Source organism: Candidatus Njordibacter sp. Uisw_039 (assembly GCF_047730075.1).
In the GTDB taxonomy this organism is placed as follows: Bacteria; Pseudomonadota; Gammaproteobacteria; order Pseudomonadales; family Balneatricaceae; genus Njordibacter.
This window is the reverse complement of sequence record NZ_CP159831.1, coordinates 1418701-1476371: the sequence shown is the minus strand read 5'-3', so window position 1 is coordinate 1476371 and position 57671 is coordinate 1418701. Positions and strand designations below refer to the sequence as shown.

Here is a 57671-nt window from a genome sequence, read left to right as displayed (position 1 = left end):
TTTTGTCTTTGCGGGCCAACATACCCATGATGGCAGATTCAGCTTCATCTGGTGTGTGCCAGCTTTCAATCATATCCATAGCTGCTTCGTTTGCACCACCATGTAATGGACCTCTTAGGCTACCAATGGCGCCCGTTACGCATGAATGCATGTCGGAAAGCGTGGACGCACAAACCCGTGCAGTGAAAGTTGATGCGTTAAATTCATGCTCGGCATACAAAATCAGTGATACGTTCATGACCTTGGCGTGTAATTGACTGGGTTTTTTATCATGTAACAGGTGCAGAAAGTAGGAACCAATGGAATCGTCATCAGTTTCAGTTTCAATACGCACGCCTTCATGGCTAAAGCGATACCAATAACAAATGATGGCGGGGAACAAAGCTAACAAACGATCTGTAACCTCTTGTTCCATAGAGAAGTCAACTTCGGCCTCTAAGTTACCCAACATAGAGCAACCTGTGCGCATGACGTCCATCGGGTGGGCATCGGCAGGTATCTGCTCTAGTACAGTTTTTAGACCCTGAGGCAAGTGGCGCATGCTCTGTAGTTTTTGGGTGTAAGCATCAAGTTCTGTTTGATTTGGCAGATGCCCTTTAAGCAGCATATAGGCGACTTCTTCAAAACTGGCTTTTTCTGCTAGCTCACTAATGTCGTAACCACGGTAAGTTAAGCCTGTGCCCGTTAAACCGACGGTACACAGCGCGGTAGAACCTGCAGATTGGCCCCTTAGGCCAGCGCCAGAGATAGGTTTAGTGCTCATTGTTTTAATCCTTTTATTGGTGTGGTTACAGGTTTTTCCCGGCCGCAAATAACTCATCTAACTTTTCTTCAAACGAGTGGTAGTCTAAAAAACCGTACAGTTCCATACGAGTTTGCATAGTATCGATGACGGCCTTCTGATCACCGTCAGCTAATAAATGTTCATACACATTGAGAGCGGCTTTGTTCATAGCGCGAAAAGCACTAAGTGGATAAAGCACCATGTTTACACCTACATTGGCTAATTCGCTTTTATTGTACAAAGGTGTGGCACCAAATTCGGTAATATTGGCCAATAAAGGCACAGCTATTGCCTTAGAAAAGGCTTCATAGTCGGTCAGTTTGTGCACAGCCTCGGCAAAAATGCCGTCTGCACCCGCCTCTATACACGCTTGAGAACGATCAATGGCAGCTTGTAAACCGTCCTTCTGAAAGGCATCGGTTCTGGCCATGATAAAAAAATCGTCATTAATACGGGCATCTACAGCTGCCTTAACGCGATCTACCATTTCTTGAGTAGGCACAATTTCTTTATTGGGGCGATGACCACAACGCTTTTGCGCCACTTGATCTTCAATATGCACCGCAGCTACGCCTGCAGATTCCATGCCTTTAATAGCCCTGGCAATATTAAAAGCGCCACCCCATCCTGTATCTATATCAACCAACAGAGGCAGTTCGCTGGCCGCAGTGATGCGGTTTGCATCGGCTAGGACATCGTTAAGGCTGGTTATGCCTAGATCTGGCAAGCCATAGGAGGCATTGGCCACCCCACCACCAGACAGATAAATAGCTTGATGGCCAACTTTTTCAGCCATCATAGCGCTGTAGGCGTTAATGGTGCCAACAATTTGGAGTGGCTGGTTATTGGTGATAGCTGCACGGAATTTAGCACCTTGGCTCATTCTAGTAGTCTTGCTCATCGATTCTCTTCATCCTGAGTATTTGATTGTGTTTGCATGCGTTGCATGATGTTATTTCGAGCGTTATTGATATGACGTTTCATGAGCCACTCGGCTAACTCTCCGTCGCCTTCTTCAATGGCGCTACAAATTTGGTCGTGTTCCTTTAAGGCTTGCTGCGGCCGATTGCTAGACAAGCTAAATTGGTACCGGTACATGCGCACGAGTTGATACAAGTCGCCAGCGAGCATGTCGATAAGGCGTTGGTTTTTACTGCCATGAACAATACGGTAGTGGAAATCCACATCGCCTTCTTGCTGAAAGTAAGACTGACCCTTAGTGTCTAGAATGTGCTTACGATGGCTATTTAGAAGCAACCGAAGGTTCACTTTTTCGTCTGCAGACATAGCTTGTGCTGCAAGTTTGGCAGCCAAACCTTCTAGAGATTCTCGTATTTGATAAATTTCCAACAGTTCTTGGTAAGACAGCTTTACTACCCTAGCCCCAACATTAGGAGTGCGTGTAATTAAACGCATCGCTTCAAGCCGGCTCATGGCTTCTCGAAGGGGTCCACGGCTTATGCCATGAATACGGGCAAGTTCTGGCTCATTGAGCTTTTGGCCTTGAGTGATGGCGCCAGTGATAATATCTTTTACAATACGTTCGCACACTTGTTTAGCTAACGTTGTTATTTCTTCCTGCATAATACATTGTCTACACATTTAGAGTGAATGTATTATATTCCCCCTTATAACGGTCGTCAAATTAGACATTGATCTAATATTGTAGACAATATCCTAACATTGTTTACAATTTAGGTTTTTATTATATTGAGTTTATGCTCCTAATTAGAGCAAAACCCTAGTTCCATTCCTTCGGGACAGTTAGAATACCCACATTATAAGTCTTAGAATCGCTACAGTGTATATAGCTAACCTACCGTTCGCAGAAAACGCCTGCCATTATTTTGAAGCCATACGGCATCTACCTATGCCTCTTTTACTGGATTCTAGCCGTCCAGCGAGCCATTTTGGTCGTTACGATATCGCTATGGCTCAACCACTGGCAGTGATTAGCCATAAAGATGGTGTTACCAAAGTTGAGCAAAATAACACCGTGACAGAAACGGATACAGATCCTTTTCACTTGATTGGCGAATTGCAATCTGAGTTGCTTGACGATACGAGCAAACTTGCTGACGCCCAAGGCATTCCATTTACCGGTGGTGCGGCAGGACTATTTGGTTTTGATCTGGGACGATCTATAGAAACGCTTCCTGCAACTGCGGTGGCAGACATAGCTATGGAACACCTGTGTATAGGCATATACCCTTGGGCAATTATCAGCGACCATGAGCTACAAAAAAGCTACTTGGTGAGCCAGCTTGATGAACCACGCACTCAAGCCTTAGTAGCAAATGTTCTCCAAGCCAAACCTAGCCATGACAAAAAATTTAGCCTTGAAAGTGACTTTGTTTCAAACATGACGAAACAACAATACGCCGAGAAATTTCATCGTGTGATCGACTATATTCATGCTGGAGACTGTTATCAAGTGTGTTTAGCTCAAAGGTTTGATGCGCCTTATAAAGGCAACCCTTGGGTCGCTTACAAACAGCTGCGTCAGGTATCCCCTACGCCATTTAGTGCCTATATGGAGACGCCAGAAGGTGCACTATTGAGCTTATCACCAGAACGTTTTTTACAGGTAGATAATTGTAAGGTAGAAACTAAACCTATTAAGGGCACCCGTCCAAGGGGAAAAACAGTCACGGAAGATCAACAGCTGCATGAACAATTGGCGGCAAGCCCTAAGGATCGTTCTGAGAACTTAATGATCGTTGACTTACTGCGGAATGACCTTAGCAAGCACTGCCTGCCCTTTTCCGTCAAGGTACCCAAGTTATTTGCCATAGAAAGCTATAGTAATGTACACCACCTAGTAACGACAGTAACTGGAGAGCTTGAATCTAGCGAGCAAACTTTACCTTTGTTAAAAGGTGCATTTCCAGGGGGTTCGATCACTGGGGCGCCTAAGTTACGCGCCATGGAAATTATTGAGGAGCTGGAACCCCATCGACGCAGCGCTTGGTCAGGCTCTATTGGCTACATAAGCAGTAATGGTCGTATGGATACCAATATTTGTATCCGTACTTTAGTCACTAACGCCAAGGGTGATGGTGGTGGCCATATCTATTGTTGGGCTGGGGGTGGGTTAGTCGCTGACTCTGAATGTGACGCTGAATACCAAGAAACCTTTGATAAGGTAAATAACCTACTTAATGGTTTGCGTCATCTTTAAGCTATCTGTGTTTTAACACCTACCTCGTAGGCAGTTCTTTATGTTCAAACAAGACATCCAGTTCCTGCTTCGTGCGGCATGCTTGCGCGGCTTCTACTTTGCTCTTAGTAAGGTTGGGGGCAAAGGCCTCAATAAAATCGTACATATAACCACGCAAAAAAGTACCCTTTCTAAAACCGATATTAGTGGTGCTATGGGCAAATAAGTGGCTTGCATCCAGTGCTACTAAGTCGCCGTCAAGTTCGGGTTCATAGGCCATAGACGCAATAATACCAACGCCAAGGCCTAGCCTAACATAAGCCTTAATAACATCGGAATCTACTGCTGTAAAAACTACCTTTGGTTCTAAATGGGCGTTATTAAAAGCGTCATCCAACTTAGATCGCCCAGTGAAACCAAATACATAAGTAACAATAGGGTGTCTTGCTAATTCCTCTAAAGAAAGGTTTTCTATCTGAGCTAAAGGATGATCTTTAGGCACCACGACACATCGGTTCCAGTGATAACATGGCATCATCAATAAATCACTGAATTGATCTATGGCTTCGGTAGCAATAGCAAAGTCTACTTCGCCATCTGAGGCTAAGTTGGCGATTTGCTTAGGTGTGCCCTGCTGCATATGCAATGACACATCTGGATACTGGCCAATAAAATTATTAATCACTTTAGGCAAAGCATAACGCGCTTGGGTGTGGGTTGTGGCGATAGACAAAGAACCTTTAGTTTCATCGGTGTATTCTTGAGCCTTGCGCTTAATGCCATCGACCTTTAGTAGTACATCGTGAGCTGACTCTAATATAGCTAGGCCTGCAGGAGTAACGTGAGTGAGGTGCTTGCCACTTCTGGCAAAAATTTCAACCCCTAGTTCATCTTCTAACAAACGAATCTGTTTACTTATGCCTGGCTGCGACGTAAACAAACTCTGGGCTGTAGCGGAAACGTTGAGGTTATGTTTTTCTACTTCACAGATGTATTTCAGCTGCTGTAACTTCATAAGTATTATTTAATCTATACATGATGATCTATAAATAGTACCACATAGAACAAAAAAGCATATAAATATAATTACAGCGTATTAACCTGATGCACGAGCTTAACTAAATCGTCAATGGCTGGAACCCCAATCACCGTTTCTGCATTCACTTGGCCCTTAGCGTTATAAAAAACTAATGCCGGAGGCCCCACTAAATTCATTGACTGCATTAGCTCTTGAGCAGCTGGGCTATTAACGGTGACATCCACTTTAATGACCTTAAAATCAGATAGAGCAAGTTGCACCCGGCTATCGGTAAACACAAAGCTATCCAATTCCTTACAGGAGATGCACCAATCAGCATAGAAATCTAACATAACAGGCTGCTTATCTAGTTTTGCCTGTCGTAATAACGCTGCTACCTCTTGGGGTAACACTTTGGAAAAGTTAAGACTACGCGGCACAGCTTGGGACATATCTTCGGATTCAGTGGCAACAAGACTGCCTAGAGGCTGTAATAAGGTACCCGTACCGGCCAACTGCCCGACAGCTAACACCGTGCCATAAAGGCCTAAAAACATTGCTAATGTATAGCTTATTACTGCACCAGCCATTGTCTCTAAGGGGGGCTTCCAGCGATGATGCAAGGCCAAAACCAAGGCCATGACAATAGCTATTAATGCCACCAAAAGCAGCGTTAACTCTGGCCATACGCGGTCAGTCATCCATAGGGCCATTAGCAACATTAAGAAACCAAAACCCACTTTAATTCGATGCATCCAAGGGCCCGTTTTCGGAATCCATTTACTCGCCGACGTGCCCACTAACAGTAATGGCAAACCCATACCAAAACCCATAGCAAACAGGGCAAGGCCGCCCGTGGCAGCATCCCCAGTTTGGGCGATAAATAGCAACGCACCAGCAAGTGGCGCTGCTACACATGGGCCCACCACTAATGCAGACAATATGCCCATGACCGCCACGCCAGTATATTGACCACCTAATTGGTTATTGCTAATGGCATTGATTTTATTTTGAATGGCCTGTGGTATTTGCACATTAATCCAGCCAAACATGGCCACAGAAAACAGCACAAACAATGTTGCTGTAGTGCCTATCACTGCAGGGTGTTGCAAAGCAATTTGTACATTGGCTCCACTTAATCCTGCAACTAACCCTGCCACACTGTATGTGGCTGCCATAGACAACACATAAATGAAAGACAATAAAAAACTTTTGGTTGGACCAGGCTTGGGGTTCAGGCCAACAATGATGCTCGATAAAATCGGCACCATAGGTAATACACATGGAGTAAACGCTAAAGCTAGACCCGCTAACAAGAAAATTACTAACAAGGTAGCAATGGACGTGTTTTCCAGGTTTTGTATAAACCAATTGGCATTAGTGCTGCTAGTTTTGGACCAGTCTGTTGCTCCTAAAGATAATGATTGGCTATCTGCTGTAACGGTGTTAATCGCTGTAAGTGCAATAGTCGTAATTTGTGGCGGGTAGCAAACGCCTCCAGTCCAACAACCTTGGTAATGAATGGTGAGGTGAGTTGCAGCAGTATTTGAGCTAGGTAATGCACCTGTTACACGGAGCTGCCTATAATAAACTTTTGTAGTGCCAAACACAGGGTCTTGCTTAATTACTGCAGGGGGTAATAACACCTGTTCTAGAGGCTGGTTATTAGACGTGGTAAAAACCAATTTATCTTGATAGAGGTAATAATCGTCAGCAATGGTCCACATCACTTCAATTTTATCATTATACTGTTGGGCACTGATGGCAAAGGCCTGATCTGCGGGCAACGGGTGCTTGGTAGTACTGAACAATGCTGCTTGAGCCTGCACTGGCAATAGTAAGCACATGAATACGGCAAGGATTAGACCAATAACCAATGAGCGGCTCTTTATACCCAGTATTGCCATGATCCGTTTCTCTTAAATACGATTTAGGTGAGATTCATTTGTTTGTGGGCCTTTACTTGTGTTACAAAGGACGGCTTGATTATAGCGTTTAGACCTCACCATAAGCCAACATTTACCCGCTTTTACTATTAGTTATTTTATAGAGACAAACTATGACCGATCGTCGCATCGAAGACCTGAATATTGCTAGCCAACAGGTTCTTACATCCCCTGAGGATCTGAAAAACCAACTGCCCACCACTAGTATGATCGCTGATGGTGTAATGCAGGCTCGTCAAACCATCAAAAATATCTTAGATGGCAAAGACCACCGACTATTTGTGGTGATTGGGCCCTGTTCTATCCATGATACCGAAGCTGCTTTAGATTATGGACGCCGCTTGGCCTTGTTGGCGAACGAGCTAAAAGACACGCTCTATATCGTCATGCGGGTATATTTTGAAAAACCACGTACTACAGTAGGCTGGAAAGGTCTAATTAATGATCCTCATCTAGACGGCACATTTGATATTGAAACGGGCTTGCACATAGGTCGTAAGCTCATGCTGGACTTAGCCGCTATGGGTTTACCCTTGGCAACAGAGGCGCTAGATCCTATTTCACCACAGTATCAATCAGACTTGTGGAGTTGGGCGGCCATCGGTGCGCGAACTACAGAGTCTCAAACCCATCGCGAAATGTCATCTGGTTTGTCCTGCCCCATTGGTTTTAAAAATGGTACTGACGGTGGCTTAACCGTTGCCTTTAATGCGTTAGAGTCTATGGCATCGCCCCATTCGTTCCTGGGCATTAACCCCCATGGTCAAGTGTCGATCACCCGCACCAGTGGCAATGAGTATGGCCACGTCGTGTTGCGAGGTGGTGGTGGAAAACCAAACTACGATTCAGTTAACGTGGCTCTATGCGAACAAGCGCTTGCGAAAGATCGTTTGTCTGGCAATATCATGGTGGACTGTAGCCATGCCAACTCCAGCAAAGACCCGTCTATACAGCCCTTGGTGATGGATAACATTGCGCAACAAATTAATGAAGGCAATGACTCTATTGTTGGCCTGATGATCGAGAGTAACATTAACTGGGGTAACCAATCTATTCCACAAGATTTGTCTGAATTACAATACGGTGTGTCTGTCACAGACGCTTGTATAGACTGGGATACAACAGAAACCAGCATGCGTGAACTCGCCAGCAAATTGAAGCAGAGCTTGCCTAAACGGCTTCGCCTAGGATAAACCATTCTTCAAAGGCAAAAAAACCAGCTAAAATGCTGGTTTTTTTTGGTTAAGAAAAGCACTACATATAAGCGTTCTCTGTATTGGAGTGGTCTGTGACATCCCGTACTGCACCGATTCCAGGAATTCGCTCTTTTAAGGTTTTTTCAACACCTTCCTTAAGGGTTAGTGAAACAGAACTGCAACCCTGGCAACCGCCACCAAATTTTAATACCGCCACATTACCTTCTTCTTCTGCCACCACGCCTACCAAACTTACATCACCACCGTGGGAGGCTAAACCTGGATTAATTTCTGTATATAGGTAATAGTTAACTTGAGCATCTAATGGACTATCTGCGGTCACTTGAGGCATTTTAGCATTCGGAGCCTTAATAGTGAGCTGGCCACCCATGCGGTCTGAACTATAGTCAATAAAGGCTTCATCCAAGTAGTCTACGCTGGCTGGATCGACATAGACCCTAAATTTCTCTAGATCTGAGAACTCATCAGTAATTTTAACTTCATCTGGGCGACAGTACGCTAAGCAAGTTTCAGCGTTTGGAGTGCCTGGGTCAGTGACAAAAATACGCACTGAAATTCCTTCTACATCTTGTTTTGAAAGCAATTCTGCTAAATATTCTTGGGCGCTGGGGGTGATGTCTATGTAATCCACTGTTTTTTCCTTTGTTACCAACTACATGAGTATCCCTTAGGGACTCAACTCTTAGGCTATTATATACCCTACTGTTTTACTTGGGTATTCATTTTAAAGACTTGATAAAAAAGCATATAATGATGTCTCGCTAGATTAAAAAAACCTACTAGACATCTGTTAAGCAAACTATACATGAGCAATCCTCAAACAAATGATTTTTATTATTCTCGTAAACCTACATTGGCTAATTTATGGCGCATTGCGGCACCATTAATTGGGGCAATGTTATCGCAAGCTATAGTGGGCCTAGTAGATACCGCCCTTGTTGGGCACTTGGGTGGTTTAGCTCTAGCAAGTGTAAGCATTGGTAGTTATCTAGTGTTTATTTTGGTAGCCATCATTACTGGGTTCGGCATCGGCTGGCATGGCCTAGTATCTCAATATGCCCAGTCCCATATAGGGTTGCTGGGTTTAGGTTTGGTATACGGGGTTTTGATCTCAGTTTGTTTGGGTATAGCTGGCGCCTATGCTGCTGACGATGTGATCAATTTGTTTGTTTTGGATGATCGCATTAATAGCCTTGCAGTTTATTATGGTCAATCTCGCCTTTGGGCGTTACCTGCCATTGTGATAAGCATTGCAGCTAGAATTTATTGGAGTGAACGAAGTACTCCGTGGCAATATACCAAACTAATTTTACTTGCACATCTAGCTAATGTACCAATTAGTTATGGCCTCATTTACGGTATTGGTGGGTTGCCCGCCATGGGGGCAGTGGGTGCCGGAGTGGGCACCAGTATTGCACTTTGGTTAGGTGTTTTGTTACAGCTGGTTTTGTTATATAGGCGCAACTTAAGGTACGTGGATTTTCGTTGTCAATTTAGCGTAGAAAACTGGCTATTGCTATTACGTTTTACTTGGCCACCTATGCTACAACAGTTGGTGTTTGCTTTACATTTAGCTGTGTTTTTATGGCTCTTGAGCCAACTCGGGTCCTCCGCAATGGCTGCCTCTTTTGCAGTGCTAAATGTCGGGCTCTTGCTAGTTCTGCCAGCCATTGGCTTAGGTCAGGCGGCCTTATCCCTTGTAGGCAGTGCCTTGACGAAAAAAGACAAAATACGAGCCATAGGGTGGAGTAAATTAATTATGCGCACAGGTATACTTACTGCGCTAGCACTAACAGTATTGCTTGGGTTTATAAGCCAATGGTTGTCCCAACTGTTACTTGTTAATCGGGATTTACAACAACTGATGGCCACCGCCTTACCTTGGTATGCCATGGCCATGATTTTAGAAACCACAATCATCATTTTAAGCCGCTTCGTGCTGCTAACGGGCTTACGAAAGACCGTATTAATACTGGTGAGTACTAGCCAATGGCTGCTGTTCTTGCCATTATTGGCTTGGCTAGCGCCAAGTTATGGGTTTATGGCTGTGTGGTGGTTACATATTGGTTACCGAATGCTTGCGGCTATACTTCTTTGGCTGGTGTGGCGACATTATATAAATGGCTTACCTATGGGCCAAAACTTTTCACCAAACAAGGAATAAGGATGCATACGGAATCGGTCATATTTTCATTTTTCTTAATCTTTACAGGCGCAGCCCTGCTAGCCACCTTATCGTTGTATTTTAGACAGCCATTACTTTTAGCCTACATTGTTTTAGGCGCCATATTGGGGCCCTTTGGTCTTGAATGGGTTGTGGATACAGAGTTGTTGGCTGATGTTGCCCATGTTGGCATTATTTTCCTGTTGTTTCTGATCGGTCTTGATATGCAGCCTAGCCATTTGCTACAGATGTTACGCAAAGGCTACATGGTTGCGTTTATAAGTTCCGTAGCTTTTGCTCTATTAGGATTTGTCGTGGGTTATGGTTTCGGCTTCAGCATGATAGAAAGCCTTATTATCGGCGCATCTACCATGTTCTCCAGTACAATTATTGGTATCAAACTACTACCCACAACTGTGCTGCATCATAAACAAACTGGTGAGCTCGTAGTGGGTCTATTGTTGCTACAAGATCTATTAGCTATTATTCTATTAACCCTGTTAACAACTTTAGGCCAACAATTTAGTCAGGGATTAGAGCTATCCTTAAGTGCTGATTTATTAATAAGCCTTGGGGCTTTGCCGATGGTCATGTTAGCTGCACTGGGTTTTGTTCGTTGGGTGCTGTTGCCACTCATTAAGCGATTTGATCGTTTTCACGAATACATATTTCTTTTGGCCCTAGGCTGGTGTTTAGGTTTAGCTGAATTGGCTCACAGTATTGGTTTGTCTGCTGAAATTGGTGCTTTTATTGCGGGAGTAAGCTTAGCCTCTAGCCTGATTAGCCAGTACATTGCCATTAACTTAAAACCTATAAGAGATTTCTTTTTAGTGTTATTTTTCTTTTCAATAGGTGCCAGTTTTAACTTCCCCCTTATGCACTCTATTTGGTTTCAGTGCTTGGTGTTAGCAACCCTAGTCGTTACCATTAAGCCTGTTGTATTTGGCTGGATTATTAGGCCTATTTGTAAATCTAAGGCGACTTCGTGGGAGGTTGGTTTTAGGTTAGGCCAAACTAGCGAGTTTTCAATTTTAATTGCCACCTTGGCAGCTTCTAGCATGTTGATTAGTGAATCGGCCTCACTACTCATTCAAGCCACTGCAATCTTAACGTTTGTGGCATCTTCTTACCTTGTAGTGTGGAACTTTAAGTCACCTATAGCAGTAAAAGATCATTTACGACACGACTAAAAAAGCCCCCGCAGGATGCTTGTTGGGGCTTGATAATTTCACGCATACGACGCTTACTCTGCACTATGGGTTTAGCTTGCTGTCCTCATAGTCACCAATTCTTCTGCGCTGGTAGGGTGAATACCAATGGTTGCATCAAAATCAGCCTTAGTGGCACCGACCTTCATAGCCACCGCAAAACCTTGTAGCATTTCACCAGCGCCTTCTCCTACAATATGTAAGCCAATGACTCGATCCGAAGTAGTATCAACAATTAACTTCATAAAACTACGTTCATTACTGCCACTTAAGGTGTGTTTCATGGGCTTAAAGTCAGAACGGTAAACAGTAATTTCGCCATGTTCCTTTAAGGCTTGATGTTCTGTTAATCCAATAGTACCGACGTTAGGCTGGGTAAAAACGGCTGTTGGAATAAGGTTATAGTCCATATACTTGGTACTATCACCATACCAGTGATTTACCAAGGTCATGGCCTCGGCTAATGCTACTGGTGTCAGTTCAATGCCTCCAGTGACATCTCCCAAAGCATATATATTGTCTATATTGGTCTGGAATTTGTCATTTACTGCGATGGTGCCCTGACGAGTTGTCTCTATACCTAAAGCTTCCAAACCAATGCCTGTCAACCGGGGTTTGCGCCCAATAGCCATTAATACTTGATCAACCTCTGTGCTAGTGCCATCTGCAAAGGTTACTAACAAGCTATGGTCGGCCTGGCGATCAACGTTGCTCACTTGGCTTTGGTAGTTCATTTCAATGCCCTGCTTACGCATTTCTTGATCAACAAAACGCCGCACATCGTCATCAAAGCTGCGCATGATAAGGTCACCGCGGTATGACACCTGTACTTGGCTGCCTAAGCCTTGAAAAATACAAGCAAACTCAAGGGCAATGTAACCTGCACCCACAACTAACAATCGTTTTGGAAACTCTAGAAGATCAAATATCTCATCTGAGCTAATTAATACGTCAGCATAATCGACGTCAGGGATATTTGGTGCACCACCCGTTGCAATCACAATACGTTCTGCAGTGTAATTGGTGCCACCTACAGTTACGGTATGTCTATCCTTGAGACTGGCATAACCACGAATAATTTGGGCGCCTGAATTATCGAGCAGATTAGCATAAATATTGTTAAGGCGGCTGATTTCAGTTTTCTTATTGGCCACTAAGGTAGGCCAGTGGAACTTAGCTGAAGCTACGCTCCATCCAAAACCTTTTGCATTTTCGAAATCATGGCTAAAGTGACTGGCGTAGGTGTAAAGCTTTTTAGGCACGCAGCCTACATTTACACAAGTACCGCCTAATGCACGGTCATCAGCAATAGCTACCCTTGCACCTTCACTTGCCGCCATACGTGCAGCTCGTACGCCACCTGAACCCGCACCAATCACAAATACATCAAAATCAAATATCATAGGGACAAATCTCTACAGCCGAGTTATATGTTCAAGGAAAACCAACGGAAACTCAATGACAGCCGTTCTAACCCATCACTATTTCCATTACAATAGTGCAAAGTTTATCAGCCTTCCAGCGTTATTGTTGGTTTTAAATCACCTTAGTCGAGTTAAAAAAATGCATCTCGTATCCTTTAATATTAATAGTATCCGTGCACGCATCCCACAGTTGGAAGCCATTGTAAGTCAATATCAGCCGGCCGTTATTGGCTTGCAAGAAACTAAGGTTCAGGATCTTGAATTTCCTATAGAAGAGACACAACGATTAGGCTACGAGACGATTTTTCATGGTCAAAAAGGTCATTATGGTGTGGCATTAATGACCAATCTGCCAATATTAAAGGTTATTAAAGGTCTGCCTGGCGATACTGAAGATTCTCAACGGCGCCTTGTAGGTGCTGTATTACAGTTGCCTAACGGAGATACTATTACCGTATTCAATGGTTACTTTCCTCAAGGGGAAAACGTTGAGCACGTTAGTAAATTTCCTGCTAAACGAGATTTCTATGCAGGCCTCACCACCCTTTTGAATACAGAATACAAGAACACAGATCATCTGGTGGTAATGGGTGATATTAATGTTGCCGCCCAAGACATAGACATAGGCATAGGGGAAGACAATCGTAAGCGTTGGCTTAAGTCAGGTAAGGCCAGCTTTCAGCCCCAAGAACGCCAATGGTTGAATGATCTTCGTCAATTTGGGCTCACAGACAGCTACCGTCTATTACACCCTCAATCTGAGTATTACTCGTGGTTTGATTACCGCAGCAGAGGTTTTGAGGGTGAACCTAGGCGTGGGCTGCGCATTGACCAAATACTGTTAACTAAAAGTTTGCTCGATTGCTGTAACAAGGCAGATATCGATTATGTAGTACGCGGCATGGAAAAACCGTCGGATCATTGCCCAATTTTTGTTGAGCTAAATATAACTTAAAGCCGTATAACAATTTTAATTAATATGCTTTTTGGTTATAATGGATGGCTTGAATACATTAATGACATTGTAAATACTATTTTAGATTGGTCTACAATGTGCAGTAACTAGTTACCCTTTGACTCAAAAGCACTATTATAAGTGCGGAGAAAATCGTCCCATGTCTGACTCTAAACAAGACGCTGTAAAAGCAGCAGCTGACCTAAAAGCCAATGCAAAGATTGCCGCCACCATGCTCAAGGCAATTGCTAATGAAAGCCGCTTGCTCATTTTATGTAACTTAGAAGGTAAAGAGATTTCTGTTACTGAACTAAATGAACACTTAGACTTGAGCCAATCTGCGCTGTCCCAGCACTTAGCAGTATTGCGTAAAGACGGTTTAGTTAAGACCCGCAGGGAATCACAAACCATCTATTACTCGCTTTCTGATGTGCGCGCTTCTAAGGTTATTAAAACTCTGCACGACCTATACTGCTCCTAGTTAGAGATCAAATATTTTTCCTGGATTCATAATGTTTTTTGGATCCAAGGCACGCTTTATTAAGCGCATAGTGTGCACTGCATCGGCACCATGTTCCTCCAATAAATACGCCTTTTTTCTTAAACCTATTCCGTGCTCCCCTGTACAGGTGCCTTGCTGTGCAAGAGCTTGTTGTACAAGGTAGTGGCTTAGTTCTTTGGCAGCACTAACTTGTTCATGGTTATCTGGGTAGAATGAAATAATGAGGTGAAAATTGCCATCTCCCGCATGGCTAACTAAAGGGCAGTTAAACCCAAGCTCTAGGGCCTTGGCTTCTGCTAATTCGATACACTCAGCTAGCTTAGAAATAGGTACACACACATCGGTGCTAATTGCGCTAGCACCCGGGTTAAGGGCTAAACCAGCGAACCAAGCTTGGTGTCTGGCGGTCCATAATTCATTTCTTTGTTCTAAGGTTTCAGCCCAACGGAAGTCATCACCATTATATTCTTGGGCCACAGATTGAACCAAAGCTACCTGCTCATCAACACTAGCTTTTGAACCGTGAAACTCCATGAATAAGGTCGGTTGAGCTGCAAACCCTTGTAACTTTGAATAATCTATACAGGCGCCCATTTGGCAGCTATTAAGCAACTCAATGCGCGCTAAAGGCACCGCTAGTTGCATGCACTCGATGACACATTGGGCAGCTTGACCGACACTAGGAAAACTACATACGGCTGCACGAATCTGTTCTGGAACTGGGAATATACGTAACCTCAACTCAGTAATAATGCCTAACGTACCTTCAGCACCGATATATAGGTGAGTTAGGTCATAACCAGCTGCGCTCTTTCTTGCTCGGCCCCCGGTTTGTATGACATCACCGTTAGGTGTCACTACAGTAAGACCAAGCACTACCTCTTTCATGGTGCCATAGCGCACTGCATTAGTGCCTGAGGCGCGAGTTGAGGCCATGCCACCCAAGCTAGCATTAGCACCAGGATCTAGCGGGAAGAACAGGCCACTGGTCTTTAACGCATAATTCAAAGCTTCACGGGTAACGCCTGCCTCTAGTTTCACGTCAAAGTCTTCCGTGTTGATCTCCAGCACTTGATCCATGCCGGTTAAATCAATGCTCACACCCCCGTGCACTGGCACTAGATGGCCTTCTAATGACGTGCCTGCACCGAATGCAATAATTGGAATGCTATACTCGCTACAGATGCCTACTGCCTCCGCAACCTCTTTGGTGCAGTCAAGCATAAGTACGGCATCGGGCAACATTTCACTGACGTAGCTCTCACCAGAGCTGTGTTCCATACGCGCATTGGTATTGTCGCTGTATTTATCACCAAACACCTGTTTCAGCTGTTTCAGGCCCTGTTCTTTTGTGTTCATTGACTAGCCTCTAATAGCTTTACTTAACAGATTAGTTTCGTTTATACCATAATTGCTATAGTCCAAGCGGAAAACTTGGCTAGGTCTGGGCTATAACCCCGCACCCTAGATATACATCAGAAACCTCACAAATGAGGATCACAATGTTTACATCAATTATTGAACCCATAAAAAAAGCCCCCGGCTAGTATTCTAGACGGAGGCTTTTATGGTTCAGATGTACTAATTAGGCACTAAGTTCCAATAACAATTTGTTAAGGCGTGAAACATAAGCAGCGGGGTCTTCTAACTGTCCGCCTTCTGCCAATTGGGCTTGGTCAAACAGAACACGAGTTAACTCACTAAACCGGTCTTCATCAGCTTCATCGTTTAGCTTGGCAACTAATGGATGATCTGGATTGAGTTCAAATGTTGGCTTAGTTGATGGCATTGCTTGGCCAGCAGCTTCCATGATACGACGCATTTGTAGACCCATGTCATCTTCACCAACCACCAAACAGGCTGGGGAGTCTGTTAAACGGTGGGTGATGCGTACGCTTTCTACGTGCTCTTCCAGCAAACCTTTCACCCTTTCAACAAGGCCTTCGTATTGCTTGGCTTGCTCTTCCTGTTCTTTCTTTTCGGCTTCGTCTTCTACTTCGCCAAGATCTAAGGCGCCTTTGGCGACGTCTTGTAACGGGGTACCGTCAAAGTCCATCATGTGCGACATCAACCACTCGTCTACACGCTCAGACAGCAATAGAACTTCGATGCCTTTTTTGCGGAAAATTTCTAAGTGTGGGCTGTTCTTTGCAGTGTTGTGGTTATCAGCAACCACGTAATAGATCTTGTCTTGGCCTTCTTGCATACGGCCTTTATATTCGGCCAAGCTATGAATTTGATCAGTTTTGTCATCGGTGCTAGAAGAGAAACGCAACAAGTTAGCAATTTTTTCTTTATTGTTGTGGTCTTCTGCAGGACCTTCTTTCATGACCTGACCAAACTCTTTCCAGAACGTGGCGTATTGTTCAGGCTGCTTTTTCGACATCTTTTCAAGCACATCGAGCACACGTTTGGTTAATGCAGCGCGCATCGAGTCGATGACTGGGTCTTTTTGTAAGATTTCACGGGACACGTTAAGAGACAAATCGTTGCTGTCTACTATACCTTTAATAAAACGTAGGTACATGGGCAAGAACTGCTCAGCTTCATCCATAATAAATACGCGTTGTACGTAAAGCTTTAAACCCCTGGTGGCTTCACGCTGCCACATGTCCATAGGCGCTTTGGCTGGTATGTATAGCAGGCTAGTATATTCAAGCTTACCTTCTACCTTGTTATGGGCCCATGTCAAAGGCTCTTGGAAGTCATGTGATACGTGCTTGTAAAACTCGTGGTACTGTTCGTCTTTAACTTCTGAGCGAGACTTAGTCCAAAGGGCTGTGGCCGAGTTTACGGTTTCTTCTTCAGGCTCTTGCTTGTCTGCATCTTCACCATAATGTTCTTTCATCATGATTACGGGGATAGAGATGTGGTCAGAGTACTTACGCACTAAACTGCGTAGTCGAAAGCCTTCAGCAAATTCTTTTTCATCGGCTTTAAGGTGCAGGATAATTTCTGTACCACGCCCAGTTTTTTTAACTTTAGAGATATCAAATTCGCCCTCACCTTTTGAGCGCCATAGGACACCTTCAGATTTTTTTGAACCCGCTTTACGGGTAATTACTTCCACTTCATCGGCGACGATGAAAGATGAGTAAAAACCTACACCAAACTGACCGATCAACTGTGAATCTTTTTGCTGATCACCAGTAAGGTTCTGCAAGAACTCAGAAGTGCCAGACTTGGCAATGGTGCCCAAGTGGTCAATCACATCGGCACGATCCATACCAATACCATTGTCACTAATACTTAAGGTATTGGCTTCTTTGTCAAACTTAATATGGATAGCAAGTTCACTGTCATCTCCATACAGGCTACCGTCTGAAACTGCAGCAAAACGCATTTTGTCTGCAGCATCTGAAGCGTTAGAAATAAGTTCGCGAAGGAAAATTTCCTTGTTGCTGTACAAGGAGTGAATCATCAAATGTAAAAGTTGTTTAACTTCTGTTTGAAAACCTAAAGTCTCTGTTTTAGTAGCAGTGCTCATGGGGCGTTGTTTCTCCGTAAATCATGGGCTGCGCTGGTAGCGCTAGTAAAGTGGTTACGGGGTCAATGATGGGGGTGGCTTGAATAATTTCAAGCTATATTGGCTGCTTTATGCGTATTGACCTAAATGAGGTGGTAATCTACTAGGGTTTTTCGATTCTTAGAGTCGTTACTGCCCTTTAGCTCTGCAAGTGAACTTGAGTTAAACTCGCGAGTGTAGAGGATATAAACCACTACACAGGTAACCGCCATAAACACCAGAGGGTGTATAGACCAAGTCAAAACTGCAAGACTGTAATAGTAAGCACGTAGACCAAAGTTAAAGTTGTTCGCTGCCATAGATAGAACCTTGGCCGAGCGATTCACGTGGTCCATCAGGTCTTTGTTATCGGAGATATCACCATATACTACAGGTGCACTGGAAATCATTACCGAAGCAAAGCCGTATTGTCGAAGACTCCATGTGAACTTAAAAAAGGCATAAACGAACATTAGGGTGAGGAAGAACAGCTTAAACTGCCACTCTAAAGGTGACTGAGGTGGCAAAAATGGAATACCTCGGCCGATGTGTACCACATCTTCAGTGTAACCCACTAACGTCACTAAACCAGCTAAAATCAGCAAGCTAGATGATGCGAACAAAGTAACGTAACGTTCTAAATTAGCCACAGCGCCTATGTCGGCCATGCGCATGTCACGGCCAATCATACGCACCATCCAACGCTGGCGATAAGCATGCAACACCCCTGCTAACGAGTCTTTACGCCTAGAGGCCCGGATGGCGTATGCTTGATAACCACGCACAGCAATCAAAAACCAGACCAAAGCCAATAGGTTCCACCCTTGATCTGGCAGTACGGTGACAATGTAGGTGGTGATATGTTCCATTACGTTAGCTCTCGTCTTGGTGTTGCTGAAATACTGACTTTTGTTTCTTTTTGGTGGCTAAGCCTTTTTGTTTACGCGTTTGATAACTAGAAGGCGAAAATGTTCTAGCGACGGTTGTTTTCTTCTTATTAGGGTTAAAAGTCACACCAGCTACGGCGGGCATTTTCTTTTTAGCACGGGTCATGTTGAGTTCGGCTCAGTGACGTTATTCAATAGTTCTACTGAATGTATTTTAACACGCTTCGCCACCCGTTTGTGAGCAGCATTATGATTTGTTTTACAGCTGCACTTGTTAAATAACAACTCAATTTACAGGAATAAAAATGGTTGCTAAATACAGATGCCCTTGTAATGAAGACCTAAACATAAGGCTTTGCAGTGTAAAGGTTTAAGGTCTGTTAGGTGCTTTGAAATCTAACAAATGTTTATATTGTTCCTTCATATTCGGCCACAGTAGATGCTCAACAAAAGGGATGGAAGCAATGTCCTGGTCGATTTTGAGTGCCATCTTTTGGATGAGGTTAACAGCTGCAACGGATTCTTTTTTATGTTCCTGAGGCGCAGACTCATAGAGATAGTCTAAACCAAACATTTCAGGGTAAACCAGACGGTTTGGCAACACAGGAATACAACCCAACTGCACAGCTTCTAACACAGAAATGCCTTGAAACTCGTGTAGCGCTGTAGACAATATCATATCCCCTCCCGCCAACCAGTTGAGGTACTGCTGCCGAGATTCAACATAACCAAACTGAACAAGGTAAGTGCTGAACTCTTTTTTTATTTCTTCAAATTCAATGGGTTGTTGGCGGAACTGTTGTCCAACAAGGCACAGTTTGAAATCTATGTTCCTATTGCGTAGTTGACGTAGTATGGCCTGAAGTTGTTGTGGGCCTTTATCGTATTCCCACCGTGCAGCCCAGATCAACCTCAAGGATGATCTACCCTCTCGTTTAGGCCATAGTGACTGGTGTTCTGTGTTGCCGTTGTTGGCTATATTGGAGGGATTACGCGGGTCTAGAGGGTACAGGGTTTTAAGAGGCACTGGCAACACCGAACTTTTTTTGTCTAACAACTGAGCAACGTCTATTGGCATCTTTTCTGGTAATTGGTTAAGTAACTCATCGACCCCAGCTATAAAACTCTGTTGGTTGTATTGACTATTAAAGACCAACTTATCAGCGCTCAAAGCCCCATACAAGGTAACCATTTTAGGGTCTAATTGACGTGTTTTATTGGACTGGTTTGCCGGGTAAATAAATTGGTTTTCATGAAAATAAAGAATAGATGGTATGTTCGCCAAGTTAGCAACAAAGCCCTTTAGAGAAGCCAAATCCACCATTGATGTAGCAAGTACAAGGTCATAGGGTTGGTCTAAAGTGGCTTTTGCACCCAAAGCCCATTGCATACTGTTGCCACGAATACGCCAGCTAAAATAACGCCCTGGCAATACTAACTGGGTCCAGTGATGCTCTGGGAACTCGTCTACTAGTGCTTCACGCCAGTATTTATGACTTTGTGCATCGTAAGCTGATAGTAATAAAATACGCATAATCTAAACGAGGTTATCTAAAAATCGTGACACCAAGCGGGAAAACAGCTCTGGTTTTTCGGCATGCAGCCAATGACCGCAGTCTGCCATGACATTCAACTGGGTGTTGGGTAGTACAGCATCAAACGCAGCCTTATGTTGAGGTAAGATGTAGGGGGAGTCTGCGCCCTTAAGTACCAGTGTTGGGCCGGTATAAGCTGGCGCTCCTGTCAGTGCTGCGGATGTTACGGACGAGATAGGTGCTGCACTTATGGCTTGGTAGTTCTCTTGTATAGCTGTGAGGTTGTAGCGTAAAACAAACTTTCCTATTTGGTTTTTATAGAGGCTTTTGAGTAAAAACTGACATACCCTCGCATCAGGTTCGTATGCCATAAGTAAATCTAACCCATGTTTACGGGACTTTAACGTTACTAGGCTAATGCTATTGAGTCCCGCCAATATAGCTTGGTGCCGTGGCTCATAAGCAACTGGAGCAATATCAGCAACGAGTAAACTTCGTATGCGTTGTGGGTCATTAATGGCTAATTGCATCGCCACTTTACCACCCATTGAATGGCCTAACAGGTCGACTTTTTGTAAGCCTAACTTATCTAAACTCTGGCATACATCATTTGCCATGGTAGCATAATCCATTAATGGATCATGGGCAGACATGCCGTGATTACGCAGGTCCATGGTAATCACACGCCGATCTTGCGCCCACGTTAAAGCGTGGCTACGCCAGTTGTCTTGGGAGCCAAATAACCCATGTAAAACTACCAGGGGATAGCTACCGTGTATATTAAATTGAAGTGTATTGAGTAACATTAACTCACTTCAACATCCACTTCTTCCACAGGAATTTCGAAGTCGTGAACTTGTTGCCATGGTTGATCTGGAGGCCTCTCCCATATGGTGCCTGCGTTGTGGTCTAACAATGCATCTAAGCTTGAATCAGCTTCACACATGGGTGCCAATGGGAAAGGTTCTAGGTTTGAGAACTCTTCTAAGAATTCAGGTGTTTCATAACCTGTGAACAAGCGCCAACCTGTGTCATTGCTGTGTTCTGGTATAGTTTTGTACATAAATCGTACAGGTAAAGCATTATCACCTAGGGCTAGTTTGGAGACTCGGGCCATATGACCATGACGGGTGTGACGCTTTTTTGCTATCATCATTTATGCCGTTAAGCCAAGGTATGCGGCATGGTAAAGAAGGTGCTCTTCAATAAAACTACTAATGTAGTAATAGCTATGGTCGTAACCTTCACGTTCGCGGTAGTCTATGGGATATTGCAAACGTTCACAGGTTTCATTGAATAACTTTGGCATCAGTTGGTCAACATAAAACGGGTCACTAGTACCTTGGTCAATTAACAAAGCTTGTGGCGTTATACCTGCAGTATGGTTTTTTTGTACCAACTGGTTAGTATCCCATGGGGCCCAAGTGGCCTCATCGCTGCCCAAATAGGCTGTAAGGCCCTTTTGTCCCCAGGGACACTGTGATGGCGAGGTAATCGGCGCAAAAGCAGATACTGAGGCGTATTTACCTGGGTTCTTTAAAGCGCAAATTAACGCACCGTGGCCTCCCATGGAGTGACCACTAATAGCAGCTTGATCATTCACTGCATAGTTGCTTTGAATAATGTTCGGTAGCTCTTCTGTGACATAGCTGTACATATTGTAGGCTTTTGACCAAGGTGCTTGAGTGGCATCAACGTAAAAGCCTGCACCTGTACCTAGATCATAAGCATCGTCTTCACCTTCAATGCCAGCGCCACGCGGGCTAGTATCGGGCATAATAATAGCCATGCCCAATTCTGCAGCTAGGGCAAACGCACCAGCCTTTTGACTGAAGTTCTCGTCGTTGCAGGTGAGTCCTGATAACCAATATAGTGCTGGGACCTTACTCAATTGAGTACCCTGCTGTGCTTGAGGTGGTAAAAATATAGCGAAGGTCATGCTGCCTTGGCATGCTGCAGATAGGTGTTCTACCCGCAACAAATGCCCGCCACTGACCTTGACTTCTGAAAGCTGATTTAGAGACATGACAGAAATTTCCTAAAAGATGATGACAGAGCGAATGCTTTCGCCGCTGTGCATTAGATCAAAGGCTCTGTTGATATCCTCTAGGCCCATGGTATGTGTCACCATTGGGTCAATTTTGATCTCGCCAGCCATGTAACGCTCTACGTAATCAGGCAATTGAGTGCGACCTTTTACACCACCAAAAGCGGTGCCACGCCAGACTCGCCCTGTTACTAACTGGAATGGTCGGGTGCTAATTTCTTGGCCTGCTCCAGCTACACCGATAATTACTGACTCGCCCCAGCCTTTGTGACAACACTCTAGGGCTGAACGCATGACGTCTACATTGCCAATACATTCAAAGGAGAAATCTACGCCGCCGTCTGTTAGCTCTACGATGACGTCCTGAATAGGGTCTGAATAGCTTTTAGGGTTAATACAGTCTGTGGCACCCAACATTTTTGCCATTTCAAATTTGTCTTCGTTAATGTCTATAACAATGATACGGCCAGCACCGGCCATTACCGCACCCTGTACCACGCTCAAACCAATACCACCCATGCCAAATACGGCTACGGAATCACCCGGCTGTACTTTAGCAGTGTTGAGTACTGCTCCAATACCTGTGGTAATGCCACAGCCTAACAAACATACCTTATCTAACGGTGCCGCTTTACTAATCTTTGCTAGGGCAATTTCCGGAACAACCGTGTACTCAGAAAAGGTAGATGTGCCCATGTAGTGGAACAAGGGTTCACCATCTAACGAAAAGCGGCTACTGCCGTCGGGCATTAAGCCTTTACCCTGGGTGCTACGAATGGCTTGACAAAGGTTGGTTTTACCCGACAAACAAAATTTACACTGGCCACATTCTGGTGTGTAAAGGGGAATTACGTGATCACCTACGTCAACACTAGTGACGCCTGCACCTATTTCTTCTACTACACCACCGCCTTCATGACCCAGTACAGATGGAAAGATACCTTCTGGGTCAGCACCAGACAAGGTAAATGCATCTGTATGGCATACGCCAGTAGCGACCATACGCACCAGCACTTCACCAGCTTTTGGGCCTTCTACGTTAATATCTGCAATGGTTAAAGGTTGGCCTTTGGCTAAGGCAACAGCGGCTCTTGATTTCATGATATAAGGTGTCCTTAAAGTAGACTAAGTATGTGACATGTTGTTGGTTTTGTACCAAGTGACAAGTTCACTTGAGGTGCCCTGCATAACCACGCGACCCTGTTTAAGGGAAAGTTGGTAGTCGTACATTGGGTCATAATAATGGTTGAGTAAATAGGTAATCCAATGTTTATGGTAGTTTAAATCAAGTTGATTAGATTGTTGATGTAAAGCCTTTTCAAGTAGTTTAACAAGATGAATATGGGCTTCACTACCCAAACGTTTACGAATTCGGTATATACTTTGTAACAGACTATCACCAAAAGCTAAAAATGCCTCTGTTGGGTCCACTAGTTGTTGTTCCCAGGCGGCGATGGCGTTAACTATGTACTCACCAAAAATACGTTCTACGCGGGCGTCAAAGTCATCTTTCAATACCATTATAGGGGACGATTTTAGTTTAGCTTGAAGGCTTAGTGGTAGTAAACGACAACCTACCAGACGACTTTCATCTTCGTAAATAACGGCTTCACTAGAAGTTTGCTTTAGTTGCATTAAAGCAATAGCTAAATTATTTTCAAAATTAATTTGGCTGGGCTGTTCTTCGATGTATTTACCAAAACTAGATCCGCGGTGCTTGGCAATGCCTTCTAAGTCAATGGTTCGATCAAACTGCGGCAATATCTCGGTCTTACCAGTGCCGGTGCGGCCACTGAGCACAAATGCAGGAACTTCTTCCACCAGATGATCTAAACGCTCTATCAGATGGGTGCGAAGCGCCTTATAACCACCCTCCACGAAAGGAATAGCAATACCAGCTTCTGCCAACCACTGCTGGCTAACTTTAGACCGCAGGCCACCACGAAAGCAATATAACACTGCATCTGGGTGTTCACTGGCAAAAGCGTACCATTGTTCAACACGTCTATTTTTAGTGGCACCGTTAACTAATTGGTGACCTAACGAGATAGCAGCATCTTGGCCCTGCTCATTATAACAGGTACCTATTTGTTGACGCTCATCATCAGTCATTAGGGGCAAATTAATAACGTTTGGAAACGCACCCTTATCAAATTCTATCGGTGCTCGGACATCAAACATGGGCCGTTGCTGTAACAATAAATCATCAAATTGAGCAGCCTTAATTGGGCTAGGCATCTGTTTATTCATGGCTTTAGCAGGCATGTTATAGCACATCAATCCAGTGTTTTTGTGTGGCTTTTGGAGAAGATAAGTGTCCAATCCACACACAGTCCTGTGCTTCAGCATGGCAAATGGCTTCCGCTGCGGCGACTTGATCTTCGGCCACAGCTACTAACAAACCACCACTTGTTTGTGGGTCACAAAGAATATTTAATTGGTCTTCACTAAGAGGTCCAAGTTTATGGCCATAGCTGTCAAAATTTCTGCCACTTCCCCCTGGCACACAACCATGGTTTAAGTAGTGCCGTAGATCCGTTAATAGAGGAATTTTGTCAAATTCAACGTGGGCCTGTAACTGACTACCCTCACATACTTCTACTAAATGGCCCATGAGTCCAAAACCGGTAACGTCCGTCATGGCATGAACGCCCGCTAAGGGAGCCAACTTTGTCCCTAAGTCGTTAAGCTTAACCATGTTGTCACGGGCCAAGTTAACATCCTTTGCTCGCAATATACCCCGCTTTTCAGCCGTGGTTAAAATGCCTACACCCAAGGGTTTAGTGAGCATTAACCGGTCACCTGCCTGGGCTTGGTCATTGCGCTGTAAGTGTTCTAGTGCCACCCTTCCTGTCACAGCTAAGCCAAATATAGGTTCTGGGGCATCTATACTGTGACCACCAGCAAGGCAAATGTTGGCCTTAGCACACACAGCTCGTGCGCCGTCTATAACCATAGCAGCTATTTCTGGGGCCAGTTTATCTACCGGCCAACCTAAGATAGCAATGGCCATTAACGGCTGACCGCCCATAGCATACACATCGCTGATGGCGTTAGTGGCGGCAACACGGCCAAAATCGAACGGATCATCAACAATAGGCATAAAGAAATCAGTGGTACTGATAATCCCTGAGCCATCACCCAAATCAAAAACCGCAGCATCATCACGACTTTCATTGCCCACAATTAGGTTGGGGTGGGAGAACTTAGGCAACTGCGATTGCAACATCTTATCGAGTACTTGGGGTGAAATTTTACAGCCACAACCGGCGCCGTGGCTATATTGGGTAAGTTTAACTGTGCTCATGAATAATCAGACAAATTGACAATGCTGGAGTATACCCAGTTTATACATATTGTGCTGCGCATCATTGGTTAGAAGGTAATTCTAATAGTGACAGTGCCAGTGCCAGATGCCTAACACTTCGTTGTAAACCTTTGTGGGTATTATTTTGTGCTGCATTTTTAACCATTTGTTTGTCCTTCTCGTCGTGCAATTGTTGATATAATAAGTACAATGGCCCGCTAAATCCTGCTTGCCCTTTTGCCAGCAAAGTTAACAAGCGTTGCTGGTGCTGAGCATTAAGTGCTGTAATTGCAGCTTGTGAGCACGCCGAATATATATCTTGCCAAGTTTCATCATCTACGGATGCAAACCACATACCCTTGCCAAAGTTTAAATAATCTCGCAAGTGACACGTCAGAGGTCCTATTAACTCTTTAGCCCCCAAGCTAATCGGTCGCATTACTTGCACACTATTGAAGCCAGTAGCCGCATCTGCACGTAAACCCAACCATGCAGGAAGGAAGTTGTTGGCCCGCCAAAAACGCAGCGTATCGGCACTTGCAGAAAAGCTCGCGCCGATAAAATCGACCTGTGCATCTTCTGCTAAACCATAAATTTGCTTTAGAAGTGCTGAACCAAAGCCCTTACCCTGTAACCCAGGCAATACCACAAGACGCTGAATTCGCCAACTGCGCATTTCACAGGCCACTGTAAAACCCGCTTGTTGGGCCAAGATTTGCGCCAATAGGTGGCCTTTGATACGGCGTTTACCAAGGGCAATGTCTTGGGCTAAAGCGGCGTCTAAGTTTCCCTCTTCAGCCACCCAAGCTAAGCCCACGAGGTGATCGCCAACATGACATAAGTGAATTTTATGCTGAGGGTGATCCAATAGTAACCTTAAGTCTTGGGGTGTGGTCTGGTAATGGGCCAACATGAGCAATGGGTAGACCTGCCGTAACAAATCATTGTTTTCGGCCAGTGTTTCTCCCGTCAGCTGGGTGTAGGTAAGTGGTGGTTCAGAGTCAGAAAGGAATCCTTGGACAGTACTGGGCATCTTAACATCACATAAAAAGCTACTGCGAATAAACTCTTCTAATGGATCATTGGCCTGCCAGCGCATAGGTTCTGTTAGGGTCATTGCCTTATTGGTTCGTCCTAGGGAGCTAATAATACGGGGTAGCTTTAATCGGTAGCCTTGACCACTCCCCTCGTAGCCGTCTTGAGTGGACGATAAAACCACCACATCGTAATGGTTAATAAGTTTTATGAGTTGTGGCAAAGGTATAGCCGCTGCTTCATCAACAATCACCAAACCTGCTTTTGGACGTAAATGCAACAGTGCGTCTAAGGCGTAAAAATTTACTATTTGCGGAGCAGCAGTCTGTACCATAGGGCCAAGGGCGCGTTTACTTGGTGCGGTGACTACAATAGGCCCATGCTTAGGATCTTTGCCAATGAATTTAATCAGCCATCCCAAACAAGTAGATTTGCCCCGACCCCTGTGTGCGTCAATGGTAACTAGCATAGCCGATTGCTGATTATACACCGTCACTAATTGCGTTATGAGGCTTTGTTGTTGCCTAGTAGGCTCCAGCTGCTTAGAGATTTTAAGTAGATTGGGTAAGGACTGCCATCTGGTGGTTTTTACTTGTTGTTGATTTTCACACCAAGTGTCATGCAACACAAACACTGCCCGATGGTGTTGCCATTGTTGCTGCCACCATTGGATAAAATACGAATGGGCGTCGCTTGCTGACTGCCCATAGGCTTGCAGTTGAGAATCAAAATTTTTGTGCCATTGGGACGTGGGTGGGGTCAATAAAATTAACACTCCACCCGCCATAATGGTGCCGCTAAGGGCACAAAAAGCGCTGGCGTTAAACCCCCTGTAAGCGTTATAAATCACATATTGGTTAGACGTGCCTAGGTACTGACTAGCTTGAGCTGCAGTGATGTGTTGGTGGTCAATCAACTCAGCTGGATCAATTTCTTGCACATCCACCCACAAACCCGAGGAACCTAAGTGAGTCAGCTGCTGTGCCTGCGTTATACCTCGTTCTTCTGCCATAGCCAACACCAACATTAAACGATGGCCTGTATTTTGAGCCATTAGCAGTGGTTCACGAAAATCAGCTAATTCGGTAATAGATCGCAAAGTAGTCCAATCCTTGGTGGCTATAAGTGAGAAATATTGTACACTCAGAAGCAACAATAAACGACGCCCAAAAGAACATGCAAAGAATAGCGGCCACCTGTCCCCACGATTGCCCAAGTGTTTGCGCCTTAGAAGTTGAGCGTATAGACAGCCATACCATTGGTGGTGTCTATGGTAGCAAGAGCCAAACCTATACGGATGGCGTGATTTGCGCCAAGGTAGCTCGTTATAAAGACCGCATCCACCATCCACAGCGCCTAACCCAACCGTTGCGCCGCATTGGGGCTAAAGGCATAGGCATTGAAGCGTTTGAGCCTATTAGCTGGGATAAAGCAATGGACTTAATGGTTGATAAACTTACCGCCATTAGCAGTAAATATGGCGCTGAGGCAATTTGGCCATACCACTATGCTGGCACCATGGGTTTAGTACAAAGGGATTCTATCGACCGGCTTAGCAACACTTTGGGCTACTCTCGCCAGAAGTCTACCATTTGCACCACCTTGGCTGACGCAGGATACATTGCAGGCACCGGCCTTAAACGTGGCATTGATCCACGGGAAATGCAGTATTCATCACTTATTATCGTTTGGGGTGGTAACCCAGTTCACACTCAAATTAATGTTATGAATCACATTAATAAAGCTCGCAATAAAAATAATGCTAAGTTAGTAGTTGTGGATCCTTACCGCACCGCAACGGCACAAAAAGCTGATTTACACCTTATGCTCAAACCGGGTACTGATGGTGCTTTAGCTTGCGCAATCATGCACTGTCTATTTAGAGACGGACACGCCGATTGGGATTATCTAAATCAATTTACAGACGATCCAAATGGTCTTGAAAGTCATTTAAAACATAGAACTCCAGCATGGGCATCAGAAATCACAGGGTTAAAGGAAGAAGAAATTGAAACCTTCGCCCAATGGTATGGCAATCATCCCCAAGCCTTTATTCGATTAGGGTATGGCTTTAGTCGTAGCCGCAACGGTGCTTTTAATATGCATGCGGTTACGTGTTTGCCAGCAGTCACAGGGGCATGGAAACACCTCGGTGGCGGAGCACTTTATAGTAATAGCGCTATGTATGCTGTGGATTTAAACCTCATAAAAGCTTTGGACTGCATCGATGAAACCACTCGTCAACTAGACCAATCGCGCATCGGGCCAGTGCTCACCAATGATAAAAGAGACCTTCAGGGAAAACCCCCAGTTAAAGGGCTGTTTATTCAAAACACTAACCCTATGGCGGTCGCACCTGAATCAAATTTGGTGCGCCAAGGGTTTGAACGTGATGATTTGTTCATTTGCGTGCATGAACAATTTATGACTGAAACTGCTGCCATGGCAGACTTAGTACTTCCCGCCACCATGTTCTTAGAACATGATGACATCTATTTAGGCGGCGGCCATACCCACCTTCAAATAAGTCGTAAGGTTATTGAACCACCTGGCGAGTGTCGGAGTAATTTATCGGTCATTAATGAATTGGGCCAACGTTTAGGCAGCCGGCATAGAGGTTTTGACATGTCTGCTATAGAGCTCATGCAAGACTGTGTGGCGCAAGGTGGGTCAATTAGTTGGCAAACCTTATGGCAGCAAAACTGGGTGGACTGTGCATTACCCTTTGATGACGCCCATTACCTGAACGGTTTTGGGCACAGTGACGGCAGATTCCACTTTCACAATGGCTGGGATGAGCTTTTATTAGGAAAGATTCATGCGTCCTCATTACCTGATCATGTTGCTATTACTGACCCCACTACGGTTAAGCAACGATGGCGCTTAGTGACCGCACCAGCGCGTCATTTTTTAAACACTAGCTTCACCGAGACTCCGTCTTCGCTGAGGTTGGAGAAACAGCCAGATCTCATGGTGCATCCTAAGGATTGCTTAGCCTTAGGTGTAAAGAACGGAGATCTTGTTGAAATTGGTAATGATCGGGGACAGCTTATTTTACCAGTTAAGGAATTTGATGGATTGCAACAAGGTATATTAGTCTGCGAGTCAGTTTGGCCCAATAAAGCATTTTCTGGCAATGTAGGTATCAACGCCCTCACCAGCGCAGAACCTGGATTACCTGATGGTGGTGCTGTATTTCATGACACCAGTGTTTGGTTGCGGCCCTGTGCCAAGGTTTAGTGTTTACATAGCACCCAATAAACGTCCAACGTTGGCCTTAGGTAGCGTAATATCAAGCTGGTGTAAAAGGTGCCAAGCCATAACTTGGTTGCTAGACATAAAATAACAACCATAGCGCTGTTCTAGTTCGTGTAGTTTGGCCACGGCTTTAAAGTTGGTGCAAGAAATAAACACGGCATCGGGCACGGCTTCGATCCCATCAAGCAGCCCATCAATCAGAACTGGCAAATGATCGGGGTTCATAGAACCAATGTCTCGATCAAGCGTTAGATCAAGGCTACCCCAGCCAGTAATATTATAACCTGCATCGGTTAATGCCTCATAAAACGGCATATTTACTGAAGCTAAATAAGGCGACAATATCACTACATCTTTGGCTTGAATGTATGCTAACGCAGCTTTCACAGCACTAAATGGGTTACTGGTGATTTGTTGCGTATTACCTTGTTGCAGCAATTCGCGCACTCTCTCTTCGCCAATAACTAAGCTTCCAGAAGTACACCCGTAAGCGATTGCATCTAGGGTCACGTCCGGCAGGATCAGGCTAGCGCAGTGGCCTATCTGTTGCGCCATTGTTAACAACGCTTCTGGCGTGACTTCAGCTGCACAGGCTATGCGAGCCACTAAAATTTCTATCGGTAACCCGGCAAACAGTTCGCGCCACTCCACTTCAAGCACCATGTCCGTTGCTAGCACCACTAAACCAACACGAACTGGCTCATTATTTGATACTAAAAATTCTGGTGACAATGGTCTACATAGGTTTGAAAAAGACTGCATAGCAAGGCCCTGTAAAAATTTAGTGGATGATAGATTGACGTCGTGCTCTGGACCATATGCGGTTACTAAACAAGGTTAAACTAGTGGCAGCTGCAATACCAAATCTTTCCCCAATGGTCTTTTTAGACACATACTCAATTAACAATACGTCGCTTTGTTTTACTGCTTCTTGCAACACTTCATCAGAGGTGCCTACGGCATCTACAAGACCCATATCTATGGCTTGCTGACCATACCATACGTCACCGTTAGCAACTTCATCCAAGTCAATCTGCGGACGTTGTTGTTTGACCCAATTTTTAAACAATCCGTGGGTTTGCTGTAAATCTTCTACAAATTTATCACGTCCTTTACGGGTATTTTCTCCCATAATGGTGAGGCTGCGCTTGTGTTCACCAGCCGTTAACACCTCAACGTCGATAGAGTGTTTTTTAAGCAGTCGGTGTACGTTAGGAACTTCTGCCACTACACCTATGGACCCGACAAGGGCGAATGGTGCAGCGGTAATATGATTGGCCATACAGGCCATCATATAGCCACCACTAGCAGCTATTTGATCAACACAAATAGTGAGTGGGATATTAGCGGTATTAATACGTCCCAATTGTGATGCTGCCAAACCATAGGTATGCACCATACCGCCACTTGAGTCGAGGCGCATAATAATTTCATCAGTCACTTTGGCTACGGATATAATGGCACTAATCTCATGGCGTAAAAACTCTACTGCGCTGGCCTTAACGTCGCCATCAAAGTCCAATACAAAGGTACGTTTTTTGGTGGTGGGTACTTCTTTCTCTTCACTAGAAGTTGCCGAATCGTCAGCTTTGATTTGTTTAGCCTGTTTTTTTGCTTCGGCCTTATCTTGCTTAGTCTGGAGCTTATCAGCTTTTTCCTGGCTCTTACGCAACTGTTTGAATTGATATTTGTCCATCATGGCGTGATCTAAGGTATCCGTCATGTCTTCAAACTCTTCATTAAGGTTTCGTACCTCAATATGCCCTGCCTTACTCTGTTGTCGGCGGTTTTGGCCTGCCATCACCAGAAATCCAATCACCACAATAGCGGCAACACAAAAAGTAATGACTTTAGCTAAAAATAGCCCATACTCATACAAAAAATCTAACACGTAACTCTCCAGATGTGGTTCTTGGGTACACCAAAACAATAGCGATCTATTCTAGTCTAGTAGGCCATAAAACCATAACTAAACATTCACCAAAGTCGAAATTCAAACGATCGTTTGATTTTATTTTAAAAAACACATAGAATCAGAAATTAAAACTCACTAGTAGGACTAAGCCTATGGCAGTAGCCAAAATTATGGCACAAATGCAGTCTGCATTTGTAGCTGACGAAGCTGAAGGATTACAGGCAACATTCCAATTCTGTATTTCTGATGATGATGATTTCTATGTAACCATAGGTAATGCTAACTGCACCGGCAACATAGGCAACCACGACGACCCAGAAATTACCATGTCTATGGATTCTGAAACCCTTACAGAGATTGTTTCAGGTGAATTAGATGGTATGGCTGCGTTTATGGGTGGTCGCTTGCAAGCTGAAGGGGATGTCATGTTGGGCACCCGGTTAAGCCAATTGTTCAAGATGAATTAATTCTCATACATAATTTTCTTAATAACAGCCCCTTTTACCTTTTGTGGGCCCTGCTTTTTGGCTGCTACATTTGTAAATCAACTGTAAACCCACTAGAATATTGCTCCAAATTGATCTGTTCTCAAGACCTTAATTTAAACGAATTCTTTTTACTCTTTTACAGGACTTTCGTATGCAACAAGTATTAACTATGCCGCAGGCATTTTGGCGTAACTTTCTTGGAAACTCACCAGTTTGGTATAAGCAGGTCATAATTGGTTTCTTAATTATTAACCCTTTCTTGCTAGCTATTGCCGGTCCTACTATCACTGGCTGGGTGTTGATTTTTGAATTCATTTTTACCTTAGCACTAGCCCTTAAGTGTTACCCACTTCAGCCTGGTGGGTTGTTGGCTATCGAAGCTGTTGCCATTGGCCTGGCGTCTCCAGATGGTGTTTACCACGAAGTTAGCAGTAATCTACAGGTTATCTTGCTGCTTATGTTTATGGTGGCCGGCATCTATTTCATGAAAGACATGCTGCTCGCCGTATTCACCCGCTTTCTTGTAGGTGTAAAGTCTAAGGTGATATTGTCTCTGGTGTTCAGTTTTACTGCTGCCGTATTGTCAGCTTTTTTAGATGCCCTAACTGTAACAGCTGTATTAATCAGTGTAAGTGTTGGTTTTTACTCCGTTTATCATAAAGTAGCATCAAACGCCGGTGCTCATGATCACAACCACCATAATGACGACCATGTAGTTGAACTCCATCGTGAAGATTTAGACCAGTTCCGCTCATTCTTACGCAGCCTGATGATGCACGGCGCCGTAGGTACCGCCCTAGGTGGTGTTACTACCCTAGTTGGTGAGCCACAAAACCTCTTGATTGCCGAAAAGGCCGGTTGGGAATTTATAGAGTTCTTTTTACACATGGCGCCTGTCACCATGCCCGTTTTGGTGACAGGCTTGTTAACCTGCATTGTTACTGAAAAGCTTAACTGGTTTGGTTACGGTGGACAGTTGCCAGTCGCTGTGCGGACGGTATTAGAAGACTTTGACAAAGATCAAAGTGCTCAGCGTAGCTTGCGTGACAACGCAACCTTAATCATACAAGTGGTTGTAGTGTTGATGCTGGTTTTTGCTTTAGCATTCCATATAGCCGCTGTAGGGCTTGTTGGCTTAATGGTCATCATCATTTTGACCGCCTTTAATGGCATTACTGAAGAAAGCCAAATTGGTCATGCGTTTGAAGAAGCCCTCCCATTTACAGCCCTTTTGGTAGTGTTTTTCGCGGTTGTAACCGTGATTCATGAACAGCACTTGTTCAATCCAATCATAGAATGGGTGCTTACTCTCGAGTTAGACATGCAACCGCGCGTCTTCTTTGTTGCCAACGGCGTGTTATCTGCCATCAGTGACAACGTGTTTGTTGCTACTATTTATATCAATGAAATAGTCGGCGCATTGGAGGCGGGTTTAATTGATCGTGCGCACTTTGATAAGCTAGCAATTGCCATAAACACAGGTACAAATATTCCTAGTGTTGCTACTCCAAACGGCCAAGCAGCGTTCTTGTTCTTGCTGACTTCTGCAGCAGCACCTTTGATTCGTTTGTCATATGGCACTATGGTATGGATGGCGTTGCCATATACCATTACCATGAGCATTGTGGGTTATTTAGCGGTAAGCTACATGATTTAATATTTTCTTCTGACGCACCCAAAAAGCCGCATTAGTTGCGGCTTTTTGGAGTCTTTAGAGGCATCAAAAGACGATTAACTTACTCTGGTGATTCTAACCAGAGGCACTTATCATTAGATTCCTTAGCCACAGTTTCAAGCTTTGCGTGATGAGCATTAAGTTCTTCGCTAGTGGCCAATACCACGGGTAGATTATCATCTTGTATACTCTCTATTCGGCTGTTAACCGCAGTAGCATCTATTTTTCTTGATGGCGTTTCAGCAGCCAACATTAAGTCAGTTTGCCCACCTGTCATAATCAGGTATACATCAGCTAAGATCTCAGAGTCTAATAATGCACCATGCAATTCTCGGTGAGCATTATTAATGCCATACCTACGACAGAGTGCATCTAAGTTGTTCTTTTGCCCTGGATGTTTTTGTCTGGCAAGCTTTAAGGTATCTGTAATTTTACAAATGTCTGAAATTTTTGGATAGCTGCGACCAGCCGCCTTACCAACAATCGCCAACTCATTATCCAAGAACCCTAGATCAAAGGGTGCGTTGTGTATAATTAACTCAGCATCCCTAACAAACTCAATAAAATCGTCAGCAATGGCAGAAAATAATGGTTTATCTTGCAGGAACTCTTCAGTGATTCCATGGACAGCCTGCGCTTCCATGGGAATATCACGTTCTGGATGAACGTATTCATGGAAACTTTTTCCCGTGAGGCGTCGATTCACCATTTCTAGTGCACCAACCTCAATTAATCGATGACCCTGTTTGGGTTCTAAGCCTGTTGTTTCTGTATCTAATACTATTAAACGCACAATTTATTCCTAGAGAGGCTATGCAGTGTGTTCTGCAGCACCTAAGTTAGCAAGGTCATCGGCAATTTCGTTTTCCACATGACCACTATGCCCTTTAACCCAGTGCCATTCTACCTCATGTGGCTGAACAGCCCGATCCAACATTTGCCAAAGGTCCGCATTCTTGACGGGCTTTTTAGCCGCTGTACGCCAGTTATTCTTGCGCCAATTAAAAATCCATTCTGTAATTCCTTTGCGCACGTACTGGGAATCGGTCGTTAGATCAACCTTGCACGGACGAGTTAAAGCTTCTAGTCCCTTAATTGCAGCCATAAGCTCCATTCGGTTATTAGTAGTTAACGGTTCGCCACCATACAATTGTTTTTCCTGATCTTTAAAACGCATAAGCACCCCCCATCCTCCTGGGCCCGGATTACCTTTGCATGCACCGTCGGTAAATAATTTAATTTGATCTGTATCCAATCAACTGGTCTCCAAAGATTGCTTATTTTGGCTGGGTTGCCGTGTTGCTCCTGCTAAACCAAAGTTCGGTTTAATCATTCGATTACGCCAATGTGTTTTAAGTAAATGTACCCGTGTCTCTTGTTTTACTGCAGATAAAACATAGCCTGCACACAAAGGATTTGTAAAGTAACTAAGCCAAGGCCAAGTCTTCCATTTAGCTGGCGAGTAATCATATACAGGCTTGATATCGAAGTCACCAAAACTGAGGAGCGTGAGCCAGTCTTTAAGCCTACGCTGAGCTAAGAAGTTGGCTCGCCAAGGTACTCCGTGCTTTAGCCTTAGTTGTCGCCATAGGCCCCAAAAGCTATAAGGGTTAAGACCAGTTATCACCAAACGACCGCCTGAGTTAATGACCCGAGAGGCTTCTCTGAGGGTTTGATGGGGGTTGTCGCTCATGTCTAACACGTGCTGCAGCACCACGAGGTCTATGGCTTCGTTAGCTAGCGGTAACTGGTGTGGATCCATTACTGCGTGGCCATCTAACTGAATATTTGCCGTTAACGCCAAAGCATTTTTTATGGGGCTTGCCAAACTTGAACTAAGCTTGGCATTGAGACCCAAATAAACACTGTAGTGGCCAAAAGCTCTGGGCATCAGCAAAGCCAATTGCTGCTGCTCTTGGGCCATAAATGAGGCACCTTTTGCAGTCTTCAGCCAAGCAGCGAACTGTTGTTCTTCAAATTGGTAGGACTGTAGGTGAATGTGATCAATCATGCTCCATAATAAGTCATTCTCGTCGACCGTGCTTGCGTAATTTGGCCATCACCGCTACTCTTAATGGTAAAAATTTAGCCCCAAAAAGGCCATACTATGCAGTCAACAACTTCAGATCTAATCATCACGCCAATACCAGCCTTTGACGATAACTACATCTGGTGTATCGAGGAGGCACATTCCGACTCTTTTATTGTAGTAGATCCAGGTGACGCTCAGGTTGTCATTGCCCATGCGTTACAAATACAAAAAAAGTTGTCTGCGATATTAGTTACCCATCATCATGCTGATCATACGGGTGGCATTGCAGCGTTAGCCAATCATTTCGGGGAACTACCAATTTATGGGCCGGTAAATAGCCCTTACCCAGGCCTTACCCACCACATTAAAGAAGGCGACACGGTGGATGTATTTGGTGTGGCATTCAATGTCATGGAAATTCCTGGCCACACCCTAGATCATATTGCCTATTATAATAATCAACAAAGTCTATTATTTTGTGGGGACACTTTATTTTTGGCCGGCTGCGGCCGCGTGTTTGAAGGCACCCCTGAACAGATGCACCATTCACTGAACAAAATTATGGCATTGCCAGCCATGACCAAAGCTTACCCAACCCATGAATATAGTTTAGCCAACTTAGAGTTTGCCATGGCGGTTGATGGCAATAATGAAGCATTAAAATTAGCTCAAAAAATGTGCAAAGAAATTCGTGCGGAAGATCAGGTCACCTTACCTACACGTCTAGCTCAGGAATCAGCCATTAATCCATTTGTACGTACCCATGATAAAGCGGTAATTGCCAGTGCTGAACGCTACAAGAACCAAGATTTGCAAAGCCCTAGTGACGTTTTTGCGGCTCTAAGGCAGTGGAAAAACAGTTTTTAATGGTTATTAACGATAAAACTAAGGAACAAGTAACAAGACTTGAGGTTCTTTATTGACCTACGCACCTAGCCTGCTAAAATTAGCGTCCTTTAACCATTGAAATTGTGATTATTGCTTTGATGCGAATTTTTTTACACCAGACCTCTAAATGCTTGTTTAAACCGATGCTTTTGGTGGCTATAACGTTTTTTCTTAGTGGCTGCCAAACACAAACTTTAAAACCTCAGCCCTCTAATTCAGATATCCCTGTAGATGTTGCTGATGCCCTTGAAATTGTAGCTGACACCCCTGAGGATATTGTTAATGCCCCTGAGGACGTTGCTGATGTCTCGGCAGATGTTGTAGGAGAAATGCCACAGCAAACCCAGCCATCTTCAGAATCTGCCTCCAACTCGAACATAGCTATCTACCCAGCGGCCCAAAAAATTGCCGAGAAGATTGCTAGTAACGTTTTTATCGCTTGGTCTGAACTTGACTCTGACGACAGTACACAAGCGGCAACAGACTTAATTGCAGAAGCTTATCAAAAGACGGAAATTATTGCCCAAACTGACATCACTACTGAAGCAATTCCAGAGCCAATTATTGAACTTGACCTTTGGCAGCTCACTGTGGCTAATTACGGCTTAGGTAAGATCGAAAATGCCCGCATTACCCCGCACTACAACTGGTACAACAAACATAAAAAGTACATGCATCGTGTTACCACTCGGGCCAGCCGTTATTACCACTTTATGCTTCACACTGCCTTAGACCAGTCGTTACCTGCTGAAATCGCCCTATTGCCTATTGTTGAAAGCGGTTTTGATCCATTTGCCTATTCTTCAGGACGTGCATCTGGAGCGTGGCAATTTATTCCAGCTACGGGTCGGGCTTTTGGCCTAAAACAAAACTGGTGGTACGACGGCCGTAGAGATATTGTCGCGTCGACAAAAGCGGCCCATAAATATCTATTACAGTTACACAAAATGTTTGATGGTGACTGGTTGCTTGCCATTGCTTCATATAATGGTGGCCAAGGTACCGTAATGAAAGCAATCAAACGCAATAAAAAAGCTGGTAAACCAACAGATTTTTGGTCATTGAAGCTACCCAGAGAAACCATGAATTACGTGCCTAAGTTGTTGGCTGTAGCACGCGTTGTAGCGGAACAAGCTGGCACAGACACTTTGAATAGTATCGATGATGAAGCTTACTTTAAATTAGTAGATGTTGGATCTCAGATCGATTTAGCTCAAGCAGCTGAAATGGCCAATATCACTACTGATGAAATGTATCGACTAAACCCTGCTTTTAACCAATGGGCAACAGACCCTCAAGGCCCACACCACTTACTCATTCCAATAGCGCACCTAGACAGGTTCAAAACCAGCCTTCAAGACCTCCCTTCGAGCAAAAGGGTGGCTTGGGAAAGACATAAAATAGTCGAAGGTGATAGCTTATTAAGGCTTGCCAACCGTTATCATGTGAGCGTTGATTTAATACGTACCATCAATAACATAGATGGCTACATGATCCGTGCTGGCAAAACCCTTATGATCCCTATTGCCAGCAAAGATGCGTCAGCCTATACCTTAAGTGCTGCACAGCGTGTTATTAATAGACAACTTCAAATCGGCCAAACTCAAGCCAGCCAACGTATTGAGTACGAGGTTAAAAGTGGTGATAGTCTCTGGAAGATTGCTAAGAAGTATAAAATTAGTATCAAGCAGATTGCTAAATGGAACAAGCTCAGTTTTAAGTCGGTGTTACAGATTGGTGACAAGCTTAACATATGGCCACGTAGCAGCAGTAAACTAGCTTCAGCCCAGCGTAAAGTAGTTAAAAAAGTTACTTATAAGGTACGTTCGGGTGACAACTTATCGGTTATTGCCCACCGCTTTAGCGTCACCGTAAAGGACATTAAGAAGTGGAATCAATTGCTCAAGAAATACCTCCAACCAGGACAACAGCTAAGCCTCTTTGTTAACGTTACCAAACTTAAACAATAGGTATAAAAAACCCGCTTTAAGCGGGTTTTTTGGTGTGAGTCAGTAGAAAACTAACTAAGGTGTTTGTCAGCTTATTAGCCTATAGCTGGTCATCAACACCCTGAACATACCAGTCCATACCCATTAGGCTGCCCATATCAACGGTCTCGCCTTCAGCTGCGGCCATAGACCCATCCTGCTTGTATACAGGGCCAGCAAATGGGTGCAGTTCACCAGCTTTAATGGCTGCTGCCGTCGCCTCTGCCTTAGCTTTAACATCAGCAGGCATATTGATATATGGGCCCATGAAAACCATGCCAGAATCAATACCGCCAAACGTATCAGTGCTCACCCAAGAACCATCTAATACTGCTTGTGTACGATCAACGTAGTAGTCATCCCAGTCATCAATGATAGAAGTTAACAAAGCGTTAGGAGCAAACGGAGACATGTCTGAGGCTTGACCAAAGGCATAGACACCCTGTTCTTCTGCAACTTGGACAGCGGCTGTAGAGTCTGTGTGTTGAGTAATGATATCAGCACCTTGGCTAATCAATACTTTAGCAGCATCAGCTTCCTTGCCTGGGTCAAACCAAGAGTTAGCCCATACCACTTTAAGTTTAAAGTCTGGGTTAACCGTTTGGGCACCTAACAAGAACGCATTAATGCCACGCACTACTTCAGGTATTGGGAACGAACCAATGTACCCAGCCACACCTGATTTAGACATCTTGGCAGCAATTTGACCAATGACATAACGGCCTTCATAAAAGCGTGCGGCGTAAGTAGACACGTTATCCGTACGTTTGTAGCCGGTGGCATGCTCAAACTTTACATCTGGAAACTTAGCCGCAACGTTTATGGTTGGGTCCATGTATCCGAAAGAAGTGGTAAAGATAAGACCAGCACCCTCTTTCACTAAACGTGTAATTGTACGTTCGGCATCTGGGCCTTCAGGTACGTTTTCTACGAAAACTGTTTCTACCTGATCACCTAAGCGAGCATCAATGGCTTGGCGGCCCTGGTCATGTTGATAAGTCCAACCATGGTCTCCAGGAGGGCCTATGTAAATAAAGCCCACTTTGAGTTTCTCAGCCTTAGCCTCAACGAATACTTCTTTTTGTTGGAATAGATAGAACGCTAAGCCTATTGCGACAACCACAATGGCGACAATTAACTTCTTCATACAATTTCTCCTCATCTATTATGATGATTTATTATTAAAATATTACAACAATATTGACCTTAAGCCAGGCTTAACGATCGGGTACAAAACCTTGCCCTAAAGAGGCAGGGGTATTGATCAAAGATAAACGTCGGTTAGTAGAAATAATAACCAACGCCAAAATAGTTGCAACGTAGGGCAGTGAAGATAACAGTTGTGACGGTATACCAACACCCATACCCTGAGCATAGAGCCCCAAAATCCATACGCCACCAAATAAATAAGCACCAGCAGCTAACCTAGCCGGTAACCAAGTAGAGAATACCACTAATGCCAGCGCAATCCAGCCCCTACCTGCGGTCATGTTTTCTATCCACTGTGGTGTGTATACCAAGGACAAATAGGCCCCAGCAAGGCCAGATGTCGCACCACCAAAAGCAATACAAGCGTAACGGACTGCGATGACTCGATAGCCTAAAGCGTGGGCAGAGGCATGATTTTGTCCAACAGCACGAATAATTAAACCTACACGGGTGTGATTTAACACATAAGCTACGCCAACAGTTAAAGCGATTGAAATGTAAACTAACGGGTCTTGGCCAAATACTAATCGACCTACATATGGCAAATCTGATAACCATGGTATAGACACATTGGCTAGCTTTACCCCTGGTAAACCTACAAATCCACTACCAATTAAACCCGAAAGTCCTAACCCTAGCAACGTAATTGCTAAACCCGTTGCCACTTGATTAGTCATTAAAGTTTGCGTGAGTAAGCCAAATAACAAAGAGGTGGCAATACCTGCAAAGGTAGCTGCAATAACGCCTAACCAGGCTGATCCTGTGACATGGGCGGCAGCAAAGCCACATACGGCTCCCATCACCATCATACCCTCAATGCCAAGGTTAAGTACCCCTGAACGTTCAACCACCAACTCGCCAATAGCCGCTAACAACAAAGGTGTAGACGCCGTGATAATGGTTAGAAGTATTGCTTCGTAAGGGCTCATGATGTGTGACCTACGGTGTGTTGATTAGGTTTAGCACTAATCCATTTAAGTCGATATAAAATTAACGTATCGCACATCAAAATAAAGAATAACAACATGCCCTGAAACATCTGAGTGATCTTGCTAGAAATACCTAACTCGATTTGTATACCTTCACCGCCAATGTAACTAATCGCTAACAAGATGCCAGCAAAAATGACGCCTAGAGGATTTAAACGTCCCAGAAATGCCACAATAATAGCTGTAAAACCATAGTTAGGAGAAATATGAGGTTGTAACTGGCCTATTGGCCCCGCCACTTCAATTAACCCTGCAAGGCCTGCAAGGCCACCAGACAAGGCAAAACAGAACCACACGGTTTTGGTTTGTGAAAACCCTGCAAAGGCGCCTGCTCTGGGTGCGCTTCCCACGACCTTAATTTCAAAACCCTTTAGTGTATGGCGCATTATCCAAAACAGGACTAACGCGGCACCTAGCGCCACTACAAGCCCCAAATGCATTCGACCGTCACCCCACATAGGCAGGAGATGCCAGCCTTCAAACGATACGGACTTTGGAAAATTATAACCATTGGGATCTTTCCACGGTCCACGCACAAACCAGTCCAAAAGTAACTGAGCGATATAGACTAGCATCAAGCTAGTAAGAATTTCATTGACCCCAAAGTGAGTCTTTAACCAAGCGGGGATCAAGGCAAACAGTGCACCGCCTAATGCACCTAAACATAGCATGGCTAAAAGGGCTAAAGGTGATTGCCACTCTCCCCACAAAACAGGAATAATAGCACCCATAAGGGCACCAACGGTAAGCTGACCTTCAGCGCCTATGTTCCAAACGTTAGCCTTAAAACACACGGCTAAACCCACACCAATGAGCACCAATGGTCCGGCTTTAACCAACACTTCCTCAATGGACCACCAACTGGTTAAGGGATCTATAAAGTATAGATATAGAGCAGTTAGGGGTGGCTTACCCATTGCTGCAAAAATTAACCCCCCCATAACTACCGTAATTAGTATGGCCAGTACAGGAGACAATAGGTTCATTACGTCCGAAGCCTGGGCACGTTTTTCTAGAATCAACTGCATATTAAGCTCCAGAGCCTTGGGCAGACCGTTCATGGGATCCAGCCATCATTAAACCAATTTGTTCACGAGAAAGATCACCGGCTGCATAGGTAGGTGACAATTGCCCCCGCGACATGACAGCAATGGTGTCAGCTAATTCAAAAATCTCATCAAGATCTTGGCTGATGATCAAAATGGCACTACCTTGGCGCGATAAGTCGACCACTGCCTGACGGATAAGAGCAGCAGCTCCAGCATCAACACCCCATGTGGGTTGGTTAATAACCAATACTTTAGGTTGGCGATTGAGTTCCCTACCTACGACAAACTTCTGTAGATTGCCCCCAGACAAAGAACCTGCAATGGCGTCTTCCTTAGACTTACGTACGTCATAATCTATGCCAATAACCTTGTTTAAATGAGCCAGCTGATTTCTGTCTATGCCCAACCATCCAAGATCTAGTGAAGATTCTGTGTCAATACAGGCGTGACGAGAAAGTAGAATATTATCGGTTAAACTTAAGTGCTCTACTGCACTATGCCCCATGCGCTCCTCTGGCACAAAAGCAGCACCTAAGCAGCGACGTTGGTTGATATTAAGGCCATCACTAATTTGCCCTAGTAATGAAATAAAGTTTTGATTAGGGTTACATTCTTCACCAGAAATAACGCTAAACAATTCACCTTGGCCATTACCTGCTACACCTGCAATAGCAAGTATCTCGCCACTTTTAACCTGTAAGTTAACGTCCACAAGGTCAACACCAAAAGGGGTAGACGAGCCTTTATAGAGGTGAGAAAGCTCCAATAATACGTCGCCTACTTGATCGTTAGCATCACGATTCACCTGATGTACACTAGCCCCCACCATTAGTTGAGCTAAGGTTGCAGCAGTTTCTACTTGAGGATCGACTTCTGCAACCAACTTACCATGGCGTAAAATAGTGGCGTCATGACATATTTGTTTTACTTCTTCCAAACGATGAGAAATATAAAGCACAGCACAGCCCTCTTCTACCAAACGGCGTAAGGTTGAAAATAGTGCTTGGGCCTCTTGTGGGGTAAGAACCGCTGTTGGCTCATCCATGATGAGGAGCTTGGGTTGTTGCAACAGGCAACGTACAATTTCGATACGTTGCCTTTCACCAACAGATAGATCTGCTACTAATGCAGCGGGGTTAAGAGGCAAACCGTAATCTTGTGACAAGTCAGCTATGCGTTGACTTAAATCCCCTTGGCGCAACTGGGCTGGCAAAGCAAGACTGATGTTTTCGGCAACAGTGAGGGCTTCAAACAATGAAAAATGCTGAAAAACCATACCAATACCTAGGTTTCTCGCATGGGCTGGGCTGTCGATTGACACATGTTGACCTTGCCAATGAATGCTACCTGAAGTCGGTTGCAAGGCACCGTACATCATTTTAACTAAGGTGGACTTCCCTGCTCCGTTCTCACCTAATAATGCATGTACCTTACCAGTTTCTATCGATAAATTAAGCGTGTCATTGGCATAAAAATCGCCAAATTTTTTGGAAATATTTTTGACCTGCAACAGGGTCGATTGTGCATCATTATTAGATTTATGGAGCATAATATTCCAACATTGAGAAGTAATACAAAATAGATTGTAACCGTTACATTTTATGCGTCAACAAAAAACTGACTATTTGGTTAACTTTTCAAAAACAGCTGAGCTGGGCTAAACACTATAAACTTCAAAATCTTTGAAATATCCATGCTTACTTAATTCTGTCGGCGCAACAACAGCCTCTGATGGTTGGATGTCTTGTAAGTAACGTTTAGCCACACTTTGTAAAGAATCAAGAGATACGGCCAATATAGCTAATCTAAAGGCCTGGCGAATATCTGAGCTACGGCCATGAAGTTCATTCTGGTATGCCTGTAAGGCTTCTCCTGCAGGTGAACCAGGTTTATCAAGGCTACCAATAACACCTAACACAGCTTCTTCAAGGTGCTGTTGCAGTAGTTGATCGGAGAGCACCCAAACTACCGCAGCACTAAAATCCGTGAAAGTTTCTTCACTGCGGGGATCGCGGTATGAGTAAAACCGAAAACAGGCATTATTGTTGTCTTGACCCGCACCACCGCCGTATGCCCCACCTTGTTCTCGCACAGCACGATGCAAATAGCCATTGCGTAAAACCTCACCAAGAACAACCAACGAAGCGGCATCTGGATGCGCACTTGATACGGTTGGAAAAGATCTGGCGCAATAGTTAACTTGGGTGTTGGTAGTCCATAACTGCTGCACTGGCTGATAATCTGCCTTACTATGTGCCTTGTTATAAGTCCACTGTAAACAACCATTTAAGACACCCACCTGTTCCGAAAAGGCGGTGGTAAAAGTAGCCTCTATGTTAGATTGTTGTTGCTCTTCACCTACGCTAGCCAACTGTAGCGGTTGTTTACATAGCTGAGCTTGAAGCTCTGCAAGTTTGTTACAAAGGTCTACAAGGTGTTGTTCATCCTGCAAACCATCATCAAGTTGTTGTAGCCAAACTAACCCTTGCAAGCCACTAACGTTGTACTGAAGGTTTGCGCCAGCACTCATATTGCGACTGGCAGCACCTAAAGCAAAACTATGGCCAGATTGCCCCACACTTTGCTGACGACGTGATCGTAACTGACCCACCAATTCTTTGATACGTTGTTGTTCATCAAAACGCACGGACAACAAAGTTTGTTTTAATAAATCGACGATTGCCGTTTGTTGGCTGGCTAGTCCTTTGGTACTGAGGACAAAGTAGGCATTCAATTGATCAGCGTCTGTGGCTTGGCCACGGTAAGATAAATAAGCAGAGAGGCTGCCACAAACAGCAGCTTGCTGGGCTTGAACGGCCAAGTAATCCTGCTCACCAATACCCAACTCAGTCATTAACTGAGCCAGTAAATTAAGGTAAGGCAAGGTATTAGCATCAACTTTGGGCCAATCGATTACTAACTGGTGATACACCAAACCATTAGTTCCTGCACCATAGAATTCCCAACCTAGGTCTTTATTAGATACTGTTGGGCTAGCAATAAATTGTGTGGCTGGAATATCCTCGCGTGTAACTTCTGGCAAGACATCGGCGTCGTCTTCTTGTGACTGACGTTCTAACAAGGCTGCGGTTTCATCAATAACGACTTTACGCTGGGCATCATTCATGGTGTTAAGCATGTCACTGAGACGCTGTTTTTCTGCCACGTCTCTGCGGTTTGACATATGCTCATCGGGTACTAGTGTAAGCCTCACTTGATGGCTGTTATTTAACAGCAGATCTTGAATTAAACCAGGAATAAAGTTGCGATCTTTAATATCTTCAGCCAGTTGTGACAACACCGGGTCTAGGTTTAGCGCGGCCAAAGCATCACCTCCATGGATTGCGGCGGGTAGCGCACTTAATATTAGTTGCATACCAAAAGGGTAACCATCACCACCAATTTCACGTTGGCCCAATTCAAGCTGATGCAAAGCTGCTTCAATTTCGCTTTGAGCTACACCGTCATCTGCAACTTTTTGTAGGCAATTCAATACAAAGTTTTCAAAGGCATCAGCGTCTGCAACGTCAGCCCCTTCTAGGCCACAAACAAAAGCCATTTCTTTATTCGAGTCTTCTAAACCACAAAGTTGAGAAGGCCCTGTGCCTACACCACAGGTTTCTAGTTCTTTACGTAACGGTGAAGCACTGTTATCAAGTAAAACACGAGCCAGTAAATTGGCTTGCATTTGTTGCTTTAAATCTGTGCTATGACCAAGTAACCAACCCAACACTAAGTGGCTTTTGGCTTGTTTATCATTTGCTGCAGCTGGGTAACTTTCCTGAATTTTTAAGGGACTAAAATAGCGTTTTTCATCAGCCACTGAGAGATCTATTTTCTGCGCTGAAAAACGATATAATGCGTGCTTTTCAAAAGACTCTTGATGAGTCGCTGCGGTGATATCACCGCTAGTCATAAATATGGCATTGGATGGGTGGTAATGGCGCTTGTAAAAAGCCAACAACTGCTCATGAGTTAGATCAGGAATATCCGATGGCTCACCACCACTATTAAAATGATAGGTTGTGGTGGGGAACAGGTACTTGGTCAAGGTTTGCCATAGCTGACTTACAGGCGAACTCATGGCGCCTTTCATTTCGTTAAATACAACACCTTTGTAAGTAAGGCTTTGGTTGCCTTTTTCGTCATCAATAAATTCTACCCGGTGACCCTCTTGGGCAAAGTCTAAGGCATCAAGGCGGGCAAAAAACACCGCATCTAGATAGACTTCCAACAGATTATTGAAGTCCTTTTTATTTTGGCTAGCAAACGGATAAGCGGTCCAATCACTGCTGGTAAAAGCATTCATAAAGGTGTTTAAAGAGCGCCTTATCATCATAAAGAAAGGGTCTCTTACAGGAAACTTCTCGCTTCCACACAATGCTGTATGTTCCAGCACATGAGCCACACCCGAAGAATCTTGAGGCATGGTTTTTAATGCCACTAAAAACACATTTTCCGTTTGCTCACTGGCCAAATGGATATGCAGAGCACCAGTAATAACGTGCTCGTACTGTTGCATATTAATATTTAACGAATCTATTTTTTGCTGGCGCAAAAATCGAAATGCAGAATGTGACAATGGTGCTGCGGACATATTTTTACCAATTAATAGATACGAAATACACAATCAGTAGGCACCGAATGTGGCAATAGTAAGGCCAAGAAGCTAACTCACCTCTAGGACCAAGATAGGTTCACAACCGCTAATCAAAAGTTATTTCTGGTATGGTTGTTTGTAAGGCCGATAAGAATGCACCTTCATCGAAAGGTTTGCTCAAATAATAATCGGCACCAGCTTCAAGCCCTTCCCTTCGTTCTAGATCACTGGCTTTAGCTGTTTGCATAATAATGGGTAGAGCAACATTCTTAACAGTGGCACGCACATGTTTGAGAACATCGAGGCCGCTGATGCCTGGCATCATCCAATCGAGGAACATGACATCAAACTGATAGGCGTCATTATCGAGCACCTCGACCGCAGATTCGCCGTCCGGCACGGTCATTACTGCCAGACCTGCAGCTTCTAGGTAATCACTAAGGATCTCTAAATTGACCTCATCATCATCAACGATCAGGGCAGAGTAAACTTTGTCTTCGTAGTCTGTCATAAGGCTCACTAAAGCGATGGAATCAAAAGTTGTGCGACCCAAAATTGGGAACTGAAGTACAATAATATGAGTATAATTTGAAACGCCTTGCTAGAAAAGTATTCTTTAACAGAAACATCAAATAGCCTATCAAATTCCCATCGCATATCTAACCACGCGTTGCTTAATAAGGGGAATTTTAGCCGATGCGAGGGCCAAATTTCGTAACCATTTAGTCTTGGTGTTAGTTTGGCTAAATCCATGGTGGAACGCATCCATGCTATGAAGCATAAGGCTATTGGCCAGTTTTCGCTGTTTTTGATAACGCTTCAGTACTTCCTTAGTTGACCAATCTTCACCTTTACTGCGAGCATCCGCAAGTACACTTGCCAAACAGGCAACATCTTGAAAACCTAGATTAACACCCTGTCCCGCTAGCGGATTAATGACATGGGCCGCATCGCCGACCAACACCATACCCTCGGCACAATAACTCTGAGCATGTTGTTTTTGTAAGCCGAAGGAAGCCTGCGCTGTAACTTCGATTTTCCCTAACTGGGGTGGAAATTGAGCCATAATTTCGTTTGCCAAGTCGCCATGGGACAGATTCGATAAGGCACGTGCTTGATCGGCTTGATGATACCAAACTACAGAGCCATGCTGTCCAAGCAGAGGTAAAAATGCTTGTGGGCCGGTATTCACAAATCGTTGCCAAGTGATGTCTTGCTGACCGAGTTCCGTGTTCACCGAAGCCACTAGGCAAGCTTGCTGATATTGACCACGATTAACCCCAATCCCAAACCCTTGCCTTACCTTTGACTGAGCACCATCGGCGCCAACAATTAACCTAGCTGATATGCTTTGCCCTGTATCAAGGTCTATACGCATTACCTTGCCATCACGGTGGAAGCTTTCTGGTGAAGCGGGACATATTATATCCACCTTATCATTGTCCTCCAAAGCCTGCCACAAGCTCAATTGTACTAAGCGGTTTTCAACGATATGTCCGAGTTCTGGTACGCCAACTTGGTTGGCACTAAACGTTAAATCCCCAAAGCCTGCCACTTCCCATACACGCATTCGTTTGTACGGGCAAAGGCGCATGCCTTGTAGGATATCCCAGGCTTTACATTGCTGCATGACCAGCGCGCTCTTTGGACTTAAGGCAGAAATTCTTAAATCGAAGTTTTGACTTAAATCGTAAGCAGCGGGCACCTTAGCCTCTACTAACGCAATAGAAAAGCCATGGGGGGCAAGTTGTGTTGCAAGAGCAGCACCAATCATACCACCACCACAAATCACAATGTCATAATCACACTTCACGTCTATTGGCCTTTAAATTAATCAATAAATCACTCAATTTTATTTACCTTTGCTTCACAAAAGCACTTCCCTTCCTAGCCAACTTATGGTTTATTAAAAGCACGACTCCAGCATAAATGCTTTCTTATCTGGAGTCCAAGTTATGTTAGTCTCATGATTAACATGCCTATCTACTTAACCAACCAACCCAAGAGGAACAACACTCTATTTCTACTTTTTTTAAACTCTCGATAAGAAGGAATCGATTATGCAAATGAACATTACTGCTCGTCACGACACCAAAGCTACTGATGCTATAAAAGAACGTATTATGGCCAAGCTGCAGAAAAATGAAAGCCACTTCGATCACATCACCAACATTCAAGTCACCATGGATAAAGAAGGTAACCAAGACCTTGCTGAAGCCACCCTCCACCTAGATACCGGCCAGGAAATATTTGCCAAAGCTAAAGGCAGTAATATGTTTAGTGCCATCGACTTACTGAGTTCTAAAATAGAAACTCAGTTACAAAAAGCTAAATCTAAAACACAAACCCGTAAAGGCATTGATAAGGGTATGCGAGTGCCGCCAGAAGAACCGGATGAGGAAGTGGCCTAATAAGGCGATCCATATAGTTCAGTCTAGATGTTCAGCAAAGGTGGTATAGGTCTCAAAATCATTAATACCTAATGCCGCTGCAGAACACAACGCCATGGGGTCTTCGGCTAGATCCTTTGGCACCACCACCAAACCATCACTAAAAGACACCACCTGCAAACCAACTTTATGACAATGGGCGAACACTTTTTCTAGTGCATGCACTACTTGCTCTTGATCTTTAAGCAACCGCTCCCTAGGAACTTCATCATGGGCGGGAGGTTTATATTTAAACTGTTTTAACACCTGCTTCTGATCATCCATCATCAACAATAACACGTCACTCCAGCGCCATTGTTCTAACAAACGTTTACAAAACAAAAACTGGCCTACATCTGCACAATGTACGCGGTCGCCTGAGCGTAATTGACGTAACTCATCGTGCACCTGTTGCTGAGTAGTGGTGCTGGTGATTTCTATATGCATTAGAATAGTCTTCGCTCAATGTAGGGGCCAATAGTTTAACAAACCTTGGCCCTAAGTGGACATTTTAGAACTTATCACTTAAGACTGTACGGTATTGATTGAAACTCTGCTTAAGAAAAGCCAAAATAAGTCGGTATATGAACAGTAGGTCACTTTTACAGGCGTTAAAGTGGCATTTTTTCATCCCAAAGACTAAACAAGAGGATATGTAGTGGAACGTGAATCAATGGAGTTCGATGTTGTTATCGTTGGTGCTGGCCCATCTGGCCTAGCCACCGCATGCAAACTACTACAGCTAGCACAAGAAAAAGAGCAAGAATTAAGTGTTTGTGTGGTTGAAAAAGGGTCTGAAGTGGGGGCACACATATTGTCTGGGGCTATCTTAGAACCCACTGCCCTGAACGAACTCTTTCCAGATTGGCAGTCCATGGGCGCACCATTAACTTCGCCTGTCGTTAAGGACGAGATGCATATTCTCACCAGCCCTACGGGTGGTATGACGTTGCCTAATTTTGCAATCCCTAAACCCATGCACAACGAAGGCAACTACATCGTCAGCTTAGGTAATGTCTGTCGTTGGCTGGCAGAACAAGCTGAAAACTTAGGTGCCGAAATCTTCCCAGGTTTCGCTGCTTCTGAAGTGCTTTACCACGAAGATGGCAGTGTCAAAGGTATTGCTACCGGCGACATGGGTGTTAGTGAAACGGGTGAACAAAAAGACGGTTATATGCAAGGCATGGAATTACATGCCAAATACACCGTGTTTTCCGAAGGTTGCCGTGGTCACTTAGGTAAGCAACTAATTGAAAAGTTTGACCTTGATGCAGGTACTACTAGCCAACATTATGGTATTGGCATTAAAGAACTTTGGGATATTGACCCAGCCAAACACCAACCCGGTTTAGTTGTCCATGGTTCTGGCTGGCCCCTTACCAGAGGCGCCAACGGTGGCTTTTTCCTATATCACGGTGACAACACTCAAGTCACTGTCGGCCTTATTATTGATTTAAGCTATGATAATCCGCACCTAAGTCCGTTTGACGAGTTCCAACGCCTGAAACATCATCCGCTACTTAAACAACATTTAGAAGGCGGCACCCGAGTCTCATATGGTGCTCGTGCTGTAGAAAAAGGTGGCCTATTCGCCTTGCCAAAAATGAGTCTTCCTGGTGCTTTGTTAATTGGTTGTGATGCAGGCACCATGAACTTTGCCAAAATCAAAGGTAGCCACACGGCAATGAAATCTGGCATGTTAGCAGCTGAAACATTGTTCGAAGCTATTGCTAACGGCGATGAAGGTAAGCAAGACTTACTGGCTTATGGCGAAAAATTTAAGCAGTCATGGTTACATGAAGAACTCTATAAAGCCCGTAATTTTGGCGCTGCAATGCACAAATTTGGCATGTGGTTAGGAGGCACCTTTAACTGGATTGACCAAAATATCTTTGGCGGTAAGCTGCCAGTGAGCTTGAAAGACAATATCCCAGACCATGCTCAGTTAAAACCTGCCGCGCAGATGCCGAAGATAGAGTACCCCAAGCCTGATGGGTTGATTAGTTTTGATAAGTTATCATCGGTGTTCATTTCTGGCACCAATCATGAAGAAAACCAGCCTTGTCACCTTACCTTAAAAGACGCTAGCCTCCCCTTAGGTATTAACTTAAGCATGTGGGACGAACCTGCACAAAGGTATTGCCCTGCGGGGGTTTACGAAATTGTGGAGAGCGACAATGGTGACAAGACCTTCCAGATCAACAGTCAAAACTGCGTTCACTGCAAAACCTGTGATATTAAAGACCCAAGTCAAAATATCACCTGGGTTGTACCAGAAGGCGCAGGCGGTCCAAACTACCCAAATATGTAATCTTTAAGGCTGTTGCTGCAGAGCAAACTACAAAGCATGATCATCATGCTACTTAAGAAAACATATGATCAGTGTTGAATAAACTACGCTTCTGTTATGGCGTAGTTTGATTTAATGTTTGAAATAGCTAAGTTGTATATCTACCTAGCATCTGAATAAACTTTTTTTCTATTTGGAACAAAAAAATGAATCGACATGAGTTTCATTTGAAATTTGGCAGTAAAAAACCAATTATTTTACCTGTTATTCATGTCTTGGATCATGAGCAAGCGTACCGAAATATTGTCATCGCAATTGAAGGTGGTTGCCCAGGAGTATTTCTTATCAATCATGATTTTGAAAAAGAAAAACTCATACCAATCATTAAAAGCATTCGCGCTGAATTTGCTGACTATTGGATTGGAATAAATTTTCTTGCGGTCACTGGTGAGTTCGCCTTCCCCATTCTAGGAGCACTTCAATCCGAAGGTATTCGAGTTGATGGCTATTGGGCTGATGATGCGTGTATTGACGAACGTCGGGCAGAAAATGGTCAAATAGATGCAAAGAGAATTGATACAATGCGTAAAGAGAGCGGCTGGAACGGATTGTATATTGGTGGCACGGCTTTTAAAAAACAACGTGAAGTAGACCCAACTGAGTATGCTTACAGTGCTCGAATTGCCTCTAATCATATGGATATAGTGGTAACCTCTGGAATTGCCACAGGCCATGCTGCAGATGTCGAAAAAATCAAAACTTTTCGTAAAAGTTGTGGAGATACAGCGCTTGCTGTTGCGTCTGGAATTACACCAGAAAATGTAGCAGAGTATATCGATGAAGTAGACCTGTTTATGGTTGCCACTGGCATAAACCTTGATGGTGACTTTTACAATATTGACCCCAATAAATTAAAAAACTTAATGTCTGTTATTAACAATTAAGGAGAAAAAATGAGTTTTGACAAAGGCCCAAGAGATGACCGTTGGTATTTTTCTATCATGGCACCGAATACAAAAGGTAAAAAGTTTGCATGGCTTGATCCAACATCAATCTACATCAATGGCCGCGCCTATCATGATTTACTTGATGACCTTTGCGCAGAGATAGATCCTAAAGATGTTGATGTTGTTGCTGGATTAGATGCAATGGGATTTGTTTTAGCGGCTGGCATTGCTGCTCGCATTGGCTGTGGTTTTTTACCTATTCGAAAAGCTGGCAAATTATGTGTTGATACAGACAGTGCAGTCATGACAAATTATACTGGACGAACACAATCCATGGAAATGCGACTACCCGCCTATGCCCCTAACACTAGAGTACTGTTGGTTGATCAATGGGTTGAAACAGGTGGAACGATGCATGGCGCAGTTCAGTTAGTCGAGCAGCAAAAGGGCATCGTTGCAGGTATGGTAGCTGTTGTTATGGAAGACAATGAGAACACTGCTAAATACCGTGAAAAATATAAGTGTATTACTGCAATCCAGCCAAATACAAAGTGGCAAGATCAGGCAAACGCTCAGTATTTGGAAAGCTTTAAAACATATAATCCTGAATCAGCTTTTCCTAAATAAAATATAATCTTTAGAGAAAGTACAAAATCTGGGCAGGTCATTATGAGAATGGTTAACCTCCTCACTGATCTACGAAGGGTTGGGCAAACTCACGGTATAATGATTGGCCAACCCTTTTTAATGACAAATCTAAGAATTGCCTTTCACACTATTTAGTGCCAAATATTTTGTCACCGGCATCGCCAAGGCCTGGGAGAATGTAGCCTTGGTCGTTTAAACAATCGTCAACAGCCGCAACATACAGATTTACATCTGGATGCAATTCCGATAACTTTGCCAAGCCTTCAGGGGATGCCACTAGGAACAATCCCATAATGTTTTTGCAGCCCTTTTGTTTAAGCAGATCAATGGTGGCCAAAAGTGTACCCCCGGTTGCCAACATAGGGTCAATAATGAGTGCTGTTCGCTGATCCACATCGGCGATTATTTTATCAAAGTAAGCAACGGGCTCTAAGGTTTCTTCATTGCGGTACAATCCAACGACACTCACTTTTGCATTAGGCACCAACTGCATTACCCCCTCAAGCATACCTAAACCAGCTCGAAGAATAGGCACAATTGTGAGTTTTTTGCCAGCTAACATATTTACGGAGATCGGCTCACCTTGCCAGCCATCAATGTTAACCTGTTCCAAGGGCAATCCTCTACTCGCCTCATAGGTTAATAGACTAGCGACCTCATTAGATAGTTCTCTAAACTGTTTGGTACTCACATGTGCTTTGCGTAGTAGTGCAAGTTTATGTGAAATAAGGGGGTGATGAATTTCATGTACTGGCATTATATGTATTTCCTAGTGAGCTATACTGGCCCAATATAGTATCGATGAGGGCCGCTGGTCAACTCAGCGCGATCACCCTGAGTTGTTTCAACCACCTCGCAAGCTAACGCAAGCTGGTAAAAAACTGAACGATTGATACGCGCCCATAGACCATCACGTACGCACAATTGTGGTTGCGGTTGCTGTTCTGAGTCGTAGGTCACAACCAATTGATTTGCTTCTAAAAGGTTAATTTGGTCACCCGTATTACTAGTGAATTGCCACAAATCAATGCCCTTTTGGTGAACATGGTCTGCAGCAACAATCACGAAGGGTAGGTCTTCTACGGTAATACGAAAGGCTTCAACAGGGGTGATAATCCAATAATCACCATTTTTTTGACGTTGTAATAAGCGTCCAAACAATTGTACGATTTTTGTTTTAACGATGGCGCTGCCTTGGTGGTACCAAGTGCCGTCAGCGGCGATGACTATATCCATATCGCCGTTAAATTCAGGCTGCCAAGCATCTAAATCATAAGCGGGCAGTTGCTGGGCATGCTCTACTAACTGTTCTAACATGTGCAGTTAGTCTTGGCCGGCAGTAGTATTTTCATGACGCACCTTTTTGGAAAAATCTGTATGACGACTCTGCCCAACGTTACCCATACGCATACCAATTTGCATCAGAAAATCAAAAAAGGCCTCACGGTCTTGGATAAATTCTTTAAAGAACCCGGAATCATGCAGAGCTAAAGCACCGTGAACCAAAGCCCAGGAAGCGGATAAATGGAAATAAGCCGGCACTTGCTCCAACTTACCAGAATCTATACGCTTTTCAACTAAGGTAGTAAGCACCTGCATATTTTCATTGCGGACTTGGTGTACTTTAGCGATTTCGTTTTCATACTCTTCACCCTTGATCAAGCGGTCTTCTAAGCGATCAAACAATAACGCTTGCTCTGGATCATTCATACGGAATTCGAAGTAACTGCGCCACAATGACTCTGGGTCTGAGAAGTCTTTTGTCGCCAGTAAACTGGCTAACTGATGTTCATAATTAATCAGCAAATAAATATAAATGTCTGATTTAGACTTGAAGTGTTTGTATATAGTGCCTTTTCCAATACCTACATTGTCAGCAATCATTTCTACAGTAACTTTATCTTCACCGTGGACACGAAAGAGTTCTAATGCAGTTTCGAGTATCTCCTCTTCTCTGCGCTTAAACTCACGTACTTTGCGGTTCTCTTTTTCGCGTGGAAAATAGGCGGGAATAGTTGGTTTTGCAGCAATGCCCCAGTTCATGGTGATACCTTCAATTGTACAAATTGGCCTGTATACAGGTAAATTAGTCGAGCTATGACTATGATAAACATAATAGTCATAAAATCTTCAAAAGGCCATTACTTAGAACCAACGCCAACTAGCGGGGTGTCAAAAACAGTTGTGTAAAGTTATCGCTAGTTTGTTGTGCAAGCTGCGCTAATGAAACCCCTTTTAAGTCGGCTACATATTGAGCAACCAAACGCACATGTTTTGGTTCATTTTGTTGCCCGCGATAGGGCGCTGGCGTTAGATAAGGTGAATCCGTTTCTACCAACAAACGATCCATAGGAATCTGCTTAACCACTTCTCTCAATGCGCTGGCATTATTAAAGGTTACAATACCAGAAATAGAGATGTAAAAGCCTAAGTTCAGGCAGGCTTCAGCCATGGCCCAATCTTCTGTAAAACAGTGAATTACGCCACCTAAAGTTTGATCAGCTTCATTGCGAAGTAATGTTAATGTGTCTGCATTAGCGTCACGAGTATGAACAATGACAGGCTTACGTAAGCGTTTTGAAAGCTGCAAATGTGCTGCAAATGCCTGCTGTTGTAATGCCGCATTATCTTGCTGGTAAAAATAATCTAAGCCAGTTTCACCAATGGCAACAACTTTATCGTGCTGAGCCTGCTGTTCTAACAGATTAAGACAGTCCAAATCCTTAACACCCAGAGGATGTAACCCAGCGGACGCATGTATAAAGTCATACTCTTTAATTTGAGACATCATGGGTTCAAACTGATCCGTATCCACACCAATACATAACATCTGCGAAATACCATCGGCTTGAGCTGCTGCAATGAGGCCTGCCAAACCATCAGCGTAGTGGCTAGTGTCTAATTTATCTAGGTGGCAGTGGGAATCAATAATCATTATTAAGTACCCGATCTTACCAATAAGTACCATTGATCTAGTAGCTCTTCGCACACCAATTGGGTATTTAGGTTGCGACGCTGGTTGATAAAGTTAAGTTGTTGAGTAAGTTTCTCTAACAATGAGTAAGTAGCAATAATGTTGCTACGTTTGGCTACTGCTTGCAGTAATTTAACAATGTCTGGATTGGCCAAATGTGACGTATTTCCTGTCATTTTTAGTTTAATGAGGTCATTAAGCCACTCTATCCACCAGCTAAACATCTGCTCTAGTGGTTCTTTGTGCCAACTTTGAGCCACTTGTACTGCGCTTTCTTTGCCCCTTAAAATAGCCGTCAGCTGGACTAACATTTGGTGACGCAATTCGTGGGCCTTAGAGGCATGCAGTTGCAGTGCTTTAAGCGGGCCTCCTTTTGCCAGCTGTAATAGCTTTTCGGCTATATCGTTACTGTTGTCGTCATCAGGCAACTGATGTTGTAGCCATTTCAAGGCCTGTTCGGGTGCAGGAATAGTAATATCTAACAACTGGCAACGGCTGCGAACAGTAGGTAATACCGCCTTTGGCCATTGATGTAACAGCAAAAAATAACTCTTGTCACCGGGCTCTTCTAACTGTTTTAACAAAGCGTTAGCCGCATTCAAGTTGAGATCAGATGCACCATTGATAATAACCACACGAGCACCACCTTGTTGCGCAGTGGTTGCCATTGCATGTTGAATGTTACGCACTTGGTCCACCAAGATAGCTTTACCAGCCTCTTCTGGCTGCATTAATTTATAATCAGGGTGGCTGTTGGCAGCTAATAGTTGGCAGGATTTACATTGGTTGCATGCATTCCCATTAATCAGTTTCTGGCACAATAAGGCTGCAGCAAGGCGTTTAGCAAAGGTCAGTTTTCCGATCCCGGGTACACCACCAATGATTAATGCATGGGGCAAGCGTTGTTGCTGCATCATATGGTTCACATGCTGCCACTGGTCCTGTTGCCAAGGGTATAAGTTTAAAGACAATCTACTAAGCTCTGTAGTCATAATGTTAGTTTCCAGAAGCTACCAATAATGGCGCAAGAAAGTGGTCCAACTGGTGCTCGACATCAGTTATAGATTGGGCGGCATCAACAATACGATACCTCTGTGGTTCAGTTTTGGCTTGGGTCAAATATCCTTGTCGAACGCGTTCGAAGAAGCTCATTATTTCCGTTTCAATACGGTCAAAATTAGATCGCTTACCCGCTCGCGCCATACCTGTAGCAACATCTAAATCAAACAATAAAGTCATGTTTGGGTTTAGATCACCGTGCACCCAGCTCTTAAGACTAGTTATAAAGTCTTGGTCTACACCACGCCCAAACCCTTGATAGGCGAATGAAGCATCCGTAAAACGATCACAAATCACCCATTTCCCCGCTGTTAAAGCAGGTCTAATAACGTTTTCTACATGTTGCCGGCGCGAGGCAAACATCAATAAAAGTTCCGTATATGGGTCAACGGTTTCATCACGATGTTGGAGCAATAGCTGGCGGATGTCTTCTGCCATGGGTGTGCCACCAGGTTCACGAGTGACTAGGCATTTAATGCCAAAGGCTTCGAGTTTTTGTTTGATGTAGTCAATACTCGTAGATTTGCCAGCACCCTCGC

Annotated in this window: 53 protein-coding genes (2 of these 53 only partly in view); 15 read left to right on the top strand and 38 right to left on the bottom strand. The window is 44.1% G+C overall.

Going from position 1 to position 57671, the window contains the following annotated elements; all coding sequences use genetic code 11:
* The 3 genes in view from prpC to ABXT70_RS06965 are tightly spaced (at most 25 nt apart) and all read right to left on the bottom strand, a layout consistent with a single transcriptional unit that may run on beyond the window.
* Positions 1 to 763 carry the 5' portion of a bifunctional 2-methylcitrate synthase/citrate synthase gene (prpC, locus tag ABXT70_RS06975; protein ID WP_443642453.1) on the bottom strand. Its footprint begins 365 nt before the window's first position, so only the first 763 of its 1128 coding nucleotides appear in the window; it begins with the start codon at positions 761 to 763; the stop codon falls past the left edge of the window.
* Positions 764 to 788: 25 nt separating this feature from the next.
* Positions 789 to 1667, bottom strand: coding sequence for a methylisocitrate lyase (gene prpB / locus ABXT70_RS06970; protein ID WP_443642494.1), 879 nt, complete (start codon positions 1665 to 1667; stop codon positions 789 to 791).
* A gap of 14 nt (positions 1668 to 1681) precedes the next feature.
* On the bottom strand, positions 1682 to 2368 hold the full coding sequence (locus ABXT70_RS06965; protein ID WP_443642452.1) for a GntR family transcriptional regulator: 687 nt from the start codon (positions 2366 to 2368) through the stop codon (positions 1682 to 1684).
* Between the two features lie 217 nt (positions 2369 to 2585).
* On the opposite strand from ABXT70_RS06965, the gene pabB reads away from it, so the two are divergent.
* Positions 2586 to 3965: an aminodeoxychorismate synthase component I gene (pabB, locus tag ABXT70_RS06960; protein ID WP_443642451.1), complete on the top strand. Its 1380-nt coding sequence runs from the start codon at positions 2586 to 2588 to the stop codon at positions 3963 to 3965.
* A 19-nt stretch (positions 3966 to 3984) separates the two neighbouring features.
* Here pabB and cysB read toward each other — a convergent pair whose 3' ends face one another.
* Entirely contained in the window at positions 3985 to 4959 is a 975-nt protein-coding gene (gene cysB, locus ABXT70_RS06955; protein ID WP_443642449.1) for an HTH-type transcriptional regulator CysB, read from the bottom strand.
* Between the two features lie 71 nt (positions 4960 to 5030).
* Entirely contained in the window at positions 5031 to 6869 is a 1839-nt protein-coding gene (gene dsbD, locus ABXT70_RS06950; RefSeq protein WP_443642448.1) for a protein-disulfide reductase DsbD, read from the bottom strand.
* 152 nt (positions 6870 to 7021) lie between these two features.
* On the opposite strand from dsbD, the gene ABXT70_RS06945 reads away from it, so the two are divergent.
* Positions 7022 to 8101, top strand: coding sequence for a 3-deoxy-7-phosphoheptulonate synthase (locus tag ABXT70_RS06945; RefSeq protein WP_443642447.1), 1080 nt, complete (start codon positions 7022 to 7024; stop codon positions 8099 to 8101).
* A gap of 61 nt (positions 8102 to 8162) precedes the next feature.
* Here the strand turns inward: ABXT70_RS06945 and nfuA are convergent, their stop codons facing one another.
* Positions 8163 to 8756: a Fe-S biogenesis protein NfuA gene (gene nfuA, locus ABXT70_RS06940; protein ID WP_443642446.1), complete on the bottom strand. Its 594-nt coding sequence runs from the start codon at positions 8754 to 8756 to the stop codon at positions 8163 to 8165.
* A 174-nt stretch (positions 8757 to 8930) separates the two neighbouring features.
* Here nfuA and ABXT70_RS06935 point away from each other — a divergent pair, with 174 nt between their 5' ends.
* Entirely contained in the window at positions 8931 to 10289 is a 1359-nt protein-coding gene (locus tag ABXT70_RS06935; RefSeq protein WP_443642445.1) for an MATE family efflux transporter, read from the top strand.
* Between the two features lie 2 nt (positions 10290 to 10291).
* Positions 10292 to 11479: a cation:proton antiporter gene (locus ABXT70_RS06930; protein WP_443642444.1), complete on the top strand. Its 1188-nt coding sequence runs from the start codon at positions 10292 to 10294 to the stop codon at positions 11477 to 11479.
* Between the two features lie 71 nt (positions 11480 to 11550).
* On the opposite strand, the gene gorA is transcribed toward ABXT70_RS06930, so the two are convergent.
* On the bottom strand, positions 11551 to 12900 hold the full coding sequence (gorA, locus tag ABXT70_RS06925; protein WP_443642443.1) for a glutathione-disulfide reductase: 1350 nt from the start codon (positions 12898 to 12900) through the stop codon (positions 11551 to 11553).
* 55 nt (positions 12901 to 12955) lie between these two features.
* Here gorA and xthA point away from each other — a divergent pair, with 55 nt between their 5' ends.
* Positions 12956 to 13876: an exodeoxyribonuclease III gene (gene xthA / locus ABXT70_RS06920; protein ID WP_443642442.1), complete on the top strand. Its 921-nt coding sequence runs from the start codon at positions 12956 to 12958 to the stop codon at positions 13874 to 13876.
* Between the two features lie 160 nt (positions 13877 to 14036).
* Positions 14037 to 14357, top strand: coding sequence for an ArsR/SmtB family transcription factor (locus ABXT70_RS06915; protein WP_443642441.1), 321 nt, complete (start codon positions 14037 to 14039; stop codon positions 14355 to 14357).
* Here ABXT70_RS06915 and ABXT70_RS06910 read toward each other — a convergent pair whose 3' ends face one another.
* The 12 genes from ABXT70_RS06910 to ABXT70_RS06855 form a co-directional block, all read right to left on the bottom strand.
* Positions 14358 to 15737, bottom strand: a complete 1380-nt coding sequence (locus ABXT70_RS06910; protein WP_443642440.1) for an FAD-binding oxidoreductase — start codon at positions 15735 to 15737, stop codon at positions 14358 to 14360.
* Positions 15738 to 15963: 226 nt separating this feature from the next.
* Positions 15964 to 17865, bottom strand: coding sequence for a molecular chaperone HtpG (htpG, locus tag ABXT70_RS06905; RefSeq protein WP_443642439.1), 1902 nt, complete (start codon positions 17863 to 17865; stop codon positions 15964 to 15966).
* Between the two features lie 122 nt (positions 17866 to 17987).
* Positions 17988 to 18752: a DUF599 domain-containing protein gene (locus tag ABXT70_RS06900; RefSeq protein ID WP_443642438.1), complete on the bottom strand. Its 765-nt coding sequence runs from the start codon at positions 18750 to 18752 to the stop codon at positions 17988 to 17990.
* Between the two features lie 4 nt (positions 18753 to 18756).
* Positions 18757 to 18936 (bottom strand): hypothetical protein, encoded by a 180-nt coding sequence (locus ABXT70_RS06895; RefSeq protein ID WP_443642437.1) that lies wholly within the window; start codon positions 18934 to 18936, stop codon positions 18757 to 18759.
* Positions 18937 to 19140: 204 nt separating this feature from the next.
* A complete protein-coding gene (locus ABXT70_RS06890) occupies positions 19141 to 20304 on the bottom strand; it encodes a tRNA-queuosine alpha-mannosyltransferase domain-containing protein (protein WP_443642436.1) in 1164 nt (387 codons plus the stop codon).
* A gap of 3 nt (positions 20305 to 20307) precedes the next feature.
* On the bottom strand, positions 20308 to 21111 hold the full coding sequence (locus ABXT70_RS06885; RefSeq protein ID WP_443642435.1) for an alpha/beta fold hydrolase: 804 nt from the start codon (positions 21109 to 21111) through the stop codon (positions 20308 to 20310).
* Positions 21111 to 21461, bottom strand: coding sequence for an immunity protein Imm33 domain-containing protein (locus ABXT70_RS06880; protein WP_443642434.1), 351 nt, complete (start codon positions 21459 to 21461; stop codon positions 21111 to 21113). The genes ABXT70_RS06885 and ABXT70_RS06880 overlap by 1 nt, the downstream gene beginning before the upstream one ends.
* Positions 21462 to 22331, bottom strand: coding sequence for an S-formylglutathione hydrolase (fghA, locus tag ABXT70_RS06875; RefSeq protein WP_443642433.1), 870 nt, complete (start codon positions 22329 to 22331; stop codon positions 21462 to 21464).
* Positions 22332 to 22343: 12 nt separating this feature from the next.
* Positions 22344 to 23453: an S-(hydroxymethyl)glutathione dehydrogenase/class III alcohol dehydrogenase gene (locus ABXT70_RS06870; RefSeq protein WP_443642432.1), complete on the bottom strand. Its 1110-nt coding sequence runs from the start codon at positions 23451 to 23453 to the stop codon at positions 22344 to 22346.
* Positions 23454 to 23477: 24 nt separating this feature from the next.
* Positions 23478 to 24617, bottom strand: a complete 1140-nt coding sequence (gene mnmH, locus ABXT70_RS06865; protein ID WP_443642431.1) for a tRNA 2-selenouridine(34) synthase MnmH — start codon at positions 24615 to 24617, stop codon at positions 23478 to 23480.
* Position 24618: 1 nt separating this feature from the next.
* Positions 24619 to 25659: a selenide, water dikinase SelD gene (gene selD, locus ABXT70_RS06860; protein ID WP_443642430.1), complete on the bottom strand. Its 1041-nt coding sequence runs from the start codon at positions 25657 to 25659 to the stop codon at positions 24619 to 24621.
* A 61-nt stretch (positions 25660 to 25720) separates the two neighbouring features.
* Positions 25721 to 27793, bottom strand: coding sequence for a GNAT family N-acetyltransferase (locus ABXT70_RS06855; RefSeq protein WP_443642429.1), 2073 nt, complete (start codon positions 27791 to 27793; stop codon positions 25721 to 25723).
* Positions 27794 to 27819: 26 nt separating this feature from the next.
* On the opposite strand from ABXT70_RS06855, the gene ABXT70_RS06850 reads away from it, so the two are divergent.
* Positions 27820 to 29934 carry a molybdopterin oxidoreductase family protein gene (locus ABXT70_RS06850; RefSeq protein WP_443642428.1) on the top strand — a complete coding sequence of 705 codons (2115 nt, stop codon included), beginning with the start codon at positions 27820 to 27822 and terminating at the stop codon, positions 29932 to 29934.
* 3 nt (positions 29935 to 29937) lie between these two features.
* Here ABXT70_RS06850 and ABXT70_RS06845 read toward each other — a convergent pair whose 3' ends face one another.
* Positions 29938 to 30714, bottom strand: a complete 777-nt coding sequence (locus ABXT70_RS06845; protein ID WP_443642427.1) for a maleate cis-trans isomerase family protein — start codon at positions 30712 to 30714, stop codon at positions 29938 to 29940.
* Positions 30715 to 30733: 19 nt separating this feature from the next.
* Complete coding sequence (gene sohB, locus ABXT70_RS06840) at positions 30734 to 31843, bottom strand: protease SohB (RefSeq protein WP_443642426.1); 1110 nt, start codon at positions 31841 to 31843, stop codon at positions 30734 to 30736.
* A 176-nt stretch (positions 31844 to 32019) separates the two neighbouring features.
* Between sohB and ABXT70_RS06835 the strand changes: the two genes are divergently transcribed.
* On the top strand, positions 32020 to 32334 hold the full coding sequence (locus ABXT70_RS06835; protein ID WP_443642425.1) for an SCP2 sterol-binding domain-containing protein: 315 nt from the start codon (positions 32020 to 32022) through the stop codon (positions 32332 to 32334).
* A gap of 172 nt (positions 32335 to 32506) precedes the next feature.
* Complete coding sequence (gene nhaB, locus ABXT70_RS06830; protein ID WP_443642423.1) at positions 32507 to 34012, top strand: sodium/proton antiporter NhaB; 1506 nt, start codon at positions 32507 to 32509, stop codon at positions 34010 to 34012.
* A gap of 79 nt (positions 34013 to 34091) precedes the next feature.
* Here the strand turns inward: nhaB and dnaQ are convergent, their stop codons facing one another.
* From dnaQ to ABXT70_RS06815, 3 genes are read right to left on the bottom strand one after another with little or no spacing between them, the layout of a single operon-like run.
* Positions 34092 to 34823: a DNA polymerase III subunit epsilon gene (gene dnaQ, locus ABXT70_RS06825; RefSeq protein WP_443642422.1), complete on the bottom strand. Its 732-nt coding sequence runs from the start codon at positions 34821 to 34823 to the stop codon at positions 34092 to 34094.
* 18 nt (positions 34824 to 34841) lie between these two features.
* Positions 34842 to 35285 (bottom strand): ribonuclease HI, encoded by a 444-nt coding sequence (rnhA, locus tag ABXT70_RS06820; RefSeq protein ID WP_443642421.1) that lies wholly within the window; start codon positions 35283 to 35285, stop codon positions 34842 to 34844.
* Positions 35286 to 36041 (bottom strand): class I SAM-dependent methyltransferase, encoded by a 756-nt coding sequence (locus ABXT70_RS06815; protein WP_443642420.1) that lies wholly within the window; start codon positions 36039 to 36041, stop codon positions 35286 to 35288.
* A gap of 96 nt (positions 36042 to 36137) precedes the next feature.
* Here ABXT70_RS06815 and gloB point away from each other — a divergent pair, with 96 nt between their 5' ends.
* Positions 36138 to 36929, top strand: a complete 792-nt coding sequence (gene gloB / locus ABXT70_RS06810; protein WP_443642419.1) for a hydroxyacylglutathione hydrolase — start codon at positions 36138 to 36140, stop codon at positions 36927 to 36929.
* Positions 36930 to 37102: 173 nt separating this feature from the next.
* On the top strand, positions 37103 to 38920 hold the full coding sequence (locus ABXT70_RS06805; protein WP_443642418.1) for a LysM peptidoglycan-binding domain-containing protein: 1818 nt from the start codon (positions 37103 to 37105) through the stop codon (positions 38918 to 38920).
* A 79-nt stretch (positions 38921 to 38999) separates the two neighbouring features.
* Here ABXT70_RS06805 and ABXT70_RS06800 read toward each other — a convergent pair whose 3' ends face one another.
* The 7 genes from ABXT70_RS06800 to ABXT70_RS06770 form a co-directional block, all read right to left on the bottom strand.
* On the bottom strand, positions 39000 to 40085 hold the full coding sequence (locus ABXT70_RS06800) for a BMP family ABC transporter substrate-binding protein (RefSeq protein ID WP_443642417.1): 1086 nt from the start codon (positions 40083 to 40085) through the stop codon (positions 39000 to 39002).
* A 70-nt stretch (positions 40086 to 40155) separates the two neighbouring features.
* On the bottom strand, positions 40156 to 41076 hold the full coding sequence (locus ABXT70_RS06795) for an ABC transporter permease (protein ID WP_443642416.1): 921 nt from the start codon (positions 41074 to 41076) through the stop codon (positions 40156 to 40158).
* A complete protein-coding gene (locus tag ABXT70_RS06790) occupies positions 41073 to 42164 on the bottom strand; it encodes an ABC transporter permease (RefSeq protein ID WP_443642415.1) in 1092 nt (363 codons plus the stop codon). Before ABXT70_RS06790 ends, ABXT70_RS06795 begins: the two co-directional genes overlap by 4 nt.
* A 1-nt stretch (position 42165) precedes the next feature.
* Complete coding sequence (locus ABXT70_RS06785; RefSeq protein WP_443642414.1) at positions 42166 to 43734, bottom strand: ABC transporter ATP-binding protein; 1569 nt, start codon at positions 43732 to 43734, stop codon at positions 42166 to 42168.
* A 108-nt stretch (positions 43735 to 43842) separates the two neighbouring features.
* Positions 43843 to 46782, bottom strand: coding sequence for an insulinase family protein (locus ABXT70_RS06780; protein WP_443642413.1), 2940 nt, complete (start codon positions 46780 to 46782; stop codon positions 43843 to 43845).
* 109 nt (positions 46783 to 46891) lie between these two features.
* Positions 46892 to 47296: a response regulator transcription factor gene (locus ABXT70_RS06775; RefSeq protein ID WP_443642412.1), complete on the bottom strand. Its 405-nt coding sequence runs from the start codon at positions 47294 to 47296 to the stop codon at positions 46892 to 46894.
* A 129-nt stretch (positions 47297 to 47425) separates the two neighbouring features.
* On the bottom strand, positions 47426 to 48598 hold the full coding sequence (locus ABXT70_RS06770) for an FAD-dependent monooxygenase (RefSeq protein ID WP_443642411.1): 1173 nt from the start codon (positions 48596 to 48598) through the stop codon (positions 47426 to 47428).
* 247 nt (positions 48599 to 48845) lie between these two features.
* Here ABXT70_RS06770 and hpf point away from each other — a divergent pair, with 247 nt between their 5' ends.
* Entirely contained in the window at positions 48846 to 49196 is a 351-nt protein-coding gene (gene hpf, locus ABXT70_RS06765; RefSeq protein WP_443642410.1) for a ribosome hibernation-promoting factor, HPF/YfiA family, read from the top strand.
* Between the two features lie 18 nt (positions 49197 to 49214).
* Here the strand turns inward: hpf and ABXT70_RS06760 are convergent, their stop codons facing one another.
* Positions 49215 to 49661, bottom strand: a complete 447-nt coding sequence (locus ABXT70_RS06760) for a hypothetical protein (RefSeq protein ID WP_443642409.1) — start codon at positions 49659 to 49661, stop codon at positions 49215 to 49217.
* A 226-nt stretch (positions 49662 to 49887) separates the two neighbouring features.
* Between ABXT70_RS06760 and ABXT70_RS06755 the strand changes: the two genes are divergently transcribed.
* From ABXT70_RS06755 to ABXT70_RS06745, 3 genes are all read left to right on the top strand, one after another.
* Positions 49888 to 51525 (top strand): electron transfer flavoprotein-ubiquinone oxidoreductase, encoded by a 1638-nt coding sequence (locus ABXT70_RS06755; protein WP_443642493.1) that lies wholly within the window; start codon positions 49888 to 49890, stop codon positions 51523 to 51525.
* Positions 51526 to 51710: 185 nt separating this feature from the next.
* Positions 51711 to 52448 carry a BtpA/SgcQ family protein gene (locus ABXT70_RS06750; protein ID WP_443642408.1) on the top strand — a complete coding sequence of 246 codons (738 nt, stop codon included), beginning with the start codon at positions 51711 to 51713 and terminating at the stop codon, positions 52446 to 52448.
* A 9-nt stretch (positions 52449 to 52457) separates the two neighbouring features.
* Complete coding sequence (locus ABXT70_RS06745) at positions 52458 to 53078, top strand: phosphoribosyltransferase family protein (RefSeq protein WP_443642407.1); 621 nt, start codon at positions 52458 to 52460, stop codon at positions 53076 to 53078.
* 148 nt (positions 53079 to 53226) lie between these two features.
* Here the strand turns inward: ABXT70_RS06745 and upp are convergent, their stop codons facing one another.
* The 6 genes from upp to tmk all read right to left on the bottom strand — a co-directional run.
* Positions 53227 to 53856 (bottom strand): uracil phosphoribosyltransferase, encoded by a 630-nt coding sequence (gene upp, locus ABXT70_RS06740; protein ID WP_443642406.1) that lies wholly within the window; start codon positions 53854 to 53856, stop codon positions 53227 to 53229.
* Between the two features lie 20 nt (positions 53857 to 53876).
* On the bottom strand, positions 53877 to 54416 hold the full coding sequence (locus ABXT70_RS06735) for a DUF1285 domain-containing protein (RefSeq protein WP_443642405.1): 540 nt from the start codon (positions 54414 to 54416) through the stop codon (positions 53877 to 53879).
* A gap of 6 nt (positions 54417 to 54422) precedes the next feature.
* Positions 54423 to 55142 carry a TetR/AcrR family transcriptional regulator gene (locus ABXT70_RS06730; RefSeq protein WP_443642404.1) on the bottom strand — a complete coding sequence of 240 codons (720 nt, stop codon included), beginning with the start codon at positions 55140 to 55142 and terminating at the stop codon, positions 54423 to 54425.
* A gap of 118 nt (positions 55143 to 55260) precedes the next feature.
* The gene (locus ABXT70_RS06725) at positions 55261 to 56034 is read right to left on the bottom strand and encodes a TatD family hydrolase (RefSeq protein ID WP_443642403.1); all 774 of its coding nucleotides are present in this window, start codon (positions 56032 to 56034) and stop codon (positions 55261 to 55263) included.
* A gap of 2 nt (positions 56035 to 56036) precedes the next feature.
* The gene (locus tag ABXT70_RS06720; RefSeq protein WP_443642402.1) at positions 56037 to 57065 is read right to left on the bottom strand and encodes a DNA polymerase III subunit delta'; all 1029 of its coding nucleotides are present in this window, start codon (positions 57063 to 57065) and stop codon (positions 56037 to 56039) included.
* A 4-nt stretch (positions 57066 to 57069) separates the two neighbouring features.
* Positions 57070 to 57671: the 3' portion of a dTMP kinase gene (tmk, locus tag ABXT70_RS06715; RefSeq protein ID WP_443642401.1), read on the bottom strand. The gene runs 31 nt beyond the window's last position; the window shows 602 of its 633 coding nt (coding positions 32–633); its start codon lies off the right edge, out of view — the gene reads right to left on this strand; it ends in the stop codon at positions 57070 to 57072.

Coding starts and splice junctions, on each gene's coding strand:
- prpB (WP_443642494.1), bottom strand. CDS start 1,667: ATGAGCCAAGGTGCTAAATTCCGTGCAGCTATCACCAATAACCAGCCA.
- ABXT70_RS06965 (WP_443642452.1), bottom strand. CDS start 2,368: ATGCAGGAAGAAATAACAACGTTAGCTAAACAAGTGTGCGAACGTATT.
- cysB (WP_443642449.1), bottom strand. CDS start 4,959: ATGAAGTTACAGCAGCTGAAATACATCTGTGAAGTAGAAAAACATAAC.
- dsbD (WP_443642448.1), bottom strand. CDS start 6,869: ATGGCAATACTGGGTATAAAGAGCCGCTCATTGGTTATTGGTCTAATC.
- ABXT70_RS06945 (WP_443642447.1), top strand. CDS start 7,022: ATGACCGATCGTCGCATCGAAGACCTGAATATTGCTAGCCAACAGGTT.
- ABXT70_RS06935 (WP_443642445.1), top strand. CDS start 8,931: ATGAGCAATCCTCAAACAAATGATTTTTATTATTCTCGTAAACCTACA.
- ABXT70_RS06930 (WP_443642444.1), top strand. CDS start 10,292: ATGCATACGGAATCGGTCATATTTTCATTTTTCTTAATCTTTACAGGC.
- gorA (WP_443642443.1), bottom strand. CDS start 12,900: ATGATATTTGATTTTGATGTATTTGTGATTGGTGCGGGTTCAGGTGGC.
- xthA (WP_443642442.1), top strand. CDS start 12,956: ATGACAGCCGTTCTAACCCATCACTATTTCCATTACAATAGTGCAAAG.
- ABXT70_RS06915 (WP_443642441.1), top strand. CDS start 14,037: ATGTCTGACTCTAAACAAGACGCTGTAAAAGCAGCAGCTGACCTAAAA.
- ABXT70_RS06910 (WP_443642440.1), bottom strand. CDS start 15,737: ATGAACACAAAAGAACAGGGCCTGAAACAGCTGAAACAGGTGTTTGGT.
- htpG (WP_443642439.1), bottom strand. CDS start 17,865: ATGAGCACTGCTACTAAAACAGAGACTTTAGGTTTTCAAACAGAAGTT.
- ABXT70_RS06900 (WP_443642438.1), bottom strand. CDS start 18,752: ATGGAACATATCACCACCTACATTGTCACCGTACTGCCAGATCAAGGG.
- ABXT70_RS06895 (WP_443642437.1), bottom strand. CDS start 18,936: ATGACCCGTGCTAAAAAGAAAATGCCCGCCGTAGCTGGTGTGACTTTT.
- ABXT70_RS06890 (WP_443642436.1), bottom strand. CDS start 20,304: ATGCGTATTTTATTACTATCAGCTTACGATGCACAAAGTCATAAATAC.
- ABXT70_RS06885 (WP_443642435.1), bottom strand. CDS start 21,111: ATGTTACTCAATACACTTCAATTTAATATACACGGTAGCTATCCCCTG.
- ABXT70_RS06880 (WP_443642434.1), bottom strand. CDS start 21,461: ATGATGATAGCAAAAAAGCGTCACACCCGTCATGGTCATATGGCCCGA.
- fghA (WP_443642433.1), bottom strand. CDS start 22,331: ATGTCTCTAAATCAGCTTTCAGAAGTCAAGGTCAGTGGCGGGCATTTG.
- ABXT70_RS06870 (WP_443642432.1), bottom strand. CDS start 23,453: ATGAAATCAAGAGCCGCTGTTGCCTTAGCCAAAGGCCAACCTTTAACC.
- mnmH (WP_443642431.1), bottom strand. CDS start 24,617: ATGCCTGCTAAAGCCATGAATAAACAGATGCCTAGCCCAATTAAGGCT.
- selD (WP_443642430.1), bottom strand. CDS start 25,659: ATGAGCACAGTTAAACTTACCCAATATAGCCACGGCGCCGGTTGTGGC.
- ABXT70_RS06845 (WP_443642427.1), bottom strand. CDS start 30,714: ATGCAGTCTTTTTCAAACCTATGTAGACCATTGTCACCAGAATTTTTA.
- ABXT70_RS06835 (WP_443642425.1), top strand. CDS start 32,020: ATGGCAGTAGCCAAAATTATGGCACAAATGCAGTCTGCATTTGTAGCT.
- nhaB (WP_443642423.1), top strand. CDS start 32,507: ATGCAACAAGTATTAACTATGCCGCAGGCATTTTGGCGTAACTTTCTT.
- ABXT70_RS06815 (WP_443642420.1), bottom strand. CDS start 36,041: ATGATTGATCACATTCACCTACAGTCCTACCAATTTGAAGAACAACAG.
- gloB (WP_443642419.1), top strand. CDS start 36,138: ATGCAGTCAACAACTTCAGATCTAATCATCACGCCAATACCAGCCTTT.
- ABXT70_RS06800 (WP_443642417.1), bottom strand. CDS start 40,085: ATGAAGAAGTTAATTGTCGCCATTGTGGTTGTCGCAATAGGCTTAGCG.
- ABXT70_RS06795 (WP_443642416.1), bottom strand. CDS start 41,076: ATGAGCCCTTACGAAGCAATACTTCTAACCATTATCACGGCGTCTACA.
- ABXT70_RS06790 (WP_443642415.1), bottom strand. CDS start 42,164: ATGCAGTTGATTCTAGAAAAACGTGCCCAGGCTTCGGACGTAATGAAC.
- ABXT70_RS06785 (WP_443642414.1), bottom strand. CDS start 43,734: ATGCTCCATAAATCTAATAATGATGCACAATCGACCCTGTTGCAGGTC.
- ABXT70_RS06780 (WP_443642413.1), bottom strand. CDS start 46,782: ATGTCCGCAGCACCATTGTCACATTCTGCATTTCGATTTTTGCGCCAG.
- ABXT70_RS06775 (WP_443642412.1), bottom strand. CDS start 47,296: ATGACAGACTACGAAGACAAAGTTTACTCTGCCCTGATCGTTGATGAT.
- hpf (WP_443642410.1), top strand. CDS start 48,846: ATGCAAATGAACATTACTGCTCGTCACGACACCAAAGCTACTGATGCT.
- ABXT70_RS06760 (WP_443642409.1), bottom strand. CDS start 49,661: ATGCATATAGAAATCACCAGCACCACTACTCAGCAACAGGTGCACGAT.
- ABXT70_RS06755 (WP_443642493.1), top strand. CDS start 49,888: ATGGAGTTCGATGTTGTTATCGTTGGTGCTGGCCCATCTGGCCTAGCC.
- ABXT70_RS06750 (WP_443642408.1), top strand. CDS start 51,711: ATGAATCGACATGAGTTTCATTTGAAATTTGGCAGTAAAAAACCAATT.
- ABXT70_RS06745 (WP_443642407.1), top strand. CDS start 52,458: ATGAGTTTTGACAAAGGCCCAAGAGATGACCGTTGGTATTTTTCTATC.
- upp (WP_443642406.1), bottom strand. CDS start 53,856: ATGCCAGTACATGAAATTCATCACCCCCTTATTTCACATAAACTTGCA.
- ABXT70_RS06735 (WP_443642405.1), bottom strand. CDS start 54,416: ATGTTAGAACAGTTAGTAGAGCATGCCCAGCAACTGCCCGCTTATGAT.
- ABXT70_RS06730 (WP_443642404.1), bottom strand. CDS start 55,142: ATGAACTGGGGCATTGCTGCAAAACCAACTATTCCCGCCTATTTTCCA.
- ABXT70_RS06725 (WP_443642403.1), bottom strand. CDS start 56,034: ATGATTATTGATTCCCACTGCCACCTAGATAAATTAGACACTAGCCAC.
- ABXT70_RS06720 (WP_443642402.1), bottom strand. CDS start 57,065: ATGACTACAGAGCTTAGTAGATTGTCTTTAAACTTATACCCTTGGCAA.